This is a genomic window from Collinsella aerofaciens, from assembly GCF_028207065.1.
Lineage (GTDB): Bacteria > Actinomycetota > Coriobacteriia > Coriobacteriales > Coriobacteriaceae > Collinsella > Collinsella aerofaciens_AR.
Window position 1 is genome coordinate 1 of record NZ_JAQLFP010000014.1, and the last position, 57,671, is coordinate 57,671.

The window sequence follows — 57,671 nt, forward strand, 5'->3', positions numbered from 1 at the left end:
CCAGCTCCACCCCTCGGGAATCTCGAACGGGATTGCGCCCTCGATGCACTTCGCCTCGCCCTTGCCGTCGGCGGGCTTCTCATAGCGCAGGCCATCGGAACCGGTGAAGATCACGGTGTCGTTTTTGACGTCCTTCGGCTTGAGCTCGCCGCGACCCACCATGGCGAGCTTCTCCTCGCGGATGCGCGAGAGAAGCTCGCTTGCGGGCTCGTCTCCGGGGTCGTGCTCGACGAGCTCCCCACGGACGGCCAGGTCGAGCACCTTGGACTTGAGTTGCGCGAGCAGGCCGTCGAGGTCCGCCCGGTCTCGCTCGATCCCGTCGACGAGTGCCAGGTATTTGTCGAGCGCGTCGACGATGCGGCGCTGCTCGGCGAGGGGCGGGACGGGGATTAGGAAGGACTTCAGTTTTCTAGCATTTATATTCGATTGGTTGACACCATCGGTCTTCACGCTCGCACACCAGTTGCGCTCGTATTGCGTGCACATAGCGTAATTGATGTACTTAGGATTGATTAGGATAGCCCTAAAGCGAATGAGATAGCCTGCATAGATTGCGGGAATTGAGCCATCATAATAGGCGACTTTGCCAACCCGCTCTCGGCTGTTTGTGCGGTTGAAAATCAAATCTCCTGGATGTAAGTCATATTTTGCGATGTCGTTTGCATCTGATGTATAGACAAGGTCCGAATAATCAATTGTGCCAACACGTGTTATGTTGCCCATTCGCAGAACAGGCACCGTTCCTTCTATATCTGATTTTTTAGATGTGCCGTATGAAGGCTCATCAGAAATGCTCGCAACCCTTGCCCAACTCCATCCTTCAGGGAGCTCGAATGGGATCTCGCTCTCAATGCACTTTGCCTTACCCTCACTATCAGCCCGCTTCTCATAGGGCAGCCCATCGGAACCGAAATAAATCACGGTATCGTTTTTAACATCCTTAGGCTTGAGCTCGCCGCGCTCGACCATGGCGAGCTTCTCCTTGTGGATGCGCGACAGCAACTCGCTTGCGGACTCGTCGTTCGGATCTTGCGGAACAAGCTTGCCGCGGATGGCAAGGTCCAACAGCTTTTGACGTAGTTTCCTAGTGTCCATTAGTCCTCGATGTCCCTCAGAAGCGCCTCGAGCTGCTCCACGGCGTCGGCAATCGCATCGCTCTTCTCGTGAATGCTTGAGAGCAAATCAGAAAGCGAGATCTCCGAGATGTCCTCACCGGTTTTGATCCAGGTGATATCGAGACTCAGCTTGTCGCGGCTCATAATCTCGTCGATAGTGAAGCGACGCCAACGTCCATCGGGGTTGTTGTCCTCGTTGTAGGTCTCATCGCGCTCATCGATATGGCCGGGCCTGTAGCATTCAAGGAAGTCGGCAAGGTCCGCCTCGGTCATTGGGTGTTGCTTCAACGTGTGGTGAACGTTCGTACGATAGTCGTAAATCCACACCTCTCGGGTCTGCACGCTCTCGCTGCCGGGACGGTTCTCGAAGAATATAACGTTAGCCTTTACGCCTGGCTTGTAGAAGATACCAGTCGGCAAGCGCAGGATAGTGTGCAGGTTCGTGGTCTCCAGCAACTTACGGCGCACCGTCTCACCGGCACCGCCCTCGAACAGTACGTTGTCAGGTACGACAACGGCAGCGGTGCCGCCAGTTTTCAAGATGGTATGAATGTGCTGAACAAAGTTCAGTTGCTTGTTCGAGCTCGTTGCCCAGAAGTCCTGGCGAGAGTACGAGAGCTCTTCGTCGACAAGCTCACCGTCCTCGCCGGCAGCAGCTTTAAGTGTCGCCTTTTTACCAAAAGGCGGGTTGGTGAGCACGTAGTCGAAACGCGTACCAGGGTCGGAGAGAAGCGCATCATTTCTTGTGATAGGCGGCACATCGTTAAAGTCACCGATGTTGTGCAGGAAAAGATTCATGAGGCAAAGCCGGCGCGTGGCGGGAACGATCTCCCAGCCGTGGAATGCCTCGTTCTTCAAGAACTTCTTTTGGTCGGCGTCGAGCTGATAGGCCTCCTCTATGTAGCTTTTTGCGGCCAGCAGGAAGCCGCCCGAACCGCAGCACGGATCACAGACGGTCTTCTCAGGCTTAGGCTGCGCACACTTGACGATGGTGTCGATGAGCGGCCTAGGCGTAAAGTACTGCCCGGCACCAGATTTGGTGTCCTCGGCTATTCGCTGAAGCAGCCCCTCGTAGATGTCGCCCTTGACGTCCTGCGACATAGCCGTCCACGTTTCTGCGCCGATCATCTGAATAACTCGCGCCAAGATCGCCGGAGAGCTCATCTTGTTTTGGGCCCCAGTAAAAATCTCCTGCAGCATGCCGCCCTGGGCGCCTAGCTTGTCGAGCATCTTCTTATAGGTGTCGAACAGCTCTGCGCCGCTCTTGTCCGCAAGACACTCCCAACGACAGTCCTCCGGAAGACCGGTCGGCCTATTGTAGGGGGGCTTGCTGTACTCGTCTGCCATCTTGAGGAAGAGCAGATATGTGAGTTGTTCGAGATAATCGCTGTTGGAAACGCCATCGTTATAGAGGACGGTCGCCATGTTCCAAATCTTCTGGTTAATGGTGGATGCGCTCATGCGCTGCCTTTCTAACTCATAGGTGTTATGCGACAAGCGCGTAGTTCATGTCGTCGAGAACGCCTTGGTACTTATCGCCGAACAGGATGTAGAAACGCCCGAGGCCGCCCTTCTCCCCGAAAGGCGACAGGTCGAGGTCGTCAGAGCTCACGCTTCCCGAAGTTGAGATATGGTCGCGAATCATACGCAGCCAATCCATCTGCTCTTCGGTAAACTGGCCGTGGCCTGCGTTCTTGGAGAAGACCCAACTCTTGAAACGCTCCGCCACGCCCGCCTCGAAGGGCCGCAGGATCTTTTCCTGTCCGAGTTCGAATCGAATGACGGAAATGATGTCCATAATCTTGCCCACAGCGCTTCGCGCCGTAGCGACGGGTGCCCCCGCAACCTCGTATGCATGCCAGACCGTGTCGCAAGAAAGCCCATAGGGGGACGTTTTCAACGCATCGTGAACAGCCTTGACCATACGCAGCGTGATGGGGCGCTGTTTGTAGGTTTGACCGTAGATGATTTGCAACGCGTCCAGCTCATCCTTGTTGTCGGCAAGGAACTGTCTGAATGTTTGGATGACCTCTTTGGCGTGGTCCTCGCGGTCGGTGTCCCAACCGGATGAAATGACAGCATCCAGGTTCTCATTATCTATAACCTGGTCGTGTGCCTTGCGCACGTTTTCGAGATAGTTTCTCAACTCGGCAGAGAACATCGGCTCTATCGCCTTTTCGACAAGCCGAGACTGGGCTTCTGCCAGCCTGGCTCGCTCTTCTTCGGTTGCTTCTTGAACATCATCGCTAAGGATAAACCCAGCTTCCTTTGCGATCTTGTCCTCGTCGAAAGCATCAAGCATATCTCTGGCGATATCGTTCACAGAGGCCCCGCCAGCGAGCTCGGCGGCCTTCTTTCGCTCGCCATTGTCCATGACGGCAGCGAGTCGAAGAAGCCGACCGGCGAGTGAGGTGACGGTATCGTCATCGCGCGCGCCCATGGCGACGCTCATCATGAGCTCTTTCAAGCTTACTGAGGGCTTCCGCTCAAGCTGCCTTGTTTCAGTCTTAAGACTCTTCGTGACGCCAACGCAATCGACAACCACGTAGCGGCACTTGTTCGTTGTCGCTGACGGCGAAACGCGAGCCAGGTCATCATGGCCGAGCGTACGACGCCCGCGGCCAAGCATCTGCTCGAAGTAGTTTTTAGAACGAACATCTCGCATGAAGACAAGACACTCGAGAGCTTTGACATCGGTACCAGTAGCGATCATGTCAACGGTCACGGCTATGCGTGGATAGAATTCGTTGCGGAATGCCGCAAGTACAGACTTGGGGTCCTCTTCAGCGTTATAGGTTATCTTCTTACAGAACTCGTTCCCGCGCCCGAATTCTTCGCGCACAATGTTGATGATGTCGTCCGCATGACTGTCTGTTTTGGCAAAGATGAGAGTCTTGGGTATTTCCTTGCGGCCAGGAAACATAACCGTTGTGACCTTGTCGCGGAACTCGCGGATGATGGTGCGTATCTGGGACGGGTTGACAACATCGCGGTCCAGTTTACCCTTGTCGTATTCCAAATCCTCGTCGTTCTGCTCCCATCGCTTCTCACGGGAAAGGCGATCCCTCTTTTCAACTAGACGCTCGGTAATCGTCGCGCCGTTCTTGCTCACATCAGTTTCGATGATGTAGATATCGCCGCCGACATTGACGCCGTCAATGACTGCCTCCTCATGGGTGTATTCACTCACGACGTTCTGATTGAAAAAAGAATAGGTTCGCTTGTCAGGCGTAGCAGTAAGCCCGATGAGAAAGGCATCGAAGTAATCGAGGACCTGCTGCCAGACGTTATAGATAGAACGGTGGCACTCATCGATGATGATGAAATCGAAGTATTCAGGCGGGTAAGCCGAGTTGTACTCAACATCGCGTGGCCCGCCGACGAAGCGACCCTCACTAGGGGAAGATTCCTCGTCCGCCTCATCAAGTTCCTTGCCCTTGAGAATGGAGTACATGCGCTGAATAGTACTGATGCATACGTTGGAGCCATTGGGGATCTGCGAAGAGGTCAAACGGCAGACGTTGTAAAGCTCAGGAAACAACCTCGCATCGTCGGTAGGCCTGTATTTGCGGAACTCCTCCTCGGCCTGTTCCCCCAGGTTCTTTGTGTCAACAAGGAATAGAATGCGCTTTGCCTTGGCAAATTTGAGCAGACGATAAACGTTGGTAATAGCGGTATATGTCTTGCCAGCACCAGTGGCCATTTGGATTAACGCGCGCGGGCGATTCTCCTCAAACGTCTTTTCGAGTTTTAAAATTGCATTTACTTGGCACTTGCGATAGCCGGCGGTCTCGAAGTCGGGAAAAGACTTAAGTCTATTCCGAAGAGTGCCAGAATCCTTCAGCCAACTACGTAGCTGTTCCGGTCTATGAAAAGAGAAGATCTCGCGAGAGCGGTAGTCTTTATCGTGGTAGTCGCAAAACCGGACCAGGACGTCGGTCGCCTCGTAGACAAAGCGAATGTCAATATTTGTAGTGGCATATTTGAATTCACTCTCAGCGTATTGCTTTGACTGCTCGGCTACCGCTGTTAGCTTCTCGCCCTTGTTGTGTTCCTTGGCTTCAATTAACCCGCAGGGGGTGCCATCAACAAAGATAAGGTAATCACATGGTCCAGAAGTCGTTTGCCACTCACGGACAACGACACCGCAGGCCGCTGCGGGATTGAACTCTTTAACGTCCTGAACGACATATCCAGAAGCCCTCAACTTTTCATCGATAACAAGACGCGCTTTTTCCTCGGGACTCACCCAACCGCCAGCCTTTCTCGATGCCGCAAACTAATATGCCAGCGTCCTAGAACATACATAAAAACATTTTATCAGGCAGTAGACAGCAGCGTCTATCTCTGAGCAAAAGCAGCGAGCATTCTGGAGGAACGGTCGTTGAAGCGTGGTGGGCCCCGGACCCATCGGCGACGCAGCACATGTCCTAGAAAGTCAGAGAGAAACGCTCTATGTTTAGAAGCAAACGGATGGTCTTTCCAAAAGAAACACGAGAAGCGCATCAATTGAATTAAGGGAAGTTGAAATACAATAGACAGCAGTGAATTTATCAATGGCCTTCAGTCACCCAAGTCCACCAGCCACTCTTAGCAAATTGCCTAACCCCTTCGCCTTCGGCTTCAGCAGCAGATCGCTTAGCTCGGGGCATTTGCTGGAAAGGCGCGTCTGGGCGCACTCGTCCATCCCCCATCGTTGACGGATCTCCTGCGCGCGGGCTCACGTGATAGCCCCGTCAATCGCCTGTTTAAGCAGCCTGGCGGTCACGTGCATATCAGCAAGGGCACCGTGAGCATGGTCCGTCGACTCATCAAAATCGATACCGAGTCCCGGTGACGCACCACCCAGCGAGACTAACCCATAGCCGCCCACCTCCATAATCGAGATGTATAACGCCTGCAGGTCGGTCCAGTCCACAGGAAATGCGGCGAGGCCCATGCGCTTCGACCGTCAATCGGCCTCGTGCTACCGCTAATCCGTCCCGTCCCGGCAGCTCACACAACGGTGAGATAATTCCCGCGACTATTAACGTAAGCAAGGAGCACGCTATGGCAGACAACGAGATCAAACCCTCGACGGACGGCGACCGAGAGGAAATCGTGGCAAAACAGCTCGCATCCACCAAAATCCACCTCGCGCTCACTCAGGAGCGGGCGGATGTCTCCGGCGCCATCAAGCTCCCGCTCGAACGAGTCCCCCAGCTCGGCATAGCGCTCGCCTCACTTCCCTCGACATTCCGCACCGTCACCAATACGGTGAGTGTGCCTATGCTGCTCCAGCCAACCGACAAGTTTGGCAATCCGCTTGACCCGTCGATACTCCAATCGTTCAAGGACGGCAGCGGCCTCATGGGGTCCTACCGCGATGCGGCCAAGGGTTTCGGGCAGGCGCGCCTCCACGTAGTCGAGGGCGACATCGCCACAAGCGTCACGCAGGTGCCTTACGATCCAACGTCGTTGTTCATGGCAGCCGCAATCGCGCAGATAAACCAAAAGCTCGACTCCATCCAGGAGTCCGTCGACGAAATGTTCGAGTACATGCGTCAGCGCGACAAGGCCAATATGCGTGGCGATCTCAAGACGCTCGCAGATATCCTCAACGGTTACAGCTTCAACTGCGGCGACGCCACCTACATGGCCAACGCCCATATGAAGGTGCTCGACATCGAGCACGCGTCCACGCGTGACATGGAACTCTTCCGCTCGCAGGCGCAGGCGGACCTGAAAAAGAAAGTGTTCATCGAGGTGCGAGACGACGTGAAAAGACGCCTCGACAAGGTTCTCGACTATCTCAAGGACTACCAGCTCGCCACCTATATCCACGCGTTCTCGCTGTTTCTCGAGCCCATGCTCACCCAGAACTTCAAACCTGCAAAGCTCGCAGACGCTGCCGCAAAAATCGAGGCGGACTCGTTTGCGTACCGCGAGCTCTACACCGAATGTTATGACGCACTCGAGGCGAGCACTGCCGACACTATCGATGTGGCACTTCTGAGCGGCATCGCCTCCGCAGGCAAGATGCTCGGTCGCGCCATCGCGGCGACGCCCATCGGCGAGCTCACGCCCATAGACGAGGCGCTTGAAGGTGCAGGAGAGGACATCGGCAGGTTCAACGACGAGCAATCCGAGAAACTCATTGAGAAGCTCCACCAGGCAAAGACGCCCGACGTCGCGCCGTTCAGGCAGAGTGTGATGGAGATCGACATCCTCTACAACCATCCCACGCAGATTGCCGTCGACGCCGAGAACGTCTACATCCTGCCTGCCAAGCAGCAGGAAGAGTAGCGATACGCGACAGGCACACGCCATACAGACAGCTAACGCCCCTACCTCCCCTCCGCCTTCAGCTTCAGCAGCAGGTCGCCCAGTTCGGGGCACTTGCTGGAGAGGCACGTCTGGGCCCGCTCGCCCATCCCCCACCGCTGGCGGATCTCCTGGGCGCGCGAGCTCACGTGGTAGTCCCCGTCCATCATCTGCTTGAGCATCTTGGCGGTCACGCGCGCATCGGCAAGAGCGCTGTGGGCGTGGCCCGTCGACTCGTCAAACTCGATGCCAAACCACGTTGCCGCGTCGCCCAACGAGACGCGCCCGTGGCTGCCCACGTCCATAATCGAGGTGTAAAACGCCTGCAGGTCGGCCCAGTCCGTAGGAAATGCGGAAAGGTCGATATGCTTTGCCTGGCACTCGGTCAAAAGCTGCCGACGATCCGTCCCGCTCCAGCAAACTATCTGGGCGGAGTAGCGACCGATCCAATCGCTGAGCCTTTTGATCACCACATAGAGCGGATCGGCCATCGCGGTGTCCACGGCCGATATCCCCGTAAGCTCGCGGACGGGGAACGCAACGCCTTCGGTAAATTCTGTCTGCACAAACTGCAAGGACTCGCCTATAACGTTGCCGTGGTAATCGAGCTTGATGGCGCCGACCTCGATAATCTCGTTGCGCAGCCCGCGGCGCTGGCGCTGCTTTGGCACCGGCGCAAACTCAAAGTCCAGCACAATCTGGCGCGCAAAGTTCGTCGTATCGATAGCCAAGATACACGGCGTCTTTTCAGCTGACACGGTTAGGGCCTTTCTCCACTGCTTGCCGCTTGCTACATAGGCGGCTACGTTGCGGTAAGCGTAGCCGCCCGTGCGGACATGAAAGCGGAGCGCAATGCCACGCACCAGGCACGCGCCACGCAGACGGACCCAAGGGATCCCGCCCGCTCTATTCAAATGCATGAAAAAGATTGAGGCCCGGTGACTTGAATCAGCGGTCATCCCGGGCCCATCAGAGCTCACAGAGCTCTTGGTTGCTTTGGTCTTGCTCTTCACGGCGCTTATCGAACTTTCCGAGGCACTCAAGCAGCATTCGAAGCATAACAAGTCGCTGCCATTAAGGCACTGACCTCTTGACCAAGCAACGGCGCTGCCCAGCTCTTCACCACTTGGGCTGCCGTCGACTTTATTCTATCCGCGAGCATCTGGTTTACCAAATGGATTTTCGGTAAAGGAAGCACGGCACGCCCGCAAAACCACTACGCCCCAAGTGCCGCCATGGGGATCACCGCCACGCCGTCGTCGCGTGTGTAGGCAATGCTCCCCTTTCCAACCACGACCGCCAAAAACGCCGGCGCGGCATTCTGGGCGGCAGGATTGGAGAGCACTTTCCTCTCCAGCGCCTTGAGATTTCTCGCTCCATCGTCTGCTTTCGCATCACTCAGCTTGACCTCGATGGCTCCCCAGCGCCCGTCGTGCTCAACGATCAGATCGACCTCAAGGCCCTTCTCATCTCGGAAATAATGGACACTGTTGTCGACACCGCCGTAGGTGGAAAGGAACACGCGCACGTCGCGCAGAACGAGGTTCTCAAAGAGCATCCCCAACGTTTGCATATCGCCAAGCAGCCGCTCAGGGGTAGCCCCCAGCAACGCCGCCGCAAGTGACGGGTCACAGAAGTAGCGCTTGGGGCGCACGCGAACGCGGGCCTTCGAGCGCATGGGCGGCTCCCATCCGCACAGGTCCTCGGTCAGCTTGAGCCTGTTGAAGAGGTCCAAGTACGCAGCGATGGTCCTCTCGTCGGGGCCCGCCTCACCGTACGAGGCGTCCTTTATGAGCGTCTTGTACGTGACAGCCTGGCTCTCGTTCATGGCAAGAGCTCGCAAAAGGCCGTGTGCAAGCTCGGGCGACATGCCCTCATCCAGCACGTTGACGTCGAGCACCGAGTGCACGTACTGGCTTGCCGTCTCTCGCGCAAGATCTTCCGAAAGCTCAAGATTTGCAGGCCAACCGCCCCTGCAGCACCAGCGGGCGACGTCATCCACCGTGCTCTCGCGACGCTGAGGGGCAAAACCCTCGCCCTTAAAGAGGCTTGCCAGTGACACGAGCGGCTCGCCGTCGCCCGACTCACACAGGGCCATGGGGCGCATTGACAGACGGGCGATCCTACCCGTGCCGGAATGACGAACATGGCTGCGCTCCTCGCTTTTGAGCGCGGTCGAGCCCGTGAGCAAAAGTGTCCCGCGTTCGTTGCCGCTCGCGTCCACGAAGCGCCGGGCGGCATCCCAAACCTCGGGCACCTCCTGCCATTCATCGACCAGGTGTGGCGCATCGCCGATGAGCGCCAGGCTTGGGTCAACCTCTGCCGCCGCGCGCTGCGCAGGCTCATCGAGCCTGGAGACGCTTGCCGAGCGAGAGAGCGCCGTCCAGGTCTTGCCGCACCATTTGGGGCCGTTGATCTCCACACAGCCAAACGCCCGCATAAGGGTGTCGAGGCGCTCCTCTATGAGCCGGGGCCTATATCCCTTTTGGGTCAATCTCTTTGGTGCATCCATAGACGGCCGTCCCTCTCTATCACGCGATATGCGAAATTACGCCATTCTCAATGCTTATTTTACGCTACTTTCAATGTAGTTTTTACGCTGTTTTCATTGAAGGTTTTACGCTTGACATCCTTAGCGCGACGCTCGCTCAACCCCTGACCACCGGATTGCCCGAATTCCGGGATGCTGCCTCCGCTCCAAACAAAAGGCCCCGGCTCGCGATGAGCTGCCTCCCATTTCTTGAACATATGAGCTTCCGCTTGAAGGGCGATCCGGAAAGCGCGTCCCATTCCGAGCATCACATCAGAGCGCGCTTGGTTATCTCCGCCCTCACATCTCGGCAAACGAGATCAGCTTGACGTCTCCCCTACTCTCTGCGGCATCCCGACATCCCTGCGTAAAGCCGCTTTTTGAGAAGATCACATAGCTTTTGTGCTGCCGCCTAAAGAGCCCGCTTCGGTATACGAGCTTTTCCAGAACTTCCTCGCCTACCGACTCGTTACGCCATTTGCACTCCGCAAACAGCGCAGCGCCCTCGCCATCGTCAACAATCAAGTCGATTTCTTCCTGCGTATGTGTGCGATTGTCCGTCCCCCACCAGCGCCCGACGATCGCCGGAACCACATCGAGCTGGCCCGCGCGCGCGAGTTCGTACACGTATTGTCTGCATATAAGCTCAAAGACCGTACCCATGTAATCCGATACGTGCGGCTCAATGCGCTTATACGACATCTCGGCCATATCGTTTTGAATCAGCCCAATGTTCTGCGGCACAAACTTGTACCAGAACCTAAACATCTGGTCGCTCAGCAGATACACGGCTCGCTTATTGCTCGTCTCGTTTAGGGGCAGCTCGCGCTCGACAATCCCAAGCGACGCCAGCTTATCCACATAGCTCTTTACGTTGCTCGCAGGAATTCCCGTAGAGCTCGCAATCTCTGAGATCTTCGAGCGCCCCTGAGCAATTGCTTGCACGATCGCATCATATTGCTCGGGATTGCGGCACTCTTGCATTAGCAGGTTGCTCGGCTCCTCAAAGAGATAGCCCGTAGGAGTAAGAAAAAGACGTTTGATGTTGTCCTTGAGCGGTGCGGCAGGATCGACTTTCTCGATATATGCGGGAATGCCGCCCGTCATGCCGTAGCAAACCGCTGCATCTTCGCGCTCCATGCCCTGCCACAGACCGAGGGTCGTCGTAAAATCGAGCGGCATGATCTTAAACTGAGCCGTACGCCTACCGTATAGCGGGCTCTCGTAGCCCAGCACCTGTTCTTCCATAAACGAAAGAGACGACCCGCACAGGATAAGCATGAGCTTGGTCTTTTTGTACAAGTGATCGATCTTATCTTGCAACAACGAGCTGATCTCGGGATTCGATTGGGCGAGATAGGGATACTCGTCAATCACGACAATCAAACATTCCGTGCGGGCCATGGTGGCCAATGCATCGAACGCCTCGTCAAAACTACGAAACGACACGCCTGCAGCACCAACCGAGCCTGCAAGTATCGCCTGGCTAAAGCCGTGCAGGTTTGCCTCTGCATTGGTACGACGTGCTTGAAAGTAAATAGCCTTCTTGCCTTGGATGAACTCCGTGATAAGGCGCGTTTTACCTACGCGACGGCGGCCGTAAATCACAGGCATCTCAAAGGAGCCCGTGCCATACAGTCGATTGAGCTCGGACATTTCCGCTGTTCTTCCGATAAACATAGGCTATCCTTCCTTTACGTTATAGCTAGCTATATTATACCTTCCTATAATATAGCTAGCTATAACGTAATTCGACAAGCGGGCCACGCAAAAGGGACGTTACACCACCGCACGCGGACCGTCCCGGCAAACGCATCCCGTTCTGGAGCCAAATACTGGGCCGTAGCTTCCGCCAAGCATGCTATCAGGTAAGCGCGTCCCGTTCTGAGCCTAAATTCTGGGATGCGGTTTCCACTGAAACTTCTACCGGAAAATACATCCCACTCTGGGGCCGAAGTCTGGGACGCAGTTTCCGGTTGAGGGGCGTCCCGGAAAGCGCGCCCCATTCCGAGCGGCAATTCCGGGTCACGGTTTCCGCCGACACAGACGACGATCCGCAGCCCTTATCACATGCCTTCAAATATGCGATCCAGAAACACAAAACAGCAGATAGAATGCTCTTTTTCAAAAAAGTACACGTCCCTAAACTTACCAAGGTTTCATATCTAGCTACCGTTCAAGGTCGCCGATTACCGCCCACCGATTCGGATGTAAAAATGTCGCCGAAAACAGGCCATCTACCTGCATGGTTAGATTTTGGTCAGCTTTTGGTCAGTTGAGCGGCAAGTTGCGGCTGATACGTTTTTGCTACCCAAAAGGAGGCGGTAGCTCATGACCCATTGCAATGACCAACTCATCGACCAACTGCTCACTCAAGCCGAACAAGAGAGGCGCTGTCTGATTCCCCCGAGCGCGGCGATCCGAAAAGCGCTCCTTCGGCGCATCGGCAGCGCGGTCGTCTCGCCCATGCCGGGACTGTTCGCGCGAAAAACGCGCTGGGATGAACTCAACCGAGCGCAACGCCATTGCGAGATTATTCGCGCCCTTGCGATCATCCACCCCGATTGGACGTTCTGCTCGTTTTCGGCCGCCTGTCTGCTGGGGCTCGAGGTCTCGTGGCGACACCTGAACATCGTGCATGTTTGCAGCTCGACAAAGCCGTCGGCTCGTCCGGGCGCACATATTCAGCGGCACCAGATTGAGCCGGCCGGAGCAATACGCAGAGCCGGCATATCGGTAACGCCGCCAATCCAAACGGTCACAGATTGCCTGCTGCAAACTGGTTTTGCCGACGGCATGCCCATTGCCGATTCGGCGATTTTAAAGCTCGGCCTTGCACGGGAACAGCTGATGGAGGCCGTTGAGCAACGAGCGACTGCCCGCAATGGTCGCGCGATTCGCACCGCCCTCACAACGCTTCGATATGCCGACGCCCGCGCCGAGAGCGGCGGGGAATCGGTCGCCCGAGCCGTCATGATCGAGACGGGCTTTGCGCCCGACTGGCTTCAATACGAGTTGACGGACCCCTTCGATTCGACCGAAAGCATGCGAACGGATTTTGCCTGGGAGCGCCAGGCGCGGGAACTCACGCTGGGCGAGCTCGACGGGCTCATCAAATATACCGACCAGACCATGCTGGCCGGACGCACCACTGCCGAGGCGCTCGTCGCCGAACGACAGCGCGAGGCGCATCTATCGCTCTACGGTCACCCTCTGCTGCGCTTTACCATGAACGAGGTCCGCTCGGCAGGAATGCTCGCCAAAAAGCTGCAGACGGCAGGCATCCGGCAGACCGCGCTGCCGACATGGCTCAACGAGGTAGACCTGTAGGGGCCGCTGAGCTTATGCCCGCCTGCCTACCAAACCGGGATACGCTTTCCGGTCGGAAGCTCCCGCGGAAACCATGTCCCAGACTGAGTGCTCAAAACGGGATGCGCTTTCCAGATGGCATGCCTAGCGGAAACCGTGTCCCGGAATCAAGGCCTAGAACGGGACACGCTTTCCGGTTGAGTCCTTCAGCGGAAACCGCATCCCAGAATAAACACTCAAACTGGGATGCGCTTTCCAAACGACCGGCCAGCGGAAAACGCATCCCATTCTGAGGCATGATTCCGGGACACAGCTTCCGGTCGAGGGCCGATCCGGATAGCGCATCCCACTCCGGGACTGGATTCCGGGACGTAGTTTCCGCCGAGGGCCCAAAAAGGAAAGCACATCCCGTTCTGAGTGCCAATTCTGGGATGTAATTTCCGCCGAGGGCTCCAAAGGGAAAGCGCATCCCATTCTGAGCGCCAAATCCGGGACGCAGTTTCCGCATGCGGCCCCGTTGGGAAAGTTCATCCCGTTCCGAGGCTGGATTCCGGGACGCAGCTTCCACATGCGGAGGCGCTCCAAACAAAAGGCCCCGGCTCGCGATGGAGCCGGGGCCAAAGGCGCAGCATATGCAGTTGATGGTGAGCGCGGACAGCCCGTCAGTAATGCCGCCCGCGCTCTACCCTACCCGCGGTGACGGGCGCGGCTGTACGGCGTATCCACCATGGGCAGATCCGGACGCAGCTTGCCGTCAAACGCGCGGTAGGCGTTCTGCACGGCGGGCGCCGTGGGAATCGTGGCGATCTCGCCGATGCCCTTGCCGCCGTATGCCACGGGCAGCAGCTCGTCCTTCTCCACGTAGATAGCGTGGATATCCGGAATCTCGGGTGCACGGAACAGTCCGAGCGTACCGTACCTTGCCTGGGGTACGCAGTCCTTAAGCGGCCAGTCCTCGGTAAGCGCATAGCCCATACCCATGAGCACGCCGCCTTCGATCTGACCCTGGATGGAGATGGGGTTGACCACCTTGCCGGAATCGTGCGCGGCATAGACCTCGCTCACGCGGCCGTCGTCGTCCAAAATGACCACATGCGTGGCAAAGCCGTAGCAGATGTGGCTCTTGGGGTTGGGGACGTCGGCGCCCAGCTTGTCGGTCGGCTCCAGGTACACGTAGCCAAACTCGCATCCCTCGAGCGCCTTGATGGCGGCCGCGGGGTCCTGAGGATGCATACCCTGGCCGGCGACGAGTTCCTGCGTGCGCAGCTGATAGACGCGACCGTCGTCGTACTCGATCTTGACGCCGTCGCCATGCGCGCTCACCGGAGCGGCGGGCGCAGGCTTGCCGGCCTCGATGTCAAGCATGGCATCGCGCAGCAGGAAAGCGGCGCCGCGCACGGCCTCGCCGGTCACGACCGTCTGACGCGAGCCAGACGTGGTGCCGGAGTCGGGAGCGTTCTCGGTGGAGCACTCGCCGTTGGCGATACAGCTCAGCGGCAGACCGCACGCCTCGGCAACGTCCTGCAAAAAGACGGTGTTGCAGCCCTGGCCGATGTCGGACGTGGCGGCGTAGACCACAGCCACGCCGTCCTCGATGCGAATCTTGCAGCGGCCGGCATCGGGCAGGCCCACGCCCACGCCGGCGTTCTTCATGGCGCAGGCGATACCGGCGTGTCCGGGATGCGCGTAGTAGGCATCTTTGACCTCGAGCAGCGTCTCCTTAAGCGCCGTGGAGCAGTCGGCAATCTGACCGTTGGGCAAAACCTCGCCCGACTCGATGGCGTTACGGTAGCGGATCTCCCACGGATCCAGGCCGACCTTCTCGGCCAGCAGGTCGATCAGGCTCTCGAGCGCAAACTCGGACTGGCACACGCCAAAGCCGCGGTACGCACCGGCGGGCGGGTTGTTGGTGTAGTAGCCAAAGCCGCGGATGTCAGTGTTCTGGTACTTGTAGGGACCGACGGCGTGCGTGCAGGCGCGCTCGAGCACCGGGCCGCACAGCGACGCGTAGGCGCCGGTGTCAAAGTTGATCTCGCAGTCCAGGCCGGTAAAGTTGCCCTCGGTGTCGCAGCCCAGCGTAAAGGTGCCGTCCATGGCGTGGCGCTTGGGATGGAACGCGAGCGACTCGGCACGCGTGAGCTTGCACTTCACAGGACGTTGGAACTTATATGCGGCGAGCGCGGCCAGGTGCTGAACCGAAACGTCCTCCTTGCCGCCAAAGCCGCCACCCACGAGCATGGTCTCGACGACCACGCGCTCGGGCTCGCTATCCCAGCCAAACATGTGGGCGCACTCTTTGCGTGTGTCGTAGGCGCCCTGGTCGGTCGACTGCACCTTGACGCCGTTCTTGTACGGGAAGGCAACGGCGCACTCGGGCTCCAAGAAGGCGTGCTCGGTAAAGGGCGTGGTAAAGCGCTGCGTCACGGTGAACGCACTCTCTGCCAGCGCCTTGGCGGCGTCGCCGCGCGTCACATGGCGGCTCTGGCACACGTTGTCCTTGAGCTCCACCGTGTTGCCAAAGGCAAAGAAGCTGTCGTGCAGACGCGGCGCGTCAGCGGCCCTAGCCTCGGCAATGTTGCGCACGGGCTCCAGCGGCTCGTAATCGATTTTTACGAGCTTCTTGGCCTTCTCGAGCGTCGCCTCGTCCTCGGCAACCACCAGCACGATGGCATCACCCACGCAGCGGGTGATATCGCCCGCCGCGATCATGACGTCCCAGTCCTGGATAAGATGGCCGACCTGGTTGACCGGCACGTCCTCGGCGCGCAGGATGCCCACCACACCGGGCAGGGCCTCGGCCTTTGAGGTGTCGATGGAGAGCACGCGAGCGCGCGGATACTTGGAGCGCACGGCGCTGGCGTAGGTCAGGCCCGGCTGATCGAGCTCGTCGATGTCATCGGGGTATTTGCCTTCGCCGAGCACCTTCTTGCGCACGTCGATACGGAAGGCGCGCTTGCCCACGCCGTAGTCGTCACCGCGCTCCAGGTCCTCGTCGATCTGCTTTTCGCCGCGGAGCACCGCAGCGGCGAGTGCGATGCCCTCGATGATCTTCTTGTAGCCGGTGCAACGGCAGACGTTGCCGCGGATGGCGTACTTGATCTGCTCCTCGGTGGGCTCGGGGTCCTCGGCGATGAGCGCCGCACCCGCCATGACCATGCCGGGGATGCAAAAACCGCACTGCACGGCACCCACGGCGCCAAAGGCGTACACAAAGGCCTCGCGCACGTCCTGGGGCAGGCCCTCGACGGTCACGATGTTGCGGCCGGCGGCAAGAGCGGTGGTCAGTACGCATGCCTTGACGGCCGCGCCGTCTACATGGATGGTGCAGGTACCGCAGGCGCCCTCGGAGCAGCCGTCCTTAGCGGAATGGATGTGCAGGTCGTCGCGCAAGTAGCGGAGCAGCGGCTTGTTCTGAGTCGTCGTGCGCTCGACGCCGTTAACGGTAAAAGTGAATTCCTGTGCCATGGTGATTCCCTTCTACACGCCGGCGGCGATGCCGGTGCGGTCGTGGATGGCGCCATGCGGGCAAACGACGGCGCACATGCCGCACGACAGGCAGTCCGCACCGTCGATGTGGGCACAGTTGTCCTCGATGCGGATAGCGCCGGCAGGGCATTTTTTGGCGCACATGCCGCAACCGATGCAGCTCGTGTCGCAAATCTTGCGGGCGATGGCGCCCTTATCGGTGTTGTTGCAGCGCACCAGGATGTTCTGGTAGCCGGGAACAAAGGCAATCACGCGCTGCGGGCACGCCATGCCGCACAGGCCACAGCCCGTGCACTTGGAGCGGTCCACGCGGGCGATGCCATCAATCAGCGCAATGGCGCCGTGGGGACAGGCCGTGACACAGGCGCCACAGCCAATGCAGCCTTCGCTGCAGCGGGCGTCGCCGCCTGCGGAGGCGCAACCGCTTCCGCAGGCAACGTAGGCCACGTTATGTTGAATGGATTTGGCCATAAGAGACTCGCCTATTTCTTAAGAAGGTACGAATAGTTGTCGCGCACAGCCCTGATGGTCAGGCGGACGGCCTCGGGCAGACCGGTGTTGACGGCATCGACCGAGACGGTGCGGACCGTACCGGCGACGCGAACCTTAAAGTGATCCTCGTCCACGGCCAGGAAGCCCTCGTTCTCGGAGTTCTCCATGTCCTGCTCGCTCCAGAACAGGGTGAGCTTGTCCTTGTAGGGACGACCCTCCTGGTAGGGGCAGAACACGGCGCAGTTGCCGCACTCGTTGCACATGCCGTCGACGTGGACGACCTGGTGCTTGTCCAGGCCCGGCACCTTAATAGCCACGTTGGCGCGATTGGGGCACACGTCGCAGCAAACCTCGCACACCGAGCCGCAGCCCAGGCAGCGGGTCTTGGTGCAGTTGCGCTTGTCGCGGCACAGCGACCCCTTGCGCTCATAGCAGGTGTCCTCGCGACCGACCTGCTCGTTGCAGTCAGCGTACTTGTTAAAGTCCACACCGGCGATGGCACGGGCGACCTCGGCGGCATCGGCGATAGCCTCGACCACGGTGGCAGGACCGCGGCGACAGTCGCCCGCAGCCCAGACGCCCTCGACGCCGGTGGAGGTGGCGGCAAGGCGGCCGCGACGGTCGTGCTCGACGCCCGCGGCATCGTACAGGCTGGCGTCGATGCCCTCGCCCACGGCGCAGATCACCGTGGTGGCGGAAAGCTCGACGGTCTCGCCCGTGGCGACCGGGCTGCGACGGCCGCTTGCATCCGGCTCGCCAAGCTCCATAACATCGCAGGTCAGCACGGCGCCGTTGAGCGCCTTGGGCGCCAGCAGCTCGCAGAACTCAACGCCGTCGGCAAGAGCAAGATCGAGCTCTTCCTCGTCGGCGGGCATCTGCTTCTTGGTGCGGCGATACACCAGGCGCACGTTCTTCACGCCAGCCAGGCGCTTGGCCACGCGGGCCGCGTCCATGGCGGTGTTGCCGGCGCCGATGACCACGACGTCCTCGCCCAGCTCGAGCTTCTCGCCCTTCTTGGCGGCCTCGAGGAACTCCAGCACGTCGAGCTCGGCACCCTCGCCCAGGCCCGCAGAGCCGGGCATCCAGGCACCAGTGGCCACGACTACGTCGGTAAAGCCCTGGGCCTTGAGCTCGTCAATGGACTCCACGCGGGCGTTGAGCTGCACCTTGGCGCCAAAGGCCAGACAGAGCTCGGCATCGTGGGAGATATCGTCGCTCGCGATACGGAACTCGGGGATCACGTGACGGACCACGCCGCCGAGAGAGTCGCGGGCCTCGAAGATAGTGACGGGCACGCCGGCGCGCGTCAGGAAGAACGCCGTCGCCAGACCGGCCGGGCCGCCGCCGATAACGGCAACGTTGCGCTCGGCGTCGTTGGCAATGGCCTGGGCGCGCAGCTTGGGCAGCACGGCGGTCATGGCCTCGCGGGCGGCCTTGAGCTTGCTGGCGCGAATCTGGGCGCCCTCGGGCTCGTAGAATGCACGCTCGCAGGCACGGCCGCAGGGATGCGGGCAGATGGTACCGGTAATGAACGGCAGGGCGTTGCGCTCGATGATGATGTTGAGCGCGTCCTCGTAGCGGCCCTCGTCAACAGCCGCCAGATAGGCAGGGATATCCTGCTGGATGGGGCAGCTCGTACGGCACGGCGTGGTAAAGCAGTCGGAAAGCGGGCTCTTGCCAGCGACCTTGCGGTCGGGCAGCGGACGCAGCGGCTTCTTGTAGAGCGGGTTGGTGAGTGAGTCGGTCTGGATCGCGGTCACGGCCTCGAGAGAGACGCCCGCGAACGGCTTGCCGTCCAGATCGGTAAACTCGCCGGCCATCTGGCTAAAGCGCTCGTAGCCACCGGGCTTGAGCACGTCGGTCGCCAGGGTGACGGGCCAAATGCCGGCGTCATACAGGGCACGGATGTTGTAGACCGTGGCACCGCCGGAGTAGCTGATGCGCAGCTTGCCATCGAACTGCTCGGTAATGCGGCGGGCGGCCTCGATGGTCAGCGAGAACAGCGAACGGCCGGACATGTACATCTCGGTGGAAGGCAGCTCGTTCCTCGTCACGTCGACGGGGAACGTGTTGGTCAGCTTGACGCCAAACTCCAGACCGCGCTCGGCGCACAGGGCAATCAGGCGCTCGAACATGGGCACGGCATCGGCCCACTGCAGATCCTCGCGGAAGTGCGTGTCATCAAAGACGATGTAATCAAAGCCCAGCTCGTTGAGGCGCTGGCGGGCAAACTCATAGCCCAACAGCGTGGGGTTACACTTGATGTAGGTGTTAAGGCCCTTCTCGGTGATAAGGTAGGTCGCGATGCGCTCGATCTCGGCAGGCGGGCAGCCGTGCAGGGTAGACTCGGTGATGGAGTTGGAGACGCGCGCCGGGATGGACTCGACAAACGCAGCGTCGACATGCTCAAACTTGTCCAGGTTGGCGAGTGCCCATGCGCGGCACTCGTTCCAGACGTCGGAGCCGCTGGCGTCCTTCATGCCCTCGATGTAGGCGTCGACCTTGGGGCTCTTGATGCCCTCGAGGTCATAGCCCACGGACATGTTGAAGACAAAGCCGTCCGGGCTGCCCAGACCGTACTCGCGAGCGATCAGGTGGCAGGCAAACCATGCCTTCACGTACTCGGCAAAGGCCTGCGGAACCTCGAGCTCGGTCGACCATTCGCAGTTGTAGCACTCGTCCTGAGCCACGATGCAGGGCTTGTTCACACACTTGGAGAGCTCCTCGCCGTCCATAACCTGGACGGTCTTGAGCTCAAAGAAACGAGAACCGGCCACGTAGGATGCCACGATGTTCTGGGCAAGCTGCGTGTTGGGGCCGGCAGCCGGGCCAAACGGGGTCTCGATGCGCTCGTCAAAAATGGGAAGCGCGCCCTCCTGGTTGGTCGTGACCATCTTGCGCACGCCAAAGATGGCGTCCTGGGTCTTATGCTCCTCGATGATCCAGTTCATCAGCTGCGAAAACGGGATCGGCCTCATGATGTCGCTCATAGTGAGTTCCTCTCTGTAACGCCCGGCGAGACCGCGCGGCGGGCGCAAATACGGTGTAGCGCTAGCACAGCGCCAGCGACCCCGCGGAGGTCGCCTATACGCGCGTCGGATGCGGCGAAACATCCGGCGCGCGTGAATCTACTTGTAACTAGTAGGCGCGATCGTTGAGCGTGCTCCAGAGCTTTTTGGACTCAGCCATGGTCCACGCGTTGATCTTGTCCTCATCGATACCGACAAACTCGCGATCCTTGTACAGGACGCGGCCATTGATGATGGTGGTACGGCAGTTTTTACCCATCATGCCAAAGAGCATGTGGCCGTCGATGTTCTCCTCGCTCAGCGGCGTAAAGGGCTTGTAGTCCATAACGATGACGTCGGCGGCAGCGCCGGCCTCGAGCACGCCGAGCTTGCGATCGAAGTACTTGCTCGCCATCTTGGCGTTGTTCTCAAAGAGCATCGTCATGGCCTCGCACCAGCCCACGTTGGGCATGGCGGCGTTGTGGCGCTGAATGATCAGGAAGACCTTGAGGCTCTCGAGCATATCGTGGGTGTAGGCGTCGGTGCCCATGCACACGGGGATGCCGCGGCGGAAGAACTCGAGCACGGGGGCGCAGCCCACGGCGTTGCCCATATTGGATTCGGGGTTGTTGACGAGCCAGGTGCCAGACTCCTTGACGATATCCATCTCGGCAGGCGTCACGTGGATGCAGTGGCCGAGCATGGTGTCGGGACCCAGAAGGTTATGCTGCAGCAAGCGCTCGACGGGGCTGATGCCGCCGCGGTTGAGGCGGGAGTCCCACACGTCATTCATGCCCTCGCACACATGGATGTGGAAGCCGGTCAGGCCGTTGTTGGCCTCGGCCATCTTGTCCATGGTCTCGTCCGAAAGCGTAAAGGTGGCGTGACCGCCAAACATGGCGGCGATCATGTGGTTGTCGTTATCGCGACGCTCCTTGGCGGCCCACTGGGCAAATTCGGCGTTCTCGGCAATGGCCTGGTCGCATTTTTCCTGACCGCGGCGGTCGGAGACCTCGTAGCACAGGCACGAACGCATGCCCAGCTCCTGCGCGGCATCCTTAATGGCAAAGAGGCTGCCCGGAATCTCGCAGAAGCTCGCGTGGTGATCGAAGATCGTGGTGACGCCATCGCGGATGGAGTCCAGAATCGTGGCATAGGCGCTGGCCTTGGTGCCGTCGAGCGTCAGGTTGTCGTCGATCTTCCACCACTGCTGCTCAAGATTCTCCAGGAAGTTGGTGGGGTTGCAGCCCTTAATGGCAAGGCCGCGAGCCAGACCCGAGTAGATGTGGGTGTGGCAGTTAATGAGTCCGGGCATGATGAGGTTGCCCTGGGCGTCGACGTACTCGGCATCCGGGTACTTGGCCTTGAGCTCGCACTCGGGGCCCACTTCGACGATCGTATCTCCGTCAATGGCGACCGCACCGTTGGGAATGAACGGGGTCTGAGCGTTGCGGGTAAAAACGGAACCGTTAGCGACCAGAAGCATGAATGCTCCCTTCAACATCAGAGGCGGGGTTTGACACCTCTGACATGGCGGAGTGCGAAGCGCCGGCCTACACCGGAAACGGGCCCTCTCCCGTCAACGCTTCACCAAAGGGACAAACCCTTTGAAGTGCGGCTTGACGCCGCATGACGTCGGCGGACGAGGCGATGCGTCCGCCGACGAATAGCACCGAATTGGTTACTTCTTGCTCTCGGGCAAGACCAGATCCACGGCAGCGTCCTTGGCAGCATCGATGTGCTGAGCCACGACCGGCGTCTGCGGAAGAATCAGGTTAAGGACGATGGCCATGATGGCGGTGGGGGTTACGGCATTGGAGCCGATGACGGTGGACACCCAGGCGGGCATACCCTCGCCGGCAAGGCAACCGCTGGCCATCCAGATACCCAGGCCAAAGACGACGGAGGTACCGACGATGGTGGTAGTGCGCTGCGTGAGGCCCTCGCGGGTGAACATGCGCACGCCGTTCATGGTAATGGTGCCAAAGACGCCGACGGTCGCGCCGCCGATGACGGGCTGCGGGATAGCGGAAAGGACGGCAGAGAGCTGCGGGAACAGACCGGCGATGGCAAAGACGGCCGCGATGATCACAAAGACCCACTTGTTGACGACCTTGTTGGAGCAGATGATGCCCACGTTCTGGCCAAGGGCGCTGGTGGGAAGACCGCCCAGCAGGCCGCCGACCATAGAGGTGAGGCCCTGGGACACGATAGCGCCGGAGAGCTCGCGCTCGGTGGGCATACGGTCGATGGAGCCCAGGCAGGCGGCGGAGACGTCGCCGATAACCTGGATGGCAACCATGGGGAACACGACGGCGAGGGTAATGCAGACCTCGGGATCAAACTCGAGCGCATAGGGCATGAGCTTGGGAAGGGCGAAGACCTGAGCGGTGGCGACGCTTGAGAAGTCGATCATGCCAAAGGGGATGGAGACGATCATGCCAACGATCATGCCAAAGAACACGGATCCCAGCTTGAGCGTGCCCTTGCCAAAGTTGGCGAGCGCAAAGACCACGGCGAAGGTGATAAGAGCGACGCACCAGGCCTGCGGGGTGCCCCACAGTGGCGTACCCATACCGCCGGCCATATACTTGACGGCCGTGGGATACAGCGAAACGCCGATGGAGAAGATGACCGTACCGGTCACGACGGGTGGGAACAGCCACTTAATCTTGCTGTAGGCCAGACCAAAGAGGACCGCGACGGCACCGCCGACAATCTCGCCGCCCAACAGCGCGCCAAAGCTAAAGCCCGAGGCGCCCATGGCCTGCAGGGCCGGGAGGAACGCGAACGAAACGCCCATGACGATGGGCAGGCCGCCGCCGATGCGACGGAAGGGGGCAAAGGCCTGAAGGGCCGTGTCGATCGCCGAAAGAATGAGCGCGACCTGGATGATGTCGGTGCTCTGCTGGCTATTAAAGCCGTAGACGCCGGCCATGATGACAGCCGGGGTGATGATGCCGGCAAACGATGCCAGTACGTGCTGAAGGGCACACGGGATCATTTCCTTAACGGGAGGCATGCCTTCACGAGTGAACAGGGCTTCAGTGCCGTTCGTAACCGTCTCCTGGGTCATTTGACCACCAATCCTCGAAATAGTTGTTTTCGCATCTAACGCCCTATTGTGACGCAGTGCGGGGTTGAGGTTGTGCCTTCGTTGCATATCGTATTAAAGATGATTCTCATTCTCAATAATAATTTTTTGTTATCAGACTATTCTTCAGCTGAGATAATGCATTTCCGCAGGTCAGGAAAGTGTCTGGTCAAAATAGCATCTAACTTTTCTTTTGGTCAACCGTTTACCGCCAAAATCATACCGTTCGTCTGCATTACGTCATGTACCTGCGGATATACGAGATGATGAGCAGCGTGTTACCATGAGAAAAAATTGTTATGAAACTTCCGCTTTCACCCAAAGGAGTTGCCCGTGAACGAGACCGTACGTCGCTTTTTGCCGATGGTCGATTTCCTGGAGCAGATACTCGGCAAAAACAGCGAGATCGTGCTGCACGATTTCTCGGATCCCGACCACGCCATCGTCGATATTCGCAACGGCATCGTGAGCGGCCGTAAGGTCGGCGGTCCCGCCACCGATCTGGCGCTCAAGATCATGCACGACCCAAAGTATCGCGACCTGCCGTTTATTACGGGCTATGAGGGGCGCGGTGCCGGTGGCAAGACGTTGGAGTCAGCGACGTACTTTATCCGCGAGGATAAAGAGATCGTCGGCATGCTCTGCGTCAACACCGATCTCTCGACCGTGCGCTCCATCAACGCCATGGCACAGCAGCTCATGGCCTGCTTCGACGCGGCGCCGACGCGCACGGAGCCCGCCCCTATCGAGGTCGAAAGCCTTTCGGAGTCCACACAGGAGCTCATCGACCGCAGCATTGCCGAGTTGCTGAGCGCGCGCGGGCTGGATGTAGCGTCGCTTGGCCAGAGCGACCGCGTGGACGTCATTCGCCACCTCAACGGCAACGGCGTGTTTATGCTCAAGGGCGCCGTGGCCTGCGCCGCCACCGCGCTGGGCATCTCGGAGCCCAGCGTCTACCGCTACCTGCAAAAAGTTCGCAAGGAGGGCTAAACGTGATCCCTTGGGGACGAAGGGAAACGGATCATTTTTGTCGCATCGCTTGACAAAAGACCCTGCAGCTCGCACGCGCTGCAGGGTCTTTTTGCATGTCATGTTTAGTTGTTACCAACACCTTAGAGAGCGGCGACAACCTCGATCTCGACCAGACCGCCAGCCGGAAGAGCGGCAACCTGGAAAGCGCTGCGCGCGGGGAACGGGGCCTCGAACTTGGAGGCGTAGATCTCGTTTACGGCAGCGAAGTCGGCAATGTCAGCCAGGTAGACTGTGGTCTTGACGACATCGGCAAAGGTGGCGCCGGCAGCGGTCAGCAGGGCCTCGACATTAGCAAGGGACTGCTTAGCCTGGGCCTCGACACCCTCGGGCAGCTTGCCGGTCGCGGGATCGATGCCCAGCTGGCCGGACAGAAACACCATGTTGCCAGTCTGGATACCGGGGGAATACGGGCCGATGGCTGCGGGTGCGTTATCGGAAGACACGACGGTCTTGCTCATGTTTTTCTCCTTACAAGTAAAAGGGAACGGGAGCGCGGCGTTCACACCGGGAGGCACAGTTCGGTCTGAACACCGCGCTTGATTGGGATAGTACTCAAGGTTTCCGCGCGATGCAAGATTATTATCACGTTGCGAGAATATTTTATCGCCCAACGGTTTCCCCGGACCGCTGAACGGTTCTCATGTGAAGCAGCCAGTCCAAGCTGCTGAAGACTTTATCCCGCTTAGAGCACGGGCATCGCCTGCCGCGACGGCACCACTATACTTTTGAGTATCTGAGCATTTTGAAAGGCAGGATATGACCGCAACCGCCAGTCGAACCACCAACCGCAGACCCGAACTCTTGGCCCCCGCCGGAGGCCCGGAGCCCTTTGCCGCCGCGCTCGCCGCCGGGGCAGACGCCATCTACTGCGGCATGGGCAGCTTCAACGCACGCCGCAAGGCCACCAACTTTACCGACGAGGCCTTTGAGCAGGCCTGCCGCGCCGCGCATCTGGCCGGCTCGCGCGTCTACGTCACGGTCAACATCGTCATCAAGGAATCCGAGATGAGCGATGCGCTGCAGCTCATCCATCGCTGCTCCACGCTGGGCGCCGACGCCTTCATCATCCAGGACTGGGGCCTGTTCTTTGAGGTCAAGCGCACGATGCCCGGCATCGAGACGCATATCTCGACCCAGGCGAACATCCACGACGACCGCGGAACCCTTTGGTGCCGCGAGCAGGGCGCCGACCGCGTGACCCTCTCGCGCGAGCTTTCCATCGACGAGATTGCCGCCATTCACGATGCCGCGCCCGATGTGGACCTTGAGGTCTTTAGCCATGGCGCCATCTGCTTTTGCTACTCTGGCCTGTGTCTGCTTTCGAGCTTTGCCATGGCGGGACGATCGGCCAACCGTGGCATGTGCGCCCAGCCCTGCCGCTTGCCCTACGAGCTGATCGACGAGAACGGTCGCTCGCTCTCCCCTGCCGGTCGCGAGCGCGCGCTGTGCCCGCGTGACACCAACACTTCACAACTTGTTCGCCGCCTGTATGACGCCGGCGCCGCGTCGCTCAAGCTCGAGGGCCGCATGAAGGCGCCCGATTACGTGTATTCCATCGTCGACGTGTATCGTCATCAGATTGATGACATGCTGGCCGGAACCACCGTTGCCAAGGACGAGAAAGACGCCCGCCAGCGCCAGCTCAAGCGCTGCTTTAACCGCGACTTTACGCACGCCTATCAGGACGGCACCTCGGGCGACGAGATGATGAGCTATGAGCGTTCCAACAACCGCGGCCAGATCGTGGGCACGGTGCTGGGCAGCCGCCCGGCCAACCGCGATGTGCGCGGCCTCAAGCCCGACGACCGCCGTCGCCGCGCCGCCATCGCCCGTATTGAGCTGTTTGAGCCCGTGGGCAAGGGCGACCTGCTGGAGCTTCGCCACGATAACGAGTTTGACCAGTTCCTGACCACCATTGCCGCCGATGATGCCGCAGCCGGTGAAGTCATCGAATGTCGCGTACCCCGCAGCATGCCCGAGGGCTGCCGCGTCCGCGTGATTCGCAGTCAGCGTGCCATCGACGCCGCCGGCGCCGCGCTCAAGCGCGATGTGCTGCGCCGCCGAGCTGTTGATGTGTCCGTCGTGGCGCGTCTGGGCGAGCCGTTTACCGTTACGCTCACCTGCTGCGACGACCCTTCGCTTACGGCCACGGCCACGGGCTTTACCGTCGAAGCCGCCAAGACCCGTGCGGTCGAGGCGTCCGATCTGGTTGAGCACGTCGGCCGCATGGGTTCCTCTCCCTTTGAGGCTGCGAGCTTTGAGGTGGCGCTCGATGAGGGCTGTGGCATGGGTTTCTCCGCCGTACATAAGGTGCGCGCCGCCGCTTGCAAGGCGCTGGAAGAGGCCATTCTGGCGCCGTACGCGGAGCGCGCGAAAACGCTCGAGCTGCCGGCGATTGTCACCAGTGATTCCCGCCCCGCGCCCGAGCACTACCGCGACGAGCCGCAGATCTGCGCCACCGTCACCTCGCTCGAGGCCGCCGAGGCAGCGCGGGCGGAGGGTGCAACGCGCATCTACATGACCACCGACGCGCTCGATGCGGCCAAGCTCTCCCCCGCCGATACGTTTGAGCAGGGCATCGTACCCGTGCTCGATGAGGTCTGCCGCGCCGTTGACCACGTCCGCGTTGACCCATGGGTTGTTGCCGGCGCCACGGTCGCTATTGGCAACATCTCTGAGCTTGCCCTGGCCGCCCAGGTTGGCGCCACGGCCGAGATTCGCTCTTGCCTGCCGGTGCACAACACGCCCTGCATGGAGGCGCTTGCCGAGCGCGGAGCCGGTGCGTTTTGGCTCTCGCCCGAGATCACGCTCGACGAGATTATCTCGCTCGGCACCGCCGCGCCCGCGGCTCTGGGCATCACCGTCTTTGGCCGCCCGCGCGTCATGACAAGCGAGCATTGCATTCTGCAGGTTGCCAACGGCTGCATCCACGATTGTGCCAACTGCCGCCTGCGTGCCCGCAAGCTCTCGCTCAAGAATATCGACGGCAAGGTCATGCCGGTGCGTACCGACATCCACGGCCGCTCACGCCTGTACGACGCCTACCCCATCGACCTCACGCCGCAAGTTCCGCAGCTGCTCGATGCCGGCGTGCGCCGTCTTATGGTCGACGGAACCTTGCTCGAGGCCGATGAGATTGGCCGTGCCGTCGCTCGCGTCCGTCGCGCTGTCGAGGCGGCTCAAGCCGGCCGCAAGCCGGCCGCCCGCCTGCGCGGCGCCACCTCGGGCTGCATGTTTGTGGGAATTAGCTAACCGAAAGGCTTACACGTGAACGAAGAACCTCAAGTCCTCTACTGCGACGCCTGGCTCATGGCCATCGACAAGCCCGCCGGCATGATCGTCCACGGTGACGGCACCGGCGAGCGCACACTTACCGACTACGCCAGCGACCTGCTGCTGGCGATGGGCGACGGCTTTGCCGCGACCGACATGCAGCCGCTCAATCGCCTGGACCGTGACACCACCGGCGTGGTGCTGTTCTCACTCGACAAGCAGACGCAGCCCGCCTTTGACCAGATGATCATCGACCACGCGTTCGAAAAGCACTACCTGGCGCTCGCCGAGGGCAAGATCGACTGGAACGAAAAGCTCATCGACAAGCCCATCGCCCGCGACCGTCACGACAGCCGAAAGATGCGCGTCGGCGCCAGCGGCAAGCCGTCTCAAACGCGCGTGAAGGTGCTCAAGCGTCTTAAGAGCCGTCGTGGCCTGCCCACGCGCTCGTATATCGATGTCGAGCTGCTCACCGGTCGCAAGCATCAGATCCGCGTGCACCTGGCAAGCGAGCGCCATCCCCTGGTTGGCGACGAGCTCTACGGCACGCCGCGTCCCTGCGGCCTGATGCTCCACGCCCACAGCGTATCCTTCACGCATCCCGTAACCGGCGAGCACATCCACATCGAAGCCCCCTGCCCCTGGGAGCCCTAAATCCTGCCAAAAAGGGACAGGTTTATTTTGACAGGTTTTATCTGGTCAAACGTCATGCCGCCACGATGACTCAGCCGCGGTCCCAAAACGTCTCGATCTGTAACAGTTAGAGCCCATTTTCCGGTCTACCTGTTACAGATCGAGACATTCGAATCCCCCTCAAGTGAAAATCTCAATCTGTAACAGTAGCTCGGCATAATCAGCCTCAGATGTTATAGATTTAGACAAACCACCAGCGTCGCCCCAAGCAATCTCAATCTGTAACATCTAGCCTGCTTTTAACGGTCTGGTTGTTACAGATTTAGACAAACCGGCAGACAACGAAAGCGGCAACGCCCGTAATGGACGTTGCCGCTTTTCTATTGAGAGAACTAAATGATTTTGGCCTTGCCCCGTCGCTAGACCGTGATGACGTTGTCCATTGCCCGGTACTTTGCGGGCACCTCGCCCGCGGTAATAATTGTTGCGTCGCGGAAGTCCGCGAACTTGACGGGCGCCACCATGCCAAATTTGCTGGCGTCCGAGATTACGAAGCGTTTGGCCGTATGGCGCATCGAGATACGCTTGACCTGCGCTTCCTCGATATCGGGAGTCGTAAAACCCTGCTCGGCGGCAATGCCGTTGGAGCCCCAAAAGCCGCAGTTGAAGTTGTAGCGTTCTAGAGTTGCCAAGGCATCGGGGCCAACGAGCGCCTCGGTCTCGGGTTTGAGCTCGCCGCCCAGCACCACGGTACGCATGCCGCGCAAAGCGAGATGCTGAGCATGGAGCACGGAATCAGTCACATAGGTAACCCCTTCGAGATGCGGAAGATGCTCGATGAGCTTGAGGGTCGTGGAACCCGAATCGATATACACGAAACTATCGGGCTCCACAAGCGCCGCCGCACGGGCGCAGATGCGCTCCTTGTCGTCGTTATGGAGATCACTGCGCTCACTGATCGTTAAGTCGCGCGTCACGTGCGCGCGCTCAAGGCTTGTCGCGCCACCGTGCACCTTGGCGATGCGGTGCGCTCGGTCAAGCGTCTGCAGGTCGCGTCGAATGGTAGAAGCCGTCACACCCAGGGCATCGGCAAGCTCTGGCACCGTTACTGAACCAGCCTGCTGCACCATCGAGACGATCGCATTGAGCCTATCTTCCGCGAGCATCGCTTACTCCTCCTCGGGGTAGACGACTCCCCAATCGGCACGGAGCTTAGTCATCAGCTCCATAACATCAGAAGCATAATCCAGAAGCTCACGCTTGGAATCATCGCCGGCGACGGCCTTCTCGAGGTCAGCCATCTCGTAGCACAGCGCGTAGGCCTCGGTGCCGGCGTGGACCTCCTCACGGTGACCGTCTGCAGTCCACACGATGATCGCATGGTCGGCACGCGGATACTCGTTGACCTCGATATAGCACTTGTCAAAGCTGATGACCGAGCGCTTGGGCTGCTTCGAGTGGAGCGTAAGGCTCACGACGCCCAGCTGCTGCTCGGCGTTTCGGCAGACAATGCCGCCCGCGACGTCAACGCCAGTCTCACAGGTGTTGCCCAGAGACACGACCTCAGCGGGCTGGCTTGCCATAAAGAGGCGCATGACGGACAGGGCATACACGCCAATGTCGAGCATGGCGCCGCCGGCAAGGCTGCGGTTGTAGAAGCGGTTGGTCAGGTCGCCGTACTCCTTATAGCTGCCAAAGTTGAGCTGGGCGAGGTTCATGTGGCCAAAGTCGCCCGCATCCATGCGACGGCGCAGCTCCTGATACAGCGGCATGTGGAGCACCGTGGTGGCATCCATAAGGACCACGTTGTGCTCGTCGGCGATGGCGCGGGCCTCGTCGAGCTCGGCAGAGTTGAGGGTAATGGCCTTCTCGCAGAGCACGTGCTTGCCGGCGGCCAGCGCGGCACGCAGATAGGTGATATGCGTGTTGTGCGGCGTGGTGATATAGACAGCGTCGATGTCCGGATCGGCGTAGAGGTCTTCGACTGTGTCATAGACCTTCTCGATGCCATACTGCTCGGCAAAAGTCTGAGCCTTGGACAGCGTGCGGTTGGCGACGCCCGCGAGCTTGCGGCCGGCAAGAGCGAGGGACTGGGCCATCTGGTTGGCGATAACGCCGCACCCGATCACGGCCCAGCGGAGCTCGGGAGCCGTAAAGATGTCGTTAGGGAACGGCTTGTCCTGGACCGAAGCGAATGCTGCTTTGGCGGCTGCCGCGGCGTCGAGTGGAGCCTGCTTGGAATCTGCCATATGTGCCTCCTGGGTCATGGAGCGTCTAACATTTCTGCCGTCTCTATATTCGCACAAATTAGCGCGTATGTGCGTACTTTTGCGTATATAACCGCCAAATGGTCATAATACAGCAGCAGACGGCGCTTATACACGCATAGCCACGCAATCCTACGCACACAAATACGCACAAATGCGCACTAATCATTACTCAGAGACGGGGAATTCTGCTTAGAACTCGAAAGACAGGATGATCCGCTTCGCCTCGTCGCTCATGACGCGCTGCAGCTCTAAGGACCGTCCCAAACTGCCGACAGAAAAGGAACGTCCCAAACTGCAGACAGAAAAAGAACGTCCCCAGGCGCCGGCATTTCAAGAGCACTCATTTAAGTCTGTCCCCAATGAGTGCAATCACTCATGTAAGTCTGTCCCCAATGAGTGGGAGTAATCAGAGACCCTTTGCGAGGGAGGCCGGACGTGGCCTTCCTCGTTTTTATTCATGGACTTTAGTCCGTGCCGCGCGGCACGCGCGGCATAGAAAGCCACCCGCTCAGCGGGTGGAGGCCAATTTCCGCTACGCGACAAAAACCTTCCCCCTAGCATGAGGATTGTTCAGGTCATCATACTAGGGGGAAGGTGATTGCTGTGGCCCAGAAAGCCAACAGCCTCGCGCACACGAAATGGCTGTGCAAGTACCGCATCGCACCGAGGTCAAGCTCATCGCCGCCATCGTCGAGAAGCACCCCAAGGTGCGCTTTGCCGCGAGCCGCACCTCGGCCCACGCCGACCTCTACGACCGTATGGAGCAGGCCCTGTGCGAGCGCGTGGCCAACGCGGTGGAGGTCGTCCGCTCCGACATCAGCCCCGCGCTTCTTGTCCACACCGGTCCAAACCTCGTGGGTGTGGCGGTCCAGGGACTCTAGCGGAGGCGGGGCGTCCTGCCCCAAAAACAAATGCAAAAGACGAGCACTTCTTGCCGCTCAATTGGCAAGAAGCGCTCGTCTTTTCTTAACGCGTTGTATGGCGGAGAGAGCGCAAGTTACGCGAGCGCCCTTCTTGCCAGCTCGGCCGCGCCGAGGATTCCTTGGTCGCCGCCGCAGCCCGGGGCGCAGATGTAGCTCTCCATGTCCTTAAGCTCGGCGGTCTGGATGTAGCCACCCAGATATTCGAGGGTCTTCTTGCGGACGATGCCGTAGAGCTGCTCCTGGCGCATCACGCCGCCGCCGAGGACGATGCGGCGAGGCGAGTACATGAGCACGAGGTTCGCGCACATCTGCCCCAGATAATCCCCCTCGAGCGCCCACACCTCATCGTTGTCCGCGAGCTCGGCCGCGGGCTTTCCCCAGCGCGCGGCGATGGCGGGGCCGGAGGCGAGCCCCTCGAGACAGCTCGCGTGGCTCGGGCAGACGCAGCGTCCCTCCTCGGTGGGACGGGTCCTTACCAGCATGTGACCGGCCTCGGGGTGCAGCATGCCGTGAAGGAGTCTGCCCGCGCACATGACGCCCGCGCCCACGCCGGTGCCGATGGTCACGTAGACGGCGTCCTCGAGCCCCTTGCAGCAGCCGAAGACCACTTCGCCGAGGCAGGCAACGTTAACGTCCGTGTCGTAGGCCACCGGAATCCCGAGGGCGTCGGCGAACGCGGCGCGAAGACCATGGCCTCGCCACGCGAGCTTGGGCGTCTGGAGGATGGAGCCGTAGCGCTCGTCGTTGGGGTCGACGCAGGTCGGGCCGAAGGCGCCGATGCCCAACGCGTCCACATCGCGGGCGGTGAACCACTCGATCATCTGCGGGACGGTCTCGGCGGGCGTAAGCGTCGGGGTCTCCATACGGTCGAGGACCTCGCCGTCGCCGGACACCACGGCACAGACCATCTTGGTCCCGCCGGCTTCGAGGGCGCCGAGCCTCATTTGCTTTTCGCTCATGTGATCCTCCTTACAAAGGGACGCCCGCAGTCATGGTCAACCGCGGGCGCCCATAACGTTGGCTTGTTTCGAGGCGACCCTACCTGGGCACGCGGTCCTGCCTCGCGGCAAACGGGGCGAGCACGGCGTGCGGCTCGCTTTGGTACCAGTAGGCGACGGTGGAGATGTCGTCCTCGCGCTCGTAGAGCTTGATGTCGTCGTTGCCGAGGTCCTGGAACGTCACGCGCAGGTCCTCCTTGAACGAGATCGGGTCGGGAAGGTGCCACCTGTAGAGGCCGTGCCTGGGCAGCGCGTCGTCGTTAGTCGCGAGCATCGGATTCGGGTTCGGCTTGCCCGCGCTGAAGCGGTCGCGCGTGGCGTCGCGCGTCGAGCGGTACGGGTAGCCGGCGAACAGCGTGTTGAAGCACTGCGCCTCGGGCAGCGCGTGGGGCGGCCTGTCGAGGAAGGCCCAGGCACCGCCGAAGTAGTCCTCGGCTCCCGTCGAGGTGACCGTGGGGAACTCCTCGTCGCCGTCGAGGAAGAACTTCATCTCGCCCTCGCCCCACCAATAGCGCTCCAGGGCGCACAGGGCCATGTAGGTGCCGACGTAGTAGCCCTTGCCGCGCACGCCGTCGAGCACGGTGTAGTCGACGCCCCTGCGGGTGCTGCGCTCGCGGTTAAAGCGGGCGTGGAAGTACATGGCGTCGTCCGGCACGTCGGTGAGCGCGTAGTTGAACGTGTAGAAGATGTACTTAATGAACCCGGGGTGCTCGCTCGTAAGCGTGACCTTGGCGTGCTTCCTGAAGGGCATCTCGAAGTAGCAGTTCATGCCGCCCGTCGGGTTCACGCAGATGGGCATCGAGTTGACGATGGCGCGCTCACCGAAGCCGTTGCAGAAGAAGTCGCCGACAGGGCACTCGACCGAGGGGGTCTCCTCGTCGTCCCAGTAGAAGCGCAGCACGAGGTCACGCATGACGAAGCTGCCGGCGGCGGTCTTGTCGGGGACGGTCATCCAGATGTGGCGGATGATGCCGGGGCCCTCGATGTCCGCGAGCGTGATGGTCTCGCCGGACTCAAGGGGCACGCAGCACGAGCCCTTGCGGCCGACGCCGAGGTGGCTGGCCGACATGGCGGCGCGGCCCTTCTCGCCCGTGATGTTCTCGGGGGTGATGGCGCGGCTTTCCTCACCGCCGTGCATCCACACGTCCTTAAGGAACTCTCTCATCGTCGACCTCCTCTATTCGTCGTCGTCGCACTCGGCGGAACTGGCACCGTTCACGTAGATGATCTGCTGGCGCGCCTCGTTGACGAGGGCGTCGAAGTCGAGTTTCTCGTCGGGGCGCGCGAGCGCGACCGTCATGGCGAGCGGAAGGTTGACACCCGCGATCACGTGGATCCGGTCGGAGGCGAAGCGGGAAAAGCGCTGGTTCACGCTGCCGCCGTACGCGTCGGTGAGGACGACGACCTCGTCAGTGCCCGAAAGAGCCGCCTCGACCGCCGCGTCGAGCCCCTCGCCGTTGTCGTTCACGTAGGCGCACACGGCGTTGACGGCGTCGCCCTTACCCGTAAGGAACTCGAGGGTGTCCTTGAAGCCCTGGGCGAGAAGGGAATGGCTCGCCACAACTATCTTTCTCATTGATTCACCAATCTCTTGGGTCGAAGCTAGGCGAGGATGCCGGCGGCGGAGGCGACCATCGCGAGGACGATCACCACGAGGATGAGGGCCGTCATGCTCGCGTTCTTCTTGGTAAGAAGGTAATACGCGCTTCCCGTGATGGCGGCGGGGATCATGGCAGGCAGGATCTTGTCGAGCAGCGGCTGAATCTCCATCGCGACGTCGCCGAAGCTGAAGCTAATCGGGCAGGTGACGCCGATGACCGAGGCGATGAGGCAGCCGACCACGGTGAGGCCGAGCACGGAGGCGGCGGCAGTGAGGTTGGGAAGCTTCTCGCTGAAGTCGGTGACGAGCTTCACGCCCTGCTTGTAGCCGAACTCGAGGGCGTGCATGCGGACCCAGAAGATGGCCAGGATGAGCGCGAACCAGATGCCGGCTCCCACGGGGTTGCCCTCGATGGCCATGTAGGCGGCGATGGAGCCCATGATGGTCGGGATCATGGTCATGAGCAGGGAGTCGCCGACGCCGGCGAGCGGTCCCATGGTGCCGATCTTCAGGTCTTGGACGGCGTCCGCCGCCGCTAGGCCGTCGCGCTCCTCCATGGCCACGCAGGCGCCAAGAATGATGGCGGCGAGCCAAGGCTGGGTGTTGTAGTAGCGGAAGTGGTTGTTGAGCGCTTGCTTATAGTCCTCGTCGTTCGTGTAGATCTTCCTCAGGACCGGCGAGAGGGCGTAGGCGACTGAGGCGCCCTGCTGGGTCTGGTAGTTGAAGGTGCACACGCTCATGAGCCAGCGCCAGTTCGCGTTGCGCAGGTCCTTCTTGGTGACCTTGTAGCCGGAGGGCTTGCCCTCGGCGACGGCGGTGATGTTCTCGTTTTCCATGGTTACTCATCCTCTCCGATGAAGGCGTCTGCGGAAGCGTGGGCGGCGAGCTCGGTGTCCCTCTCGGCACGCTGGTAGAACGCAATCGCGAGGGCAACGCCGACGATGGCGGCGCCGATGATGGGCACGTTCAGGAAGGCCGAGAGGAAGAAGCCGGCGAGCAGGTACTGGAAGTACTTGGCGGTTGGCATGTAGCGGAGCAGCATGGCGATACCGACGGCCGGGAGCATCTTGCCGGCGAGGGTGAGGCCGGAGAGGAACCACTGGGGCATGACCTCGAGGAGCCAGTTGACGGCGGGCTGGCCGAGCGTCACGGAGACAAAGACGGGCAGGGCGGCGCACAGGCCGAAGAGCGCGGGGCAGACCCACAGGATGGCGTTCATCTGATTGAACTTACCCTCGTTGCAGAACTTCTGGGACTTCTCGACGACAAAGCCGTTGAGGATCTTGGCGACGACGTCGAGCTGGATGCCGAGCATGCCGACCGGCAGGCCGATGGCGAGGCCCGTGTCGGAGCCCAGGGTCACGCCGTAGGCGGTGGCGATGATGGCCATCGTGCCGTAGTCGGGAATGGAGGAGCCGCCGAAGCCCGCGACGCCGAGCTGCATGAGCTGAATGGTGCCGCCGATGACAAGGCCGGTCTTCCAGTCGCCCATGACGACTCCGGTGATGAGGCCCCAGAAAACGGCGTAATTGACGAAGATCATCGGGATGCCGTAGTAGTCCACGTGCTTGATGAAGGCCAGCAGGGTCAAAAGGACGACCTGCAGGATAGTGAAGTTGACCATATTTCCCCCTTAGATGAGGTCTGCGACGGAGACGGGCTTGTCGGCGGGCACGAACTGGGCCGTCACCTTGACGCCACGGGCGATGAGCGCCTTGTAGCTCTGGACGTTCTCGGCGGAGGCGTAGGCGCGCTGGGTGAGCTGGATGCCGTCCTCCTTGACGAGCGAGCCGCCGACGACCAGCGACGGGAGCTCGACGCCCGACTCGACCAGGCGAAGCATCGTCTCGGGCTCCTTGGCGATGACGAAGACCTTCTCGCGGTCGTACTTGCCCGCGGCGAAGTTCTTGAGCGCGGTCTGCTCGGAGATGATCGAAACGGCCATGCCCGCGGGGCGCGCCATCCTCATGGTGGACTTCAGGACCTCGTCGCCGGCGACCTTGTCGTCGATGACCATGACTCGGGTCGCGCCCGACACCGGGGCCCACTGCGTCACGATGATGCCGTGAAGCAGGCGATTGTCGATTCGTGCCATAACAACACTCATGTTTGCTCCTATCAAATGAAGTTTTGCGTTCGGTACTGCCTCGGCGCTATCCGGATTCGCGCCGGGCAAGGGGTTATCGGATTATTGAGGACGCGCGGTCAGCTTGCGGCGGCGCGGGGAAGGTCACTCGTCGAGCAGGAGGTCCGAGGAGCCGAGGCGCTCTTCTCGCGCCGGGGCGGCGCTCACGCTTATGTAGTCGAAGACATATGCGATCTCGCTTACGGGAACCTCTACGCGATAGCGCGTCGAGATGCTCGAGAAGCTCTGCCTGAAGGACTCGATGAAATCGGCGCGTTCCTCCTCGAAGCGGTCCTGGCCAACGTAGGTCTCAATGGGGTTTCTGGTAACAAGGCGCTCGACGAGACAGCAGAGGTGAACGTAGAGCCCAATGATGGCGTTGCTGCCGATCTTCTCGCCTGTCCTGCGCTGAAGCTCGTGCACGGCGCTCTCGATCTCATGGAATAGCCGCTCCGGGTCGAGGATGGTGATGGAGCGGATGACGTTCTGCAGCGTCATGTTCGAGAGCAGCTTCTCGTGGAAAGAAGAGAGCTCGGAAGCGTCAAGCCACCTGCCGAACACGGCATCAACCTTAGAGGCGGACGCCGTCGACATGATGTCCTCGAGGGCGACGAAGGGGACGGAGGCGACCCCGGGGTCTCCCGTGCCGATGACGGCGCAGACGCGGTGCTCGGAGAAAACGGCGTCGTTCGACCCGTTCGCGACGAGCTGCTTGAAGGGCCTCGTGAGCAGGCGCGCGCCTATGGTGCGCGGGAGGCTCTGCGAGACGAGCTGGCGTATCCTCTCCGCGGCGTCGACCCCGGACTCGGAGCAGAAGACGATGGCGTCCTCACGGTTGACGCGCTCGATCACCTTGCAGTGCGTCACGCACGCGGCGGTCGCATCGCCAAGAACCTCGGCGATGGACTTGCCGCCGAGCAGCCCGACCCCGATCTCGAGCGCAAGACCGGTAGAGACGTTGTTCACCACGCCGATAGTGGAGTCGGTAACGTTCTCGAGGGCCTTATAGGCCTCCTCCAAGGAGCCCATGTCGACGAGGAACACGACCCCGGTGCAGTAGGAATGGCGGTCGACGAGGCGCTGGAGCGGACCGACGATGTCCTTCAGCTGCTGGTCGTAGGGCATGTCGACAGCCTCGTACACATGCATGCCGAGCATACGGTTCGCCGCGTCGGCGATGCTCGTCGCCGTTGAGTAGCCGTGGGACAAGATGACGCAGAGCGTCCGAAGGGCCTTCGCATCGCGAGACTCCGATGCGACGCACAGCGTCAGAAGCGTCTTCGTGAAGTGATCGAGCGAGATTCCCAGCGCCCCTTCCACGTCTGCGGCGACCTGATCGGAGACACTCGAGGCAAACGGCAATTCGGAGGTCACGGCACCGAGGAGATGGGAGATTTGCTCCGCACAGGCAGACTTTCGCTTAGCCAGGCCGATACCCGGCCACAACTGCAGGCAAATCTCCTGGGCCAGTAGAAAAGCGACCTTCCTCGAAAGCTCGATGCCATAAGAAGAGCCTGCGTCGGCAAGGACCGCGCCCACGACGCGCTCGAAGGCGCGCGACCTCGAGGAGGCGACGCCGTGGTCGAAGATCAAGTGATCCTCAACGCCGCGCACAGCGGAGACAGCTTGCGAGACAAGCTCGGAGACAGAGAGCTCCCCGGCGCAGAATCGCTCATCGAGGGAGCACAGGGCATCGAGCGCCTGCTCGACCGGCCCTGTGCTCTCGGCGGCATCCAGAGACGCGTCGATCAGAACGCCATCGTCGGGCTGTTGATCGATCTGCGCGGAGGAGAGGAGCCCGCTGGGAAGAAGATACGGGCGAACGACGACGTAGTCGCCCTCGCGATTGAGGAACGCTTTGGCACAGCAGTTCGTCACGCAGGCGCGCAAGCCGGCGATGTTATCGGAAAAGTCCGCGTTCACGAGGCAACGGTATGCGCCGCGGCTGATCTTCACATCAGAACCGATTCGGCACCCCTCGCTGCGCAGGAAGCTCAAGATGAGATCCTCGCGCTCCTCGGGGGTCCGCTCCTTGAGTGAGGGGACGCGGGCACAGATGGGCATTTTGCTGTAGGCCGAGGAAACCTTCAGGTCATCGGCGGAAAGCGTCGTCGAAAGAACGAGGCGAGCGCGCGGCGCATCCTGGGAGGCATCGAGCCCGAGGGCCGTCGCAAGGCAGTGCTCCATCGCAGAGGGAGAGAGTGCCTCGATGCCGTTGACAAAGACCACACCCCCGCGCGCTTTCGCGATCGACTCGTCAAGAAGCCCGTTGAACGAGGCGGCGTCCGGGACCCCGGCGCAGTCGATGCGCACATAGGAGGAGTCGCGGGACAGCAAGCCCTGGTTCTTGCCGTACTCGTACACAAGGCGAGAAAGGAAAGACTTACCGACATCCACGCCGCCGCTCAAGAGGATGGGCAGGCCAAACGGAGGGTACTGAACCGCAGCCTTGCACTGCTCGACAACGGAGCTGAGGCTCATGTCGAAGCCCACGGCACGCGCGAAGTCGCGGTGATCGGCGATTCCCGTCGCCTGGATGAGGTCGGCGAGCGAGGCGTACTCGCTTGCAGAGAGCTTTACCTGAAAACGCTTCTGGAACGCGCGGCAATGAAAATAACGGACAGGCCTGCCCGCCACCTTAACCACAAGACCGGCGCGAACAAGGTCGTTGAGGTACTGGCTCGCCAGGCTCCTGGAGATGATGAGCGTCTCGGCGATGTCGGAGGTGGACAGACGGGCAAGGTCGTCGAGCGAGACGGCAGAGGTGAGGGCCTCGAGATGCTCGAGAATCCTGTCCCTCATGTCGACGGGTTTCTTTGCCAAGCTGTCCTGTGTGGTCTTGTCCATGACTTCTTACCTCCTCGTACAAGGAGTATAAGGGGAGAACAGAGAACGGAAGGGGGCGCGTGGGGGAATCAACAGCTCCGAGGAAAAGTCCACCACTTGAGGGGCAGAAAACAACGGCCATTGAACATTCAGGGCCGACGCTCAACACTTCGGCTCGACACTTCGCTTTGGAAAGGGCCCCGGCGCGCAGGGCCTAAAGCTTAACCATGCGCGCGGCGATGCGGGCGCAGTCGCAGGCGGCCTTCTTCTCGAAGGTGTTGTAGTCGACGACCCGGCCCTCGGCGCAGGGCTTGTCGCTGATGGCGCGCACGACGACGAGGGGCACGCCGTTGAGATAAGCGGCCTGCGCGATGGTGCAGCCCTCCATCTCGCAGCACAGGTCGCCGAAGGTCGCGAGGATTCGCTCCTTCTGTTCCGCGGGCGAGACGAACTGGTCGCCGGAGACGACGCGGCCCTTGAGGACCTTAATGTCGGGGGGCGACGGCGGCCGCGGCGGCGCACGCCGCCAGCAAGGGCCGGAACGGATCGCGCAAGATCAAGGCGTCGCCCGGGAGGTCGGGCGTTACCGTCAGCCGGCGCCGCGTCTGCCGCATCATGAGGGAGAACGGCCTGGCCGGCGCATACGGCAGGAAGAGGTTCAAGGTGCACCCCGGGGCGGTCAACGAGGCCGACGTGTCGAACGTCGTCGCGCGCGGCTTCGGCGGCAGGGCGCCGTGCACCCATATATGCAGCGACTTGGCCTGCGTGCGCGTCGGGGCGTCGTGGAACTACGTCTGCCTGCTCGTCGACCTCTGCAACGGGGAGATCGTCGGCCACTCCGAAGGACCGAGGAGGGACGCGCGAGCTCCGAGCCAAGCTCTTGGATTACGTGCACTGGTACAACAACTTCAGGATCCACTCGACGCTGGGCTACATGTCGCCGGTCGAGTTCAGGGAGGCGGGGCCGTCCCTCCCGGAATCGTCCAAATAAGTGTTGCCAATCCATAGCCAATCCAGCCATCATCTTCGCGAAGGCGGACGTCAGGAAAAGCTCGGCTTGAGCTCGGTCGGACGCGGTCTGTGGGGCATCATTCAGGCTCAGGGGGTCTCCTTGTCTTCTTCGGTCGCAACCTGAATGATAGGGACGGCCCCTTCTCTCTTTCCCCTTCGTTTTCGACGCGTCACCCTCTCGGCGGGCTTAAGGCTCGCACTCGCGGGTGCAGGGGCTACGCCCAAACCCCAAAAACGTAACGCCGTGCTCGAAGCGTTTCCGGACGTCAGCGTAATCTCAAATCCCGTTCGTCAACTCATGGGCAAGCCACCTGAGACTACTCATTTCTCCTACTGGCAATGAAGACCTGCGACCTGCAGTTTTGCAAACTGCTTGAAAGCCACCTGCGTTGATTCACTTCCTATTGCAGCTGGCGGCTTGCACGCGAAAAGGCATTTAAGTTTCAAAACGGGCGTTTTCGGCGCTATCGAGCCTCCAAAGGCATCCCGCCGCGCCCTTTGGGACAAAAACAAAAACTCAAAGCCCTGAGTTCGAAAATAGTTTTTGGAGTTGTCCCGACTTTTGTCCCCGAAGCCGACGAAACGCGACAGGGTGTCACCTGGCGGCACTCGATTCGAGACGGCACCGAAAACTGGATGCAACCGGAATGACGGGACGGCAGAACCGAAGCCATCGAGTGGGGATAGAAAAAGGCCCGGGTGCCGTGGGGCATCCGGGCCTTTGCTAGCAACTTGATGTTGCGGGCAGCTTAGAACTTGTGGCCGCACTTCTTGCAGACGCGCAGCTTGTTCTTGCCGTCCTTCTCGTGACCAACGCGGGTAACCTTACCGCACTCGGGGCAAACGAGATTGACGTTGGAGGCGTCGATGGGAGCCTCCTGCGAAACGATGCCGCCCTGCTGGTTGGCAGCGTTGGGCTTGACGGCCTTCTTGACGACCGAAACGCCCTCGACAACGACCTTGTTCTCGGCGGGGAGAGCACGCAGGACAACGCCCTGCTTGCCGCGATCCTTACCAGAGAGAACCTGGACCTTATCGCCCTTCTTGATATACATATATCTCCCCTAACTACAGGGTCTCGGGAGCGAGCGAGACGATCTTCATGTACTTCTTGTCACGAAGCTCGCGAGCGACGGGCCCGAAGATACGGGTGCCGACGGGCGAACCATCGTTGTTGATGACAACGCAGGCGTTCTCATCAAAGCGAATGTAGGAGCCATCCTTGCGGCGGATCTCCTTAACGGTGCGAACGACGACGCAACGGACAACGTCCTTCTTCTTGACGTTGGCGCCAGGGGTAGCCTCCTGGACAGCACCGATGAACACATCGCCGATGCCTGCATAACGACGCTTGGAACCGCCAAGCACCTTGATGCAGCGAATCTTGCGAGCGCCGGAGTTGTCGGCGACGTTCAGCATGGTTTGCATCTGAATCATGGTAGATGTTCCTCCGAACTAAGAACCGAAGAGAGGTGCGCAGCCTTTATACGGCCCGTGGTATGCAAGCCAGGCATACGCACATCTTCGGAAACGTACAAGTCGTAAGAGCGACTGCTTATTTAGCGCGCTCGACGACCTCGATGAGGCGCCAACGCTTCATCTTGGACATAGGACGGGTCTCCATAACGCGGACGGTGTCGCCCACGCCAGCCGTGCACTCCTCGTCGTGAGCGTGCAGCTTCTTGGAGCTGGTCATCATCTTGCCGTACTTGGGGTGACGCTTGCGCTCGGTGATGGTGACAACAATGGTCTTGGCACCGGAGACGGAGGTAACGACACCCGTACGGACCTTACGCGAGTTACGCGAATCAGTCATGTTCTCTCCTTAGGTCCTACTCGGCGACAGCGGACTTCTCCGCTGCGATCTCGCGGGCGCGCTGCTCCGTGAGGACGCGAGCGATGTCCTTCTTCACGGTGTTGACGCGAGCGGTGTTGTCCAGCTGGCTGGTGGCCATCTGGAAACGAAGGTTAAAGAGCTCGGCGCGCATTTCCTTCAGCTTCTCAACGAGCTGAGCGTCCGAGAGCTCACGAATCTCTGCGGGCTTCATTAGTTCTCCTCCTTGGCGGCGGCGGCGTCCTCAGCAGCCCACTTGGCCTCGAGAGCGGCCTCCTCAGCCATCTCCTTCTCGATGCGCTGCTCAGCGTTCTTGGCAGCAACAATCTTGGTCTTGATGGGAAGCTTGTGCTGTGCAAGACGCAGAGCCTCGCGAGCGACCTCCTCGGGCACGCCCTTGACCTCGAACATGATGCGGCCGGGCTTGACGACGGCCACCCACTCCTCGGGGTTACCCTTACCAGAACCCATGCGAGTCTCGGCAGGCTTCTTGGTGATGGGCTTATCGGGGAAGATCGTGATGTAGACACGACCGCCACGCTTCATGTAGCGGGTCATGGCAATACGAGCGGCCTCAATCTGACGGTTGGTGATCCAATGGGCCTCGAGAGCCTGGATACCAAACTCGCCGAAATGCAGCTCGGTATTACCCTTGGCCTGGCCCTTCATGGAGCCACGCTGCACCTTGCGGTGAAGAATACGCTTAGGGGCAAGCACTACTGACCCCTCCTCTCGGAGTTACGACGACGAGGACGGGAAGAGCCCTCGAGTGCAGGGTTGGGAACAGGCTGGCCCGGGAGCTTCTCGCCCAGGTAGATCCAGACCTTCACGCCGCAAGCGCCCATGGTGGTGCTGGCGACGGCCGTGCCGTAGTCGATCTTGGCACGGAGGGTGTGCAGAGGCACGCGACCCTCGCGGTACCACTCACGACGGCCCATCTCGGCACCGCCGAGACGACCGGAGCACTGGATACGGATGCCCTTAGCGCCGGCCTTGCGGGCAGACTGGACAGCCTTGCGCATAGCGCGACGGAAGGCAACGCGGCCCTCGAGCTGCTCGGCGATAGACTGAGCAACGAGGTTGGCGTCGAGCTCGGGGCGCTTGATCTCGACAACGTCGACGGAGAGCTGGCCCTTGGAGACGCCAGCGACCTTCTCGAGCTCGGTGCGGAGGGTATCGATCTCGGCACCCTTCTTACCGATGACAACGCCGGGGCGAGCGGTGAGGATGATGACCTTCACCTTGTCGCCAGCGCGCTCGATCTCGACGCGGGAGACAGCTGCGCGGGAAAGACGCTTCTCGAGGTACTTGCGGATCTCGAGATCGTTACCGAGGGTCTTAGCGTAATCCTTCTCTGCGAACCAGCGGGAGCGCCAGTTCTCGGTGATGCCAAGACGGAAGCCGGTGGGGTAGACTTTCTGACCCATACAGCTTTACGCCTCCTTTCGAGGAGCAACGACGACGGTGATGTGGGAAGTACGCTTCAGAATGCGAGAAGCGGAACCCTTGGCGCGGGGACGGATGCGCTTAAGCGTCGGACCCTCGTCAACATAGGCAGCGGCGACAACCAGGTTGTCGGCACGCAGACCGTTGTTGTTCTCGGCGTTCGCAACGGCGGAACGGAGAACCTTCTCGACATCGACGGCGACGGCGCGGTCGCAGAAGTGAAGGATGTCGAAGGCCTGAGCGACAGGCTTGCGGCGGATCAGATCGACCACCAGGCGGGCCTTGCTGGGGGAAACACGCACGTACTTAGCGACGGCGCGAACCTCGGTGGCCTCAGTTTCAATAGACTTAGTTGCCATTTACGGTTAACCCCCTATTTGGCCTTGTGGCCACGGAACGTACGAGTCGGCGCGAACTCGCCGAGCTTGTGACCAACCATGGACTCGGTAACATACACGGGCACATGCTTGCGGCCGTCGTGGACGGCGATGGTGTGACCAACCATCTCGGGGAAGATGGTGGACGCGCGGGACCAGGTCTTCACGACGTCCTTCTTGCCAGCCTCGTTCATCGCGGTGATACGCGAGAGAAGGCGAGTCTCCACGAACGGGCCCTTTTTGAGACTTCTGCTCATAAGTGCTTTCTCCTAAAACTCGGTATCCGAAATTACTTCTTACGGCGACGAATGATGTGCTGGTTCGAGACCTTCTTCTTCTTGCGCGTACGAAGGCCCTTCGTCGGCTTACCCCAGGGGGTAACAGAGGGACGACCAGAGGTGTGGTTCTTGCCCTCGCCACCGCCGTGCGGGTGGTCGACAGGGTTCATGACGGTACCGCGGACGGTCGGGCGCACGTTCATGTGACGCTTACGGCCGGCCTTGCCGATGACGATGTTGGCGTGATCGGCGTTGCCGACCTCACCGACGGTGGCGCGGCAGGTAACGAGGATGCGGCGCATCTCGGAGGAAGGCATACGGACGATAGCGTACTTGCCCTCCTTACCCATCAGCTGGCAGGAGTTACCGGCGGAACGAGCGATAGCAGCGCCCTTACCCGGCTGGAACTCGACGGCGTGGATGAGCGTACCGACGGGGATGTCGGCGAGGGGCAGAGCGTTGCCCGGCTTGATGTCGGCGTCAGAACCGGACATGATGGTCTGACCGACCTCGAGGCCCTTGGGGGCCAGGATGTAGCGCTTCTCACCGTCAGCGTAGTGCAGCAGAGCGATGCGAGCGGAACGGTTCGGATCGTACTCGATCGTGGCAACCTTGGCGGGCACGCCGTCCTTGTTGCGCTTGAAGTCGATCACGCGGTAACGACGCTTCACGCCGCCGCCCTGGTGGCGGGTGGTGATGCGGCCGTTGTTGTTACGACCGGCCTTCTTGGGCAGGGGCTCGAGAAGAGACTTCTCGGGCTTGGTGCAGGTGATCTCGGAGAAATCGGAGATCGTCTGCCAACGCCTACCAGCGGAGGTCGGCTTAAGGTGCTTTACAGCCATTACAATCCCTTTCAATAGGAATCCGTTAGCCATCGCAGACAGGGATTCGAGGTTCTGCCTCGGGTGCGATGACACCGGACGTATACACGGTTCCGGGCGTGTCCATTTTATACGCCCAAAACCTTGAGCTCCCGCCTCCCCTATTTGGGAGGCATGAGCCCACTCAACAGCAGCGAGTCTTAGGCCTGGTTGCCAAAGACCTCGATGGTGTCGCCCTCGGCCAGCGTGACGATGGCCTTCTTCCAAGAACGGGTCTTGCCGGCGACATAGCGCACGCGCTTGGTCTTGGGCTTGACCGTCAGGGTGTTCACGCGAACGACCTTGACGCCGAAGATCTCCTCGACAGCGTCCTTGATCTGATACTTGTTAGCATCCTTGGCGACCTCGAACGTGTACTTGTTCAGCTCCATGCCGGAGAAGGAACGCTCGGACACGATCGGACGGATGATGATCTCGTGGGCGGTCATTTATGCAAGCACCTCCCCGAAGTGAGCGGCGATGTCAGCGGGCATCAGCACAGCGTTGTTGTTGACGAGATCGTAGGTGTTGGCCTCGTCGGCAGTGATGATGAACGTCTTGGGAATGTTGCGGAACGACAGGTAGGCGTTGACGTCCTCATCGCGAACGATGATGGTCAGACGCTTGCCCTCAAGGCCGAGAGCCTTGAGCATGGCGACGGCAGCCTTGGTGGAAGGCTTCTCGAAGCCGTAGTCGTCGACGAGCACGAGCTCGCCATCGGCCAGCTTGGCGGACAGCGCGGAGCGCATAGCCAGCTTGACCTCCTTGTTGTTCATACGCTTAGCGTAGGAACGGGGCTTGGGGGCGAAGACAACGCCACCGTGACGCCACTGGGCAGCACGGATGGAACCCTGGCGGGCACGGCCGGTGCCCTTCTGACGCCAAGGCTTCTTGCCGCCACCGGAAACCTCAGAGCGACCCTTAGCAGACTGGGTGCCCTGACGCCAAGAGGCCATCTGGCACTTGACGATGTGGTGCATAACGTGGATGTTCGGCTCGATGCCGTACACCTCAGCGGCGAGCTCGGCCTCGGCGACCTTCTTGCCCTCGCTGTTCTTTACTTCAAACTTTGCCATTTAAGTGTTCTCCTTGGTATGACGCTGGGCTAAATGGGCTGGGCCCTTAGGCCATACGGATGGCGACGAGACCATTCTTGGCACCCGGGACAGCGCCCTTGACCAAGATGAGGTTCTGCTCGGCATCGATGCGGACAACGGAAAGGTTCTTGACGGTAACGCGCTCGTTACCCATGTGACCGGCCATCTTGACGCCCTTGAGGACGCGCGCAGGATAGGCGCACTGACCGATAGAACCGGGGTGACGCTGGAAGTGAGAACCATGCGTCATAGGACCGCGGCGCTGACCCCAGCGCTTGATGCGACCCTGGAAGCCCTTACCCTTGGAGGTACCGATGACGTCGACCTTCTCGACATCAGCGAAATCAGCGACGGTGACGACCTCGCCGACCTTGTGCTCCTCGCCGTTCTCGACGCGGACCTCACGAAGGAAGCGGACAGGCTCGACGCCAGCCTTGGCGAAGTGACCAGCCATGGGCTTGTTCACGTTCTTGGCCTTGATGTCGCCGAAACCGATCTGGACGGCGTCATAGCCGTCGGTTGCCTGAGTTTTAACCTGCGAGACAGCGCAGGGGCCAGCCTGGATGACCGTGACGGGAACGACGTTGTCGTCCTCGTCCCAAACCTGGGTCATGCCAATCTTGCGGCCGAGAATCATGCTGATCAAGATATGATCCCAACTCTCGCGTGGTCTTGGGACAATGCGTACACCACCGAGCGTACGCCCCTAGAGGACCACTACTTACACGACGTGCTCCCCAGCCTTGTATTTCGCCCGGACTACCTGACAACCCTATTAAGCAGGCATTTTGTCCAGCCAGAATACTCCCCTGGTTTCACACAGCTGTTTAGTATACACGGCTGCGGGCGTATCCATCGAGATTCATATTTCACTCACATTGTTTACGCAGGTAAAGTGCGTGGATGGCTCCCGAGCACGGCGGAGGGCCGGAGAAATATATTAAGGTCCCTGCTCTACAGTCCTGCGCAAGACGGAGAGCACATTAAGTGCTCTCCTTTGCGTGCGGAACTCGCGATGACCTTAATATATTTCTCCGGCCCTCCGCCGTGCTCGGGAGACGACACGTTGATGTCTGCTTAACTCTGCTCGCTCAGGCTAATGACTTTGTTGGGGGTCCACTATTTGCTGGAGGGTGAACTTGCATTGCATTGGCTCGCCCTCTACTTGTGGCTCCGCCTCATCAAAATCGAAAATCATAATGGCGCAGTTGGGGAGTTTTGTTGGGAGCTCGAAGCCCTCTGGGGCTGCAGCCTTGATGAATTGGCGGCTGGCGCTGCCGTGGCTTACTGCTAGAAGGGTTTCGATGCCCTCGGCGCCCATGAGATTGGTGAGGGTGCCCACCATGCGCTCCTGCAGGGCATGGCTTCCTTCTCCGCCAAATGGGATCAGGTCCTCGCCGGGGTCCCAGACGTCGGTGGGTAGGGCGTCGTGGGGGCCTTCTTCGAAGGTGCCGTAGCTGCGCTCGATGATGCCTTCGCAGGGCTCGACTGCTGTGTCCGGGCCGAGGAGCTCGCATGCGACGAGCTGAGCCGTGTCCATGGCTCGGCCTAAGGGCGAAGAGACCACTTTGTCGGGGACGACGCCGTGGGCTTTGAGCCATGCGGCTGCCATTCCCGCTTGCTTGCGGCCCAGATCGGTCAACGGAGAATCGCAGCGGCCCTGGACGAGCTTTTTAACGTTGAATTCTGTCTGACCGTGGCGGAGTAGATATAGACGCTTCATGCTCTCCCCTTCTGTATAACTTGCTTTGCTGGCACAGCCCTACTCGTGGGTATGGCCTACGTAGTCTTCGTCGATCGTGATCTTGGCGACCGACTTGGGATATTCCGATTCGACCCGTTTCGCCAGCGCGCGCTTCAGGTCCTCGGCGCTCATCGCCAAATCCGAGGGACGTACGCAGTCAAAGATCACGTTGGTATGCGTGGGGCCCGGAACACAGCGTAGGTCGTGGATCGAGAGGCGGCTATCAATCTCTTGAGCCATAGCGTTGATGCGCAGACGCATGCTCGCCACCTTTGGATCGTCGGTCACGATGGGATCGTAATGGAGCGTGACGATCATGCCGTCTTCGACCCTAAACGACTGCTCGATGTTATCGAGCGTGTCGTGACTTTCCAGCGGGCTGGCCTCGGCTGCCATCTCGGCGTGAGCGCTTGCGAACTTCCTGCCCGGGCCGTAGTCGTGAACCATCAAATCGTGAACGCCCAAAACGCCGGGGTAGCTCATGATCTTGTCTCGAATGTGCTTGACCAGCTTTGGATCGGGTGCCTGGCCCAAAAGCGGGCTCACCGTATCCTGGATGAGCTCAAAGCCGCTCCAGCCGATATAGGCGCCAACGGCAAGGCCGACCCATGCGTCAAGATTGATGTGCGTCACCTGCGAAACAATTGCGCACGCCAGCACGGCACCCGTAGCTAGGACATCGTTCTTTGAGTCCTGAGCGGTCGCATGCAACGTCTCGGACTCAATGCGATCGCCGAGCTTTTGGTTGAGGGCCGCCATCCAGAGCTTAACAATCATCGAAAGCACCAAGACTGCCACCAGGGCAAGCGAGAACTCGACAGGTTCGGGGTGGATGATGCGCTCAACCGAGGACTTCACCAGCTCAACGCCAATCAGCAGCACGAGCGCCGCCACGACCAGACCCGAGAGATACTCGTAGCGGCCATGTCCGTAAGGATGCTCGGGGTCGGCCGGCTTGCCCGCCAGCTTAAAGCCAAGCACGCTCACGATGTTCGAGCTGGCATCGGACAGGTTGTTCATGGCGTCCGCCACAATCGAAACCGATCCCGACAGCACGCCAATTGCACCCTTCGCAGCGCAAAGCGCAACATTGGCGAGAATACACACTATGCCCGTCAACGTTCCCACGCGCGCACGGTCGCCCTGCGCACGACGAACAATCCACTCGACCATCCTCATCAGTCCCCACGGTACTACCTATATATCTATTGCTCAAACGGATTGTAGTGTAGCCACTTTGCCCCACAGATACAAAAAGGCCGCAACCCACACGGGCCACGACCTTGGAACATGACAAAGAAATCGCCCTTTGTCGCACGGGTTTATGCGCTTGCTTCGGCCACGCTCTTCGAGGTTTCGGGTGAATCAGCTCCGTCCCCCGTCGTCTGCCCCTTCGCCGGCACCACGCCAAAACAGCAGCTCAGCGCCGCAGACACCGCAAATGCTGCGCCGCCGGCAGCGCAGCACCACAGCAGATTCGAGATGCCGCCCGTGGCAAAGCCAATGACCATGAGGACATTCGTCATACCGATGGTATAAGCCGTAACGTGGCCCACGGCCGCAACAAGGCCTCCGACGGCGCCGCCAACGGCCATGCACGTCAGACACCTGCCATATTTAAAGCCGCATCCGTACAGCGCTGGCTCGCTTACGCCGCCAAGAATCCCCGAGATTGAATAGCCCAGCATGAGCGCCTTCTCGTACTTATCCGCAACGCGGAGCGACGCGCCAAAGGGCATACCCCAAACGGCGAACGTTGCCATCGTCGCGGCGATCAGGATGCACGAATCCGTTCCCACACTCATAAACTGCGCATAGGCGAGCGATAGGACAACGTTGCTGACACCCGCGATCTTAAGAAACTCCCAGCCCGCGGCAAGCCCCATGAGCGTGAGCAGCGACACGATGCCACCGGAATTGCCAAGCATAAACATAAGCTGTCCCAACAGCATGCCCAGATAGCTGCCTGCCGGCGCCGTAACACACAGCGACACCGGAACCATGACAAGCATGGTTGCAAACGGTACAAAAGAAAACGCCACAGCCTGAGGGATAGTGCGCTTAAAGAAACGCTCCACCTGCCATAGCACGGGCACCGAGATGAGAACCGGAATAACAGTCGTCGTGTAATCGTTGACCGGCGCGGGAAGTAGATCATACACGAAAGTCATCGATGCCCCCGTCGTCGATGCGGCATCAACGAGCTTAAGCAGATCGGGCACAATCAATACGCCGCCCAGCATCATGCCCAGCTGCTCCGAGCAACCGAGCTGGCGGGCAGCGGCCCAACCAAGATAGATGGGCAAAAAGTAATAGCCAGCGTTATACAGCCAGCTGTAAAACAGGCGATAGATTTCGGAATCGGCAGGCCATAGACCAAGCATGCCTTCGCCCATAATGACGGCAACGGTGCGGAACAGCGCCGCGCAGACAATAAACGGCAACGCCGACATCATGCTTTTGGACAGATAGTCCACCACGGCCATGGCGTTTGATGAAACCGTCGTTGTAAACGAGGTGTTAGAAACTTGTGACATGGAACGCCTTTCCCAATGTGACATGCGGACTGTCCCTTTGTCACATCGTGCGGTACTGACCGATTGCGCGGTACTTTTCGTAGCGGAGGTTTGTGAGGGTCGCGTCGTCGAGCTGCCCAAGCGTATCGAAGGCATCAAATGCCGAGGACATGACGACACCGGCGATCTCCTCATGCGACAGGCCCCTATCGTCAACAATGCCGTCGATGATGCCGAGCGCCAACAGATCGGGGGCCGTGAGCTTAAGCGCCTCAGCGGCCTCATTCGCGCGCTCGGTATCCTTCCACAGGATCGACGCACAGGCCTCGGGGCTCACGACCGAATAGGCCGAGCTCGAGAGCATCAGGATGCGGTCGGCCACGGACAGCGCCAGCGCGCCACCAGAGCCGCCCTCGCCTGTCACCACCGAGACAATCGGCGTCTTAAGGCCGCTCATCTCCATGAGATTCTGGGCAATCGCCTCGCCCTGGCCGCGCTCCTCGGCACCGATGCCGCAAAACGCGCCCGAAGTATCGACCAGGCACAGAACCGGCCGACCAAATTTCTCGGCTTGGTGCATCAGGCGACGTGCCTTGCGGTAGCCCTCGGGATGTGCCATACCAAAGTTGCGACGCATGCGCTCTTTGGTCGTGGTACCGCGCTCGATGGCGATAACCGTCACGGGTCGCCCGTCTTTCCAGCCGATGCCGCCCACCACGGCAGCATCGTCGCCAAAGTAGCGGTCGCCGTGCAGCTCTACGAATCCGTCGAGACCCAACGAGATCATCTCGCCTGCCGTGGCGCGGTTCGCCGAGCGAGTCTGTTTGACGATTTCGAGCGCGCTTTTTGGTGCGGCCGAGCGCTTAAACAAGTGTCCCAGCTTTTTGTCGCGACGACCCGTATGCACGATCTCATGCGGTGCCCCCAGGCCGGGCGCGTGCCCTTCGTGCAGCGCCAGCAGCTCGCCTACCGTGAGCGCAATCTCACCACGCGGAACAACGGCATCGCAAAAGCCGTGCTCCAGCAAAAACTCGGAACGCTGGAATCCCTTGGGCAGACGCTTGTGCATGTTCTGCTCGATCACGCGCGGGCCGGCAAATGCCGTCAGGGCATCGGGCTCGGCCAGGATAATGTCGCCCTCCATGGCAAAGCTCGCGGTTACACCTCCGGTCGTGGGATCGGTGAGCACCGTGATATACAGGCCGCCCGCCTCGCTGTGGCGCCTAACCGCCGCAGAAATCTTGGCCATCTGCATGAGCGAGGTCACGCCCTCCTGCATGCGGGCGCCGCCCGATACGGTAAAGCCAACGACCGGCAGCCCCAACTCGGCCGCGCGCTCAAAGACACGACAGATCTTCTCGCCCACCACGGAGCCCATTGAGCCCATCATAAAGTTGGCATCCATAAAGAAGAGCGCGGTATCGCAGCCGCAGATTTTGCCCCTGCCGCACACAACGGCATCGCGCTCGCCCGAACGCTCGCTCACGCTCTTAAGCTTGTCGGCATAACCGGGAAACGAGAGGAAGTCCTTCGACGCCAGATTGGCATCCCATTCCTCAAAGGTACCCGCGTCGACCGTCATGCGCATGCGCGCGCGACCGCTCACGCGAAAGTGTTTGCCGCAACGAGGACAGACCTCGAGGTTGTCGTGCAGGCGCGCCTCATCGATCACACGGCGGCACTCCGGGCATTTGACAAACACGTGGCGCGCGGGGAACTCGGCGCACGACTCGGTTATCGGCCCCTCAAGGACATTGACCGTCTTCGCTTTTCTATTCATCAGCATAGAGATGCCCCATCAGATCGGTGTGATACATGCCCGACAAAAACTCGTCGTTTGCCAGCACGTCGAGCTGAAGCTCGCTATTTTCGCTCACGCCCTCAATCACGAGCTCGCCCAGGGCCGAGCGCATCTTGCGAATGGCACCGTCACGCGTGGGCGCGCACACGATGAGCTTGCCGAGCATGGAGTCGTAGTACGGCGGAACTTTCGCTCCGGTAAACATGGCGGAATCCCAGCGCACGCGCGGACCACCCGGCACACGCAACGCGGTGACCGTTCCACATGACGGTAGAAAGTCCGGCGTTTCGGCATTGATGCGGCACTCCATGGCGTGGTTGCGGACCGGTACGTCCTCCTGCTCAAAGGGCAGAGGCTGGCCGGCAGCCACGCGCAGCTGCCACTTAACCAGGTCGGTATCGGTCACAAACTCCGTAACCGGATGCTCCACCTGCAAGCGCGTGTTCATTTCCATAAAGTAGAAATTGCCGTCATCTGAGTACAAAAACTCGATGGTGCCAGCGCCCTCATAGCCAACGGCACGAGCCAGGTCGCGCGCGGCCTTGTGCATGCGCGCGCGAATATCATCGCGTCCGTCGAGGCACGGCGCGGGGCTCTCCTCGATCAGCTTTTGGTTGCGGCGCTGCACCGAGCACTCGCGCTCACCGAGCGAAAACACATGGCCCTGCTTATCGGCCATAATCTGTACCTCAACGTGATGCGCCGGCGCAACGAACTTCTCCATGTAGCACTCGCCGTCGCCAAAAACGGCCTCACCCTCGGCACGCGCCTCGATGAACGCCTTTGCCGCATCTTCCACGCGCTCGACCTTGCGAATACCGCGACCGCCGCCGCCCGCGCGCGCCTTAATAAGCACGGGGCAGCCGATGCGCTCGGCCTCGGCCGTCGCCTCCTCGGGGCTTTTGAGCAAATCGCAGCCCGGCACGATGGGCACGCCCGCAGCAGCGGCCGTTCGGCGTGCGGCGTCCTTGTCGCCCATGCTGTCGATCACCTCGGCCGAAGGACCGACAAACGCCAGACCGAACTTGTCGCAGTCGCGCACGAAGCTCGCCTTCTCGGAGAAAAAGCCATAGCCGGGATGAATTGCCTTAGCTCCCGACTTTACGGCACAGGTGAGCACGGCATCGTCGTTGAGGTAGCTCTCGGCAAGACGCGGGCCACCGATGCAATACGCCTCGTCGGCAAGCTGCACGTGTAGCGCGTCCGCATCGGCCGTGGAATAAACGGCGACGGTCTTGATGCCCATATCGCGGCACGCGCGGATAACACGGACCGCGACTTCGCCGCGGTTGGCGATGAGCACTTTGTCGAACATGGAGCCTTCCTTAACTTTCGTGCATGAGTGCAAAAGACATATCGGCGCGGCAGCAAACCTCACCGTTGACGCTCGCAGTACCCGCCGCAAAGCGGAACGGCCCGCGCGCACGCGTGATGGAGCACACTAGATCCACCGTGTCGCCCGGGCGCACCGGACGCTTAAAGCGCACCTTGTCCAGACTCGTGTAGAACGGCGTCGCGCCGCGCGCCTCCTCATCGCCCATCAACAGCACGCAGCAGTTCTGGGCGAGCATCTCGCACTGAATCACGCCGGGAACGACCGGGTTTCCCGGAAAATGTCCCTGCAAAAAGTACTCGTCGCCTGTAATCGTGATCTTGCCGTGGGCCTCGTCGCCCACCAGCTCGGCTTCGTCGAGCAAAAGCATCGGCTCGCGATGCGGTAACAGCTTCTTGAGCTCTTCTTTGTTCATGGATATCACCTATCCGATCCTCATGAGGCAGCTGCCAAACTCCACGAGGTCGCCGTCGGCCACGCAGATCTCGAGCACCTCACCGTCTGCCTCGGCCGTCACCTCGTTGAGAACCTTCATGGCCTCGATGATGCAGAGGGTCTCGCCGGCCTTGACCTTGGAGCCCACGCGCACAAATGGCTCGTCGCCCGGCGCAGGGGCAGCATAGAAGACGCCCACCATGGGAGCAGTCACCTCGGTGCCCTTGGGCTCCGGCGCGGCGGCAGGTGTCTGCGTGGCGGGTTCCGGTGCGGCAGGCGCGACTGTGGGAGCTGCAACTTGAGCGGCCATGGCGCTCGGCATAGGCATGGGCACGGCAACCGGCTGCGCCACACTCGCGCGCTCGAGTTCGACCGCGGTGCCATCGGGCTCCTCAACGCGTACGCGCGTGAGGCCGCGGTCCTCCATCACATCGGCTATCTCGGCAAGTCTTTTGGAATCCATGCTCTAGCTCCTCGTATATCTACGCAGCGCGATGGCGGCGTTGTGCCCGCCAAAGCCCAGGTTGGTCGAAAGCGCCCAGGTAAGGTCGGCGCGAACCGCGCGATTGGGCGTGTAATCAAGATCGCAGGCGGAATCGGGCGTGTGGTAGTTAATGGTCGGCGGCACCACGCCCTGCTCGAGTGCCATGGCGCAGGCCATGACCTCGATGGCCCCCGTGGCACCGATCATGTGCCCCGTCATCGACTTGGTCGACGAGACATGTGCGGCGCGCGCCGCGTCCTCGCCGAGCGCTCGCTTAATGCCCGCCGTCTCGGACGAATCATTAAGCTTGGTCGAGGTGCCGTGGGCATTGATGTAGAGGCCCTCGGAAGGCTTGACGTCGCCCTCGGCCACCGCCAGCGATATCGCGCGGGCAATGCCGGCAGCCTCGGGATCGGGACTCGTGATGTGATAAGCATCATCGGTGTTGCCGTAGCCCACGACCTCGGCATAAATGTGCGCACCGCGCGCCTGCGCATGTTCCATGCTCTCGAGTACCAGCACGCAAGCGCCCTCGCCCATCACAAAGCCGTCGCGGTCTGCATCGAACGGGCGGCAAGCCGTCGCAGGATCGGGGTTGGTGGTCAATGCGCGGCAGGACGTAAAGCCTGCAACGGCATCGGGGATAATGGCCGCCTCGGCGCCGCCCGCGAGGATCGCGTCGGCATAGCCGTGCTTGATGGCGCGGAACGCCTCGCCCACCGCATGGGCCGAGGTCGCGCAAGCAGTCACGACTGGCAGGGTCGGTCCCTTTGCCTTGTGGCGGATCGCGATATTGCCCGAAGCCATGTTGGGGATCATCATCGCAATCATATAGGGCGATGCGCGGCGAGGTCCACGATCGGCGATCGTGTGGACGTTGTCGACGAGCGTCGTCATGCCGCCCACGCCCGAGCCCACGTAGACGCCCAGGCGCTCACGATCGATGGCGCCTTCGACATCAAAGCCCGCATCGTGCATTGCCTCGTCCGAAGCCGCCATCGCAAACTGAACGCAGGGGTCCAGATGCTTGGCGTCACGCTTGCCAAAGTACTCGTTGCCGTCAAAGCCCTTGACTTCGGCCGCCACCTTGACGGTAAACGCATCGGTATCGAAGTGCGTGATCGGGCCGATGCCACAGGTCCCGGCGCACATGGCCGCCCAGGTGGCAAGCGCGGTGTTGCCGAGCGGCGATACGGCACCGATGCCGGTGATTGCAACTCTCTGTTCCATCATGGTCTCCTCATCCAAGCCGTTCTTCGGCCCTGGTTTCTACATCGCCATTCCGCCGTCGACGCGCACGACCTCGCCCGTAATGTAAGCAGCCGCATCGCTCGCTAAAAAGCGCACCACGCCGGCCACTTCCTCGGGACGTGCCATGCGCTTAAGGGGAATCTGTTCCTCGGTTGCCGTACGCACCTTCTCCGAGAGCTTTGCCGTCATATCTGTCTCGACAAACCCGGGGGCGACCGCGTTCGCTCGTACGCCACGAGGCGCAAGCTCGCGCGCCACCGCCTTGGTAAGCCCTATCACGCCCGCCTTGGAAGCAGCGTAGTTGGCTTGCCCGGCATTGCCCATCAGGCCCACGACCGAGCTCATGTTGACGACGCAACCGCCGCGCTGGCGCATAAAGGTCTTGGTGAGCGCGCGCGTCATATTGAATGTTCCCTTGAGATTGACATCGAGCACGCGATCGAATGCGTCATCGCCCATGCGCATGAGCAGGCCATCGCGGGTGATGCCGGCGTTGTTGACGAGCGCCCAAATGGAACCAAAGTCGTTGAGGACCGCTTCCACGCACGCGTTGACGGCAGCGGGATCGGCCACGTCGCATTGATATGCGCGTGCCGTGGCGCCAACCGCCTCACAGGCTTCGCACGTCTTGCGCGCCGCATCGACGCTGCCGGCATAGACGACGGCGATATCAAAGCCGTCCTCCGCCAGGCCGACAGCGCAGGCGCGGCCGATACCCCGCGAGCCGCCCGTGACCAGTGCCACGCGACGTGAGTCGTTGCGCTCGAGCGCGCCGTTGTTCAAGTTGCCCATGTCATTCCTTTCGGGTTACAGCCCTGTGGACTATGCGAGCTCGTCGGCAATAGCTGCGACCTGCTCGGCCGTTTCGCACGAATACACGCGAACGTCGCTCAGCGTACGCTTGACCAGGCCCGACAGCGTTTTGCCAGGGCCGACCTCAATAAACGTGTCGATGCCCTGATTCTGCAGAGTATGCAGCGTGTCGACCCAACGAACGGCATGACTCACCTGATTGGCCAAGACATCCGATGCCGCTCGCGGGTCCGCCGGATAGGGCGCCGCCGTCATGTTTGCCATGACCGGAATCAGCAGCGGTGACGGCGCGTGGCCGGCTTGGATATACGTCGCCAGCCCCTCAGTCGCCTCGGCCATATAGGGGCTATGAAATGCGCCCGACACCGCGACTTTCATAGCGCGGCCGCCAGCCTCTTTTACTAGGACGTCGAGCTCCTGCAGCGCCTCGGGCGCTCCGGCAACAACCGTCTGCTGCGGACTGTTGTAGTTGACCGGCCAGCAGTCCTCGCCGGCCTGTTTTGCCAGGTTCTCGACTTGCGCCGCATCGAGCTTGATGACGGCGCGCATGCCGCCCGGATGGCGCTCGGCAGCCGCGGCCATCAGCGCCGCGCGCTCGCACACGAGCTCAAAGCCCGCTCGCGTATCGAACGTCCCCGCAAAGGTGAGCGCGGCGACCTCGCCAAGCGAAAAACCCGCACAGGCGGCAGGTACCACGCCGCGCTCACGCAGGGCGGCAGCCGCTGCCAGATCGTGAACGAACACGCACGGCTGCGTGTTCTCGGTCTGCGAGAGTTCCTCCTTGGAGGCGCTTCGGCACTGCTCACTGGTCCCCGGGCGCACCTCGTCGACAATGGCGAACACCTCGGCGGCCGCCGGCGATGCCTCGATCAGGTCGACGCCCATCGCGGGGTGCTGGGCGCCCTGGCCGGCAAACAGAAACGCTACGCCACCCATGCGCACGCACCCTTCAGGACGTGCTCGGCGCCATCGACTAGGTCGTCAACGATTTCACGAGCACTTTGGCGCTCGTTGACCATGCCGGCAATCTGTCCACACAAAAACGAGCCCTCTTCGTAATTGCCGTCCTTGGCGGCCTTGCGAAGGGCGCCCGTGCCCATGGCCCCGAGCTCCTCGACGCTTACGCCCGCCGCCTCGCTCTTGGCGTAGGCGTTAGTGAAGGGGCTCTTGAGGGCACGCACCGGGTGTCCCGTCGAGCGGCCGGTCGCACGCGTCGAGGTGTCGTTGGCCTTCAGGACCATCTCCTTGTACTGCTCCGATACGGTGCACTCATCTGCGATCAGAAAGCGCGTACCCACCTGCACGCCGGCGGCGCCCAGCATAAAGGCGGCCGCCACGCCGCGGCCATCGGCGATACCGCCAGCCGCAACCACG

At 60.7% G+C, this 57,671-nt stretch carries 52 protein-coding genes and 1 pseudogene (1 of these 53 running past the window's edge); 7 read left to right on the forward strand and 46 right to left on the reverse strand.

Annotation, left to right across the window (positions count from 1 at the left end; genetic code table 11):
• The 3 genes from PMX72_RS05360 to PMX72_RS05370 form a co-directional block, all read right to left on the reverse strand.
• Positions 1–969, reverse strand: a 969-nt coding sequence (locus PMX72_RS05360) for a restriction endonuclease subunit S (protein WP_271746183.1), incomplete at its 3' end; no start/stop codon positions are given.
• Between the two features lie 125 nt (positions 970–1,094).
• Positions 1,095–2,576 (reverse strand): type I restriction-modification system subunit M, encoded by a 1,482-nt coding sequence (locus PMX72_RS05365; RefSeq protein ID WP_271729369.1) that lies wholly within the window; start codon positions 2,574–2,576, stop codon positions 1,095–1,097.
• 25 nt (positions 2,577–2,601) lie between these two features.
• Positions 2,602–5,364, reverse strand: a complete 2,763-nt coding sequence (locus PMX72_RS05370) for a type I restriction endonuclease subunit R (RefSeq protein WP_271729370.1) — start codon at positions 5,362–5,364, stop codon at positions 2,602–2,604.
• A gap of 800 nt (positions 5,365–6,164) precedes the next feature.
• Between PMX72_RS05370 and PMX72_RS05375 the strand changes: the two genes are divergently transcribed.
• Complete coding sequence (locus PMX72_RS05375; protein ID WP_271729373.1) at positions 6,165–7,400, forward strand: hypothetical protein; 1,236 nt, start codon at positions 6,165–6,167, stop codon at positions 7,398–7,400.
• 41 nt (positions 7,401–7,441) lie between these two features.
• Here PMX72_RS05375 and PMX72_RS05380 read toward each other — a convergent pair whose 3' ends face one another.
• The 4 genes from PMX72_RS05380 to PMX72_RS05395 all read right to left on the reverse strand — a co-directional run bounded on the left by PMX72_RS05380 (position 7,442) and on the right by PMX72_RS05395 (position 11,628).
• Positions 7,442–8,176 (reverse strand): 3'-5' exonuclease, encoded by a 735-nt coding sequence (locus tag PMX72_RS05380; RefSeq protein WP_271729385.1) that lies wholly within the window; start codon positions 8,174–8,176, stop codon positions 7,442–7,444.
• Positions 8,177–8,634: 458 nt separating this feature from the next.
• Positions 8,635–9,930 carry an ATP-binding protein gene (locus PMX72_RS05385; protein WP_271729387.1) on the reverse strand — a complete coding sequence of 432 codons (1,296 nt, stop codon included), beginning with the start codon at positions 9,928–9,930 and terminating at the stop codon, positions 8,635–8,637.
• Between the two features lie 59 nt (positions 9,931–9,989).
• Entirely contained in the window at positions 9,990–10,166 is a 177-nt protein-coding gene (locus PMX72_RS05390; protein ID WP_271729389.1) for a hypothetical protein, read from the reverse strand.
• 82 nt (positions 10,167–10,248) lie between these two features.
• Positions 10,249–11,628, reverse strand: coding sequence for an ATP-binding protein (locus PMX72_RS05395; protein ID WP_271729390.1), 1,380 nt, complete (start codon positions 11,626–11,628; stop codon positions 10,249–10,251).
• 651 nt (positions 11,629–12,279) lie between these two features.
• Here PMX72_RS05395 and PMX72_RS05400 point away from each other — a divergent pair.
• Positions 12,280–13,278, forward strand: coding sequence for a hypothetical protein (locus tag PMX72_RS05400; RefSeq protein ID WP_117799722.1), 999 nt, complete (start codon positions 12,280–12,282; stop codon positions 13,276–13,278).
• A gap of 666 nt (positions 13,279–13,944) precedes the next feature.
• Here the strand turns inward: PMX72_RS05400 and xdh are convergent.
• From xdh to PMX72_RS05425, 5 genes are all read right to left on the reverse strand, one after another.
• The gene (gene xdh, locus PMX72_RS05405) at positions 13,945–16,722 is read right to left on the reverse strand and encodes a selenium-dependent xanthine dehydrogenase (RefSeq protein WP_271729391.1); all 2,778 of its coding nucleotides are present in this window, start codon (positions 16,720–16,722) and stop codon (positions 13,945–13,947) included.
• A 12-nt stretch (positions 16,723–16,734) separates the two neighbouring features.
• Complete coding sequence (locus tag PMX72_RS05410) at positions 16,735–17,214, reverse strand: 4Fe-4S binding protein (RefSeq protein ID WP_117773418.1); 480 nt, start codon at positions 17,212–17,214, stop codon at positions 16,735–16,737.
• An 11-nt stretch (positions 17,215–17,225) separates the two neighbouring features.
• Positions 17,226–20,225, reverse strand: coding sequence for a putative selenate reductase subunit YgfK (ygfK, locus tag PMX72_RS05415; RefSeq protein WP_271729392.1), 3,000 nt, complete (start codon positions 20,223–20,225; stop codon positions 17,226–17,228).
• 148 nt (positions 20,226–20,373) lie between these two features.
• The gene (ssnA, locus tag PMX72_RS05420) at positions 20,374–21,729 is read right to left on the reverse strand and encodes a putative aminohydrolase SsnA (RefSeq protein ID WP_117564164.1); all 1,356 of its coding nucleotides are present in this window, start codon (positions 21,727–21,729) and stop codon (positions 20,374–20,376) included.
• A gap of 195 nt (positions 21,730–21,924) precedes the next feature.
• Complete coding sequence (locus PMX72_RS05425) at positions 21,925–23,319, reverse strand: uracil-xanthine permease family protein (RefSeq protein WP_055285183.1); 1,395 nt, start codon at positions 23,317–23,319, stop codon at positions 21,925–21,927.
• 351 nt (positions 23,320–23,670) lie between these two features.
• On the opposite strand from PMX72_RS05425, the gene PMX72_RS05430 reads away from it, so the two are divergent.
• A complete protein-coding gene (locus PMX72_RS05430) occupies positions 23,671–24,327 on the forward strand; it encodes a helix-turn-helix transcriptional regulator (RefSeq protein ID WP_233502309.1) in 657 nt (218 codons plus the stop codon).
• Between the two features lie 122 nt (positions 24,328–24,449).
• Here the strand turns inward: PMX72_RS05430 and PMX72_RS05435 are convergent, their stop codons facing one another.
• The gene (locus PMX72_RS05435; RefSeq protein ID WP_089572469.1) at positions 24,450–24,827 is read right to left on the reverse strand and encodes a RidA family protein; all 378 of its coding nucleotides are present in this window, start codon (positions 24,825–24,827) and stop codon (positions 24,450–24,452) included.
• Between the two features lie 298 nt (positions 24,828–25,125).
• Between PMX72_RS05435 and PMX72_RS05440 the strand changes: the two genes are divergently transcribed.
• Together PMX72_RS05440 and PMX72_RS05445 are read left to right on the forward strand one after the other, a co-directional pair.
• Complete coding sequence (locus PMX72_RS05440; protein ID WP_117564163.1) at positions 25,126–27,621, forward strand: U32 family peptidase; 2,496 nt, start codon at positions 25,126–25,128, stop codon at positions 27,619–27,621.
• A 15-nt stretch (positions 27,622–27,636) separates the two neighbouring features.
• Positions 27,637–28,296, forward strand: a complete 660-nt coding sequence (locus tag PMX72_RS05445) for an RluA family pseudouridine synthase (RefSeq protein WP_233503210.1) — start codon at positions 27,637–27,639, stop codon at positions 28,294–28,296.
• Between the two features lie 398 nt (positions 28,297–28,694).
• Here the strand turns inward: PMX72_RS05445 and PMX72_RS05450 are convergent, their stop codons facing one another.
• Both PMX72_RS05450 and PMX72_RS05455 read right to left on the reverse strand, forming a co-directional pair.
• Positions 28,695–29,441, reverse strand: a complete 747-nt coding sequence (locus tag PMX72_RS05450) for a DeoR/GlpR family DNA-binding transcription regulator (RefSeq protein WP_118094693.1) — start codon at positions 29,439–29,441, stop codon at positions 28,695–28,697.
• Positions 29,442–29,444: 3 nt separating this feature from the next.
• Entirely contained in the window at positions 29,445–30,524 is a 1,080-nt protein-coding gene (locus PMX72_RS05455) for a Gfo/Idh/MocA family protein (RefSeq protein WP_118094692.1), read from the reverse strand.
• 665 nt (positions 30,525–31,189) lie between these two features.
• On the opposite strand from PMX72_RS05455, the gene PMX72_RS05460 reads away from it, so the two are divergent.
• Positions 31,190–31,426 (forward strand): hypothetical protein, encoded by a 237-nt coding sequence (locus PMX72_RS05460; RefSeq protein ID WP_117765044.1) that lies wholly within the window; start codon positions 31,190–31,192, stop codon positions 31,424–31,426.
• Positions 31,427–31,542: 116 nt separating this feature from the next.
• On the opposite strand, the gene PMX72_RS05465 is transcribed toward PMX72_RS05460, so the two are convergent.
• From PMX72_RS05465 to PMX72_RS05500, 8 genes are all read right to left on the reverse strand, one after another.
• Positions 31,543–32,427, reverse strand: a complete 885-nt coding sequence (locus tag PMX72_RS05465; RefSeq protein WP_271729393.1) for an ROK family protein — start codon at positions 32,425–32,427, stop codon at positions 31,543–31,545.
• 79 nt (positions 32,428–32,506) lie between these two features.
• Complete coding sequence (locus PMX72_RS05470) at positions 32,507–33,631, reverse strand: glycoside hydrolase family 172 protein (RefSeq protein ID WP_172676343.1); 1,125 nt, start codon at positions 33,629–33,631, stop codon at positions 32,507–32,509.
• Positions 33,632–33,643: 12 nt separating this feature from the next.
• Positions 33,644–34,042 (reverse strand): PTS sugar transporter subunit IIA, encoded by a 399-nt coding sequence (locus PMX72_RS05475; RefSeq protein ID WP_089572475.1) that lies wholly within the window; start codon positions 34,040–34,042, stop codon positions 33,644–33,646.
• 26 nt (positions 34,043–34,068) lie between these two features.
• Positions 34,069–34,902 (reverse strand): PTS system mannose/fructose/sorbose family transporter subunit IID, encoded by an 834-nt coding sequence (locus tag PMX72_RS05480; RefSeq protein WP_089572476.1) that lies wholly within the window; start codon positions 34,900–34,902, stop codon positions 34,069–34,071.
• 2 nt (positions 34,903–34,904) lie between these two features.
• A complete protein-coding gene (locus tag PMX72_RS05485; protein ID WP_089572477.1) occupies positions 34,905–35,690 on the reverse strand; it encodes a PTS mannose/fructose/sorbose/N-acetylgalactosamine transporter subunit IIC in 786 nt (261 codons plus the stop codon).
• 9 nt (positions 35,691–35,699) lie between these two features.
• On the reverse strand, positions 35,700–36,173 hold the full coding sequence (locus PMX72_RS05490; RefSeq protein WP_089572478.1) for a PTS sugar transporter subunit IIB: 474 nt from the start codon (positions 36,171–36,173) through the stop codon (positions 35,700–35,702).
• A gap of 123 nt (positions 36,174–36,296) precedes the next feature.
• The gene (locus PMX72_RS05495; RefSeq protein ID WP_271729394.1) at positions 36,297–39,038 is read right to left on the reverse strand and encodes a PRD domain-containing protein; all 2,742 of its coding nucleotides are present in this window, start codon (positions 39,036–39,038) and stop codon (positions 36,297–36,299) included.
• Between the two features lie 193 nt (positions 39,039–39,231).
• On the reverse strand, positions 39,232–39,564 hold the full coding sequence (locus PMX72_RS05500) for a 5'-methylthioadenosine/S-adenosylhomocysteine nucleosidase (RefSeq protein ID WP_334203748.1): 333 nt from the start codon (positions 39,562–39,564) through the stop codon (positions 39,232–39,234).
• Positions 39,565–39,906: 342 nt separating this feature from the next.
• Between PMX72_RS05500 and PMX72_RS05505 the strand changes: the two genes are divergently transcribed.
• Positions 39,907–40,008 (forward strand): IS3 family transposase, encoded by a 102-nt coding sequence (locus tag PMX72_RS05505; protein WP_231501554.1) that lies wholly within the window; start codon positions 39,907–39,909, stop codon positions 40,006–40,008.
• A 769-nt stretch (positions 40,009–40,777) separates the two neighbouring features.
• Here the strand turns inward: PMX72_RS05505 and rplX are convergent.
• The 23 genes and pseudogenes from rplX to fabK all read right to left on the reverse strand — a co-directional run.
• A complete protein-coding gene (gene rplX / locus PMX72_RS05510) occupies positions 40,778–41,083 on the reverse strand; it encodes a 50S ribosomal protein L24 (protein ID WP_006235043.1) in 306 nt (101 codons plus the stop codon).
• Between the two features lie 13 nt (positions 41,084–41,096).
• Positions 41,097–41,465 carry a 50S ribosomal protein L14 gene (gene rplN, locus PMX72_RS05515; protein ID WP_006235041.1) on the reverse strand — a complete coding sequence of 123 codons (369 nt, stop codon included), beginning with the start codon at positions 41,463–41,465 and terminating at the stop codon, positions 41,097–41,099.
• Between the two features lie 118 nt (positions 41,466–41,583).
• Entirely contained in the window at positions 41,584–41,844 is a 261-nt protein-coding gene (rpsQ, locus tag PMX72_RS05520; RefSeq protein WP_006235040.1) for a 30S ribosomal protein S17, read from the reverse strand.
• 16 nt (positions 41,845–41,860) lie between these two features.
• Positions 41,861–42,076, reverse strand: coding sequence for a 50S ribosomal protein L29 (rpmC, locus tag PMX72_RS05525; RefSeq protein WP_006235039.1), 216 nt, complete (start codon positions 42,074–42,076; stop codon positions 41,861–41,863).
• 86 nt (positions 42,077–42,162) lie between these two features.
• Positions 42,163–42,579, reverse strand: a pseudogene (gene rplP / locus PMX72_RS05530) (50S ribosomal protein L16); the annotation flags it as partial.
• Positions 42,579–43,289: a 30S ribosomal protein S3 gene (gene rpsC / locus PMX72_RS05535; protein ID WP_006235037.1), complete on the reverse strand. Its 711-nt coding sequence runs from the start codon at positions 43,287–43,289 to the stop codon at positions 42,579–42,581. The pseudogene rplP and the gene rpsC, both read right to left, overlap by 1 nt.
• A gap of 6 nt (positions 43,290–43,295) precedes the next feature.
• A complete protein-coding gene (rplV, locus tag PMX72_RS05540; protein ID WP_006235036.1) occupies positions 43,296–43,667 on the reverse strand; it encodes a 50S ribosomal protein L22 in 372 nt (123 codons plus the stop codon).
• A gap of 14 nt (positions 43,668–43,681) precedes the next feature.
• Positions 43,682–43,942: a 30S ribosomal protein S19 gene (gene rpsS / locus PMX72_RS05545; RefSeq protein WP_006235035.1), complete on the reverse strand. Its 261-nt coding sequence runs from the start codon at positions 43,940–43,942 to the stop codon at positions 43,682–43,684.
• 32 nt (positions 43,943–43,974) lie between these two features.
• Positions 43,975–44,805, reverse strand: coding sequence for a 50S ribosomal protein L2 (gene rplB, locus PMX72_RS05550; RefSeq protein WP_055250219.1), 831 nt, complete (start codon positions 44,803–44,805; stop codon positions 43,975–43,977).
• 179 nt (positions 44,806–44,984) lie between these two features.
• Positions 44,985–45,272, reverse strand: coding sequence for a 50S ribosomal protein L23 (gene rplW, locus PMX72_RS05555; RefSeq protein ID WP_022094197.1), 288 nt, complete (start codon positions 45,270–45,272; stop codon positions 44,985–44,987).
• Positions 45,273–45,899: a 50S ribosomal protein L4 gene (gene rplD / locus PMX72_RS05560; protein ID WP_006235032.1), complete on the reverse strand. Its 627-nt coding sequence runs from the start codon at positions 45,897–45,899 to the stop codon at positions 45,273–45,275.
• Positions 45,900–45,945: 46 nt separating this feature from the next.
• On the reverse strand, positions 45,946–46,566 hold the full coding sequence (rplC, locus tag PMX72_RS05565; RefSeq protein ID WP_035137484.1) for a 50S ribosomal protein L3: 621 nt from the start codon (positions 46,564–46,566) through the stop codon (positions 45,946–45,948).
• Positions 46,567–47,016: 450 nt separating this feature from the next.
• Positions 47,017–47,643: a histidine phosphatase family protein gene (locus PMX72_RS05570; protein ID WP_117843487.1), complete on the reverse strand. Its 627-nt coding sequence runs from the start codon at positions 47,641–47,643 to the stop codon at positions 47,017–47,019.
• Between the two features lie 39 nt (positions 47,644–47,682).
• Positions 47,683–48,837 (reverse strand): cation diffusion facilitator family transporter, encoded by a 1,155-nt coding sequence (locus PMX72_RS05575; protein WP_271729395.1) that lies wholly within the window; start codon positions 48,835–48,837, stop codon positions 47,683–47,685.
• 149 nt (positions 48,838–48,986) lie between these two features.
• Positions 48,987–50,201, reverse strand: a complete 1,215-nt coding sequence (locus PMX72_RS05580) for a PTS sugar transporter subunit IIC (protein ID WP_271729396.1) — start codon at positions 50,199–50,201, stop codon at positions 48,987–48,989.
• A 40-nt stretch (positions 50,202–50,241) separates the two neighbouring features.
• On the reverse strand, positions 50,242–51,966 hold the full coding sequence (gene accD / locus PMX72_RS05585; protein ID WP_089572485.1) for an acetyl-CoA carboxylase, carboxyltransferase subunit beta: 1,725 nt from the start codon (positions 51,964–51,966) through the stop codon (positions 50,242–50,244).
• Positions 51,953–53,296: an acetyl-CoA carboxylase biotin carboxylase subunit gene (locus PMX72_RS05590; protein WP_117647602.1), complete on the reverse strand. Its 1,344-nt coding sequence runs from the start codon at positions 53,294–53,296 to the stop codon at positions 51,953–51,955. Before PMX72_RS05590 ends, accD begins: the two co-directional genes overlap by 14 nt.
• 10 nt (positions 53,297–53,306) lie before the next feature.
• The gene (gene fabZ, locus PMX72_RS05595; RefSeq protein ID WP_271729397.1) at positions 53,307–53,729 is read right to left on the reverse strand and encodes a 3-hydroxyacyl-ACP dehydratase FabZ; all 423 of its coding nucleotides are present in this window, start codon (positions 53,727–53,729) and stop codon (positions 53,307–53,309) included.
• A gap of 9 nt (positions 53,730–53,738) precedes the next feature.
• Positions 53,739–54,212: an acetyl-CoA carboxylase biotin carboxyl carrier protein gene (gene accB / locus PMX72_RS05600; protein ID WP_117629227.1), complete on the reverse strand. Its 474-nt coding sequence runs from the start codon at positions 54,210–54,212 to the stop codon at positions 53,739–53,741.
• Between the two features lie 3 nt (positions 54,213–54,215).
• The gene (gene fabF / locus PMX72_RS05605; protein ID WP_117629228.1) at positions 54,216–55,463 is read right to left on the reverse strand and encodes a beta-ketoacyl-ACP synthase II; all 1,248 of its coding nucleotides are present in this window, start codon (positions 55,461–55,463) and stop codon (positions 54,216–54,218) included.
• A gap of 39 nt (positions 55,464–55,502) precedes the next feature.
• Positions 55,503–56,276: a 3-oxoacyl-[acyl-carrier-protein] reductase gene (fabG, locus tag PMX72_RS05610; protein ID WP_089572490.1), complete on the reverse strand. Its 774-nt coding sequence runs from the start codon at positions 56,274–56,276 to the stop codon at positions 55,503–55,505.
• 30 nt (positions 56,277–56,306) lie between these two features.
• Entirely contained in the window at positions 56,307–57,233 is a 927-nt protein-coding gene (locus PMX72_RS05615) for an ACP S-malonyltransferase (protein ID WP_271729399.1), read from the reverse strand.
• A protein-coding gene (fabK, locus tag PMX72_RS05620; RefSeq protein ID WP_117563768.1) for an enoyl-[acyl-carrier-protein] reductase FabK crosses the window boundary here: on the reverse strand, positions 57,221–57,671 show its 3' end. Its footprint extends 494 nt past the window's final position; 451 of the gene's 945 nt are visible here — the last part of the coding sequence; the start codon falls outside the window, past its right edge — the gene reads right to left on this strand; its stop codon occupies positions 57,221–57,223. The genes PMX72_RS05615 and fabK overlap by 13 nt, the downstream gene beginning before the upstream one ends.

Excerpts from the sequence above, each read along its gene's own strand:
- PMX72_RS05575 (WP_271729395.1), bottom strand. The coding sequence starts at position 48,837 with ATGGTCGAGTGGATTGTTCGTCGTGCGCAGGGCGACCGTGCGCGCGTG.
- fabZ (WP_271729397.1), bottom strand. The coding sequence starts at position 53,729 with ATGAACAAAGAAGAGCTCAAGAAGCTGTTACCGCATCGCGAGCCGATG.
- PMX72_RS05465 (WP_271729393.1), bottom strand. The coding sequence starts at position 32,427 with ATGAGCGAAAAGCAAATGAGGCTCGGCGCCCTCGAAGCCGGCGGGACC.
- PMX72_RS05480 (WP_089572476.1), bottom strand. The coding sequence starts at position 34,902 with ATGGAAAACGAGAACATCACCGCCGTCGCCGAGGGCAAGCCCTCCGGC.
- PMX72_RS05475 (WP_089572475.1), bottom strand. The coding sequence starts at position 34,042 with ATGAGAAAGATAGTTGTGGCGAGCCATTCCCTTCTCGCCCAGGGCTTC.
- fabG (WP_089572490.1), bottom strand. The coding sequence starts at position 56,276 with ATGGGCAACTTGAACAACGGCGCGCTCGAGCGCAACGACTCACGTCGC.
- rplX (WP_006235043.1), bottom strand. The coding sequence starts at position 41,083 with ATGTATATCAAGAAGGGCGATAAGGTCCAGGTTCTCTCTGGTAAGGAT.
- PMX72_RS05590 (WP_117647602.1), bottom strand. The coding sequence starts at position 53,296 with ATGTTCGACAAAGTGCTCATCGCCAACCGCGGCGAAGTCGCGGTCCGT.
- PMX72_RS05495 (WP_271729394.1), bottom strand. The coding sequence starts at position 39,038 with ATGGACAAGACCACACAGGACAGCTTGGCAAAGAAACCCGTCGACATG.
- PMX72_RS05435 (WP_089572469.1), bottom strand. The coding sequence starts at position 24,827 with ATGAGCAAGACCGTCGTGTCTTCCGATAACGCACCCGCAGCCATCGGC.
- PMX72_RS05395 (WP_271729390.1), bottom strand. The coding sequence starts at position 11,628 with ATGTTTATCGGAAGAACAGCGGAAATGTCCGAGCTCAATCGACTGTAT.
- ssnA (WP_117564164.1), bottom strand. The coding sequence starts at position 21,729 with ATGCTTCTGGTCGCTAACGGTTCCGTTTTTACCCGCAACGCTCAGACC.
- PMX72_RS05470 (WP_172676343.1), bottom strand. The coding sequence starts at position 33,631 with ATGAGAGAGTTCCTTAAGGACGTGTGGATGCACGGCGGTGAGGAAAGC.
- fabF (WP_117629228.1), bottom strand. The coding sequence starts at position 55,463 with ATGGAACAGAGAGTTGCAATCACCGGCATCGGTGCCGTATCGCCGCTC.
- ygfK (WP_271729392.1), bottom strand. The coding sequence starts at position 20,225 with ATGAGCGACATCATGAGGCCGATCCCGTTTTCGCAGCTGATGAACTGG.
- PMX72_RS05450 (WP_118094693.1), bottom strand. The coding sequence starts at position 29,441 with ATGCTCGCGGAAGATAGGCTCAATGCGATCGTCTCGATGGTGCAGCAG.
- PMX72_RS05570 (WP_117843487.1), bottom strand. The coding sequence starts at position 47,643 with ATGAAGCGTCTATATCTACTCCGCCACGGTCAGACAGAATTCAACGTT.
- rplW (WP_022094197.1), bottom strand. The coding sequence starts at position 45,272 with ATGACCGCCCACGAGATCATCATCCGTCCGATCGTGTCCGAGCGTTCC.
- PMX72_RS05365 (WP_271729369.1), bottom strand. The coding sequence starts at position 2,576 with ATGAGCGCATCCACCATTAACCAGAAGATTTGGAACATGGCGACCGTC.
- PMX72_RS05410 (WP_117773418.1), bottom strand. The coding sequence starts at position 17,214 with ATGGCCAAATCCATTCAACATAACGTGGCCTACGTTGCCTGCGGAAGC.
- PMX72_RS05455 (WP_118094692.1), bottom strand. The coding sequence starts at position 30,524 with ATGGCAGATTCCAAGCAGGCTCCACTCGACGCCGCGGCAGCCGCCAAA.
- PMX72_RS05390 (WP_271729389.1), bottom strand. The coding sequence starts at position 10,166 with ATGTTCAAGAAATGGGAGGCAGCTCATCGCGAGCCGGGGCCTTTTGTT.
- rpsC (WP_006235037.1), bottom strand. The coding sequence starts at position 43,289 with ATGGGTCAGAAAGTCTACCCCACCGGCTTCCGTCTTGGCATCACCGAG.
- PMX72_RS05615 (WP_271729399.1), bottom strand. The coding sequence starts at position 57,233 with ATGGGTGGCGTAGCGTTTCTGTTTGCCGGCCAGGGCGCCCAGCACCCC.
- rpsS (WP_006235035.1), bottom strand. The coding sequence starts at position 43,942 with ATGAGCAGAAGTCTCAAAAAGGGCCCGTTCGTGGAGACTCGCCTTCTC.
- rpsQ (WP_006235040.1), bottom strand. The coding sequence starts at position 41,844 with ATGACTGATTCGCGTAACTCGCGTAAGGTCCGTACGGGTGTCGTTACC.
- rplB (WP_055250219.1), bottom strand. The coding sequence starts at position 44,805 with ATGGCTGTAAAGCACCTTAAGCCGACCTCCGCTGGTAGGCGTTGGCAG.
- PMX72_RS05425 (WP_055285183.1), bottom strand. The coding sequence starts at position 23,319 with ATGACCCAGGAGACGGTTACGAACGGCACTGAAGCCCTGTTCACTCGT.
- PMX72_RS05440 (WP_117564163.1), top strand. The coding sequence starts at position 25,126 with ATGACCGCAACCGCCAGTCGAACCACCAACCGCAGACCCGAACTCTTG.
- PMX72_RS05375 (WP_271729373.1), top strand. The coding sequence starts at position 6,165 with ATGGCAGACAACGAGATCAAACCCTCGACGGACGGCGACCGAGAGGAA.
- PMX72_RS05400 (WP_117799722.1), top strand. The coding sequence starts at position 12,280 with ATGACCCATTGCAATGACCAACTCATCGACCAACTGCTCACTCAAGCC.
- rpmC (WP_006235039.1), bottom strand. The coding sequence starts at position 42,076 with ATGAAGCCCGCAGAGATTCGTGAGCTCTCGGACGCTCAGCTCGTTGAG.
- PMX72_RS05485 (WP_089572477.1), bottom strand. The coding sequence starts at position 35,690 with ATGGTCAACTTCACTATCCTGCAGGTCGTCCTTTTGACCCTGCTGGCC.
- xdh (WP_271729391.1), bottom strand. The coding sequence starts at position 16,722 with ATGGCACAGGAATTCACTTTTACCGTTAACGGCGTCGAGCGCACGACG.
- rplV (WP_006235036.1), bottom strand. The coding sequence starts at position 43,667 with ATGGCAACTAAGTCTATTGAAACTGAGGCCACCGAGGTTCGCGCCGTC.
- rplN (WP_006235041.1), bottom strand. The coding sequence starts at position 41,465 with ATGATTCAGATGCAAACCATGCTGAACGTCGCCGACAACTCCGGCGCT.
- accB (WP_117629227.1), bottom strand. The coding sequence starts at position 54,212 with ATGGATTCCAAAAGACTTGCCGAGATAGCCGATGTGATGGAGGACCGC.
- accD (WP_089572485.1), bottom strand. The coding sequence starts at position 51,966 with ATGCTGATGAATAGAAAAGCGAAGACGGTCAATGTCCTTGAGGGGCCG.
- PMX72_RS05490 (WP_089572478.1), bottom strand. The coding sequence starts at position 36,173 with ATGAGTGTTGTTATGGCACGAATCGACAATCGCCTGCTTCACGGCATC.
- PMX72_RS05580 (WP_271729396.1), bottom strand. The coding sequence starts at position 50,201 with ATGTCACAAGTTTCTAACACCTCGTTTACAACGACGGTTTCATCAAAC.
- PMX72_RS05385 (WP_271729387.1), bottom strand. The coding sequence starts at position 9,930 with ATGGATGCACCAAAGAGATTGACCCAAAAGGGATATAGGCCCCGGCTC.
- rplD (WP_006235032.1), bottom strand. The coding sequence starts at position 45,899 with ATGGCAAAGTTTGAAGTAAAGAACAGCGAGGGCAAGAAGGTCGCCGAG.